The sequence below is a fragment of the Gemella haemolysans genome (assembly GCF_012273215.1).
Taxonomy (GTDB): Bacteria; Bacillota; Bacilli; order Staphylococcales; family Gemellaceae; genus Gemella; species Gemella haemolysans_A.
Window position 1 is genome coordinate 630,495 of sequence record NZ_CP050965.1, and the last position, 57,671, is coordinate 688,165.

Consider the following 57,671-nt stretch of genomic DNA (forward strand, 5'->3'; position numbering starts at 1 on the left):
TATCACGTTTTAGACTTAGTGAATGTTTTCCGTGAGGATGTTGCAAAACCAGGAATGGATAGAGAAGAAGTTCTTAAAAATGCTCACGAGACTGAAGCAGGACAATTCAAAGTACCTACTATTATTGAATAAAATAAGGAGATAATTTAATGAGTTTATTACATGAATCAATTGAAAGTTTAGAACTTAAACTTAAAAATAAAGAAATTAAACCAAGTGATTTAGTAAAAGAATCACTGGACAGAATTAAAGCTACTGATGAAAAAGTAGGTTCATTCATTACAGTAACTGAAGAAGTAGCATTAAAACAAGCTGAAGAGTTAGACCGTGCTCAAGAAGAAGGGCGCGCTGAAGGTAAACTATTCGGTATCCCAATGGGAATCAAAGATAACATCGTTACAAAAGATATTCAAACAACTTGTGCATCAAAAATCTTAGAAGGATTCAACCCAATTTATGATGCAACAGTAATGAACAAACTTAATAAAGAAAACCCAATTCTTTTAGGGAAATTAAACATGGACGAGTTCGCAATGGGTGGTTCTACAGAAACATCTTACTACAAACTTACTCGTAACCCACACGACTTAGATGCAGTACCAGGAGGATCAAGTGGTGGTTCAGCTACAGCGGTAGCAGCAGGACAAGTTAGCTTCACTCTAGGAAGTGATACAGGTGGTTCTGTACGTCAACCAGCATCTTACTGTGGTATTGTTGGATTAAAACCAACTTACGGACGTGTATCTCGTTTTGGATTAGTAGCATTCGCTTCTTCATTAGATCAAATCGGACCAATGACTCGTACAGTAAAAGATAACGCTCGTGTATTAGAAATCATCTCAGGATTAGATGCTAACGATATGACTAGTGCACCTGTAGAAGTACCAGAATTCAGCAAAATCATCACTGGAGATATCAAAGGTAAGAAAATCGCTCTACCTAAAGAATACTTCGGTGCTGGAATCGATGAAGATGTTAAAAAAGCCGTTCTTGAAGGTGTTAAATACTTAGAAAGCCAAGGAGCAATCGTAGAAGAAGTAAGTCTTCCAAACACAGACTACGCTATCTCAACTTACTACATCATCGCTTCTGCTGAAGCAAGTTCAAACCTTTCTCGTTTCGATGGTATTCGTTATGGATTTAGAAGTCCAAACGCAACAAACCTTGAAGAAATTTACAAAAAAACACGTGGAGAAGGATTTGGAGCTGAGGTTAAACGCCGTATTATGTTAGGAACTTACGTATTATCTTCAGGATATTACGATGCATACTACAAAAAAGCACAACAAGTTCGTACACTAATTAAACAAGACTTTGATAAAGTATTCGAAGAATATGATGTAATCATTGGACCAACTGCTCCAACAGTAGCATTCAACATTGGAGAAGAAGTTGGAGATCCAATTACAATGTACGCTAACGATATCTTAACAATCCCAGTAAACATGGCTGGTCTTCCAGGATTAAGTATTCCATGTGGATTCAAAGGTAAACGTCCAATCGGTATGCAGATTATTGCTAAACCATTCGCAGAATCTACACTATATGATGTAGCGTACAACTTCGAACAACACTACAACTTACACGATAAAAAAATAGAATTATAATAGGAGAAACAAGATGCATTTTGAAACAGTAATTGGACTAGAAGTCCATGTAGAATTAAAAACAGATTCAAAAATATTCTCACCATCTCCAGCTCACTTTGGTGCAGAACCAAACACTAACACAAACGTTATCGACTTAGGATACCCAGGGGTACTTCCAATAGTAAACAAAAGAGCGGTAGAATGGGGAATGAAAGCAGCAATGGCGCTTAACATGACAGTAGCTCGCGAGTCAAAATTCGATAGAAAAAACTACTTCTATCCAGATAACCCGAAAGCATACCAAATCTCACAATTTGACCAACCAATCGGGGAAAACGGATGGATCGATATCGAAGTTAACGGAGAAACTAAACGTATCGGTATTACACGTGCTCACCTTGAAGAAGATGCTGGTAAATTAACTCACAAAAATGGTTATTCACTAGTTGACCTTAACCGTCAAGGTACACCACTTATTGAGATCGTATCTGAGCCAGATATCAGAACTCCAGAAGAAGCATATGCTTACTTAGAAAAATTACGTTCAATCATTCAATACATCGAAGTATCTGACGTTAAGATGGAAGAAGGATCAATGCGTTGTGACGCGAACATCTCTATTCGTCCTTACGGTCAAGATGAATTCGGTACAAAAACTGAGCTTAAAAACTTAAACTCATTCACTTTTGTTAAAAAAGGTTTAGAGTACGAAGAAAAACGTCAAGAGCAAGTTATCCTTTCAGGAGGAAAAATTGATCAAGAAACACGTCGTTTCGATGAAACAACAGGTACAACAAAACTTATGCGTGTTAAAGAAGGTTCAGACGATTACCGTTACTTCCCAGAGCCAGATATCGTGCCTATGATCATCTCAGACGAATGGATGGAAGAAGTAAGAAAAACTATTCCAGAACTTCCAGACGCTCGTCAAAGAAGATATCAAGAGGAACTTGGATTACCAGCATACGATGCACACGTTCTTACATTAACTAAAGAAATGTCAGACATGTTCGAAGAAACTGTAGCTTTAGGAGCAGATCCAAAATTAGCTTCTAACTACTTAATGGTAGATGTGAATGCATACTTAAACAAAGTACAAAAAGAACTTAAAGAAACAGCATTAACTGCAGAAGGTTTAGCAGGAATGATTAAATTAATCACTGACGGAACAATCTCAAGTAAAATAGCTAAAAAAGTATTCGCAGAACTTATCGAACACGGTGGAGATGCTGCGAAGATCGTTAAAGAAAAAGGTCTTGTACAAGTATCAGATAGTGGACAATTATTAGCTTGGGTTAACGAAGCATTAGATAACAATCCAAAATCTATCGAAGATTACAAAAACGGTCGTGACCGTGCGATTGGTTTCTTAGTAGGTCAAATCATGAAAGCCTCAAAAGGACAAGCCAACCCACAAATGATCAACAAAATGTTATTAGAAGAAATCGCAAAACGATAATAACGAAAATAATAAATGAACTCGAAGCAAGGAGAAATCTTTGTTTCGAGTTTTATTATTAAAATGTAAAAACTGGACATTCGTAGTTAAAAAAGTGGACATTGGGGAATCGAACTGGACATTAATAGTTAAAGGAGCGGACATTTGGGAATGGAATTGGACCTTTGTGGTTGAAAAAGTGGATATTGAGAAATGAGACAGGACTTTTGAAAAAAAATATAGTGGATATTAGATTTAATGTTAGATATTATTAAGGATATATAGAAAAAGTTTTACTTTCATGCTCACTTATTGTTGAATAAGAAGTATAAAAGTAAAACGAGTAGAATTATCAAATAAGTATAATATTTAATTTGCAATAAATGCAGCTAATGGTGATTCAGTTATATATTTTATAATACTCTAAAATTTTCACTCTATAATCAAAGTATGCTGATAAAATTAGCACTAGAAGATAAATTAGATGATTATTTAGAAATATTGCGGAGAAGAAAAGAAAGGAGAAAAAAATGGAAGGCATGACAGATGAACAATTTTTCGAATATAAAGAGACTCTTCTAAAGTTAGTATTAGAAAAGATAAATAATAGTAAAACATTAGAAGAAGCTAAAGAAAAAATAGAAGATCTAATTGAAAACTAGAATTTATACAAAACGAAAAAGGTAATCTAGAGAAGTATTAGTCACCTTTCTCCGTTATTAAGATGATAATAACATAGAAATATTTTAAATTTAATTTAAAGTTTTTAAAAATATATAAGATACAAAATTCAAAACTAAATGGAAATAGACCACAAAAATTTGTTAGTATTTTTGTGGTTTATTTTTTTTTTTATTAAATAAAGAAAGCTATTTGAATTAGAAATATTTACTTACTATTAATTCTTCACAAACTCAACAATTTTATTAATAGCTACATCTGCTTCTGGGATTGGGAAAGCAGGGAAGACATGGTTTAGGTTTTCTCCGATTTCGAAATCAGTTTTTATATTCGCTTTACGAAGTTTTTCGGCTAATAAAACTATATCAGGGTATAAGAGCTCACGAGTTCCTGAGAATAATAATACTTCAGGTAAAGCTTTCATCTCCCCGTATAATGGAGAAACCTTCCAATCAGATAAGTCTGTATCACCAGCCCAAGCTTTAGCATCAGCTAGTAAAGTATCTACGTGAAGTAGAGGATCTTTTTTGATATATTGTTTAATATCAGGATTCGACATAGTTAAATCAACCCATGGACTTAGTAGGATAAGACCTTTAGGTAATTTAATATTGTTTTGAACAAAATCTTGAACTAATCCAAGTGCTAAACCACCACCAGCACTATCTCCTAAAATATATACATCCTTGTCTGGATTTTTAGAAATATAGTCTGTATATAATTTTGTTAAAAATTCATAGCTATCTTTATAAGTATACAAAGGAGCTAGACCGTAATCAGGAATGATAACCTCAGCATCAGCTTCTTGAGCAATTCTATCTGCCATCTCCCACTGAATATCTACGAATTCATGAACGTAAGAACCACCATGAATATAGAATATAGTAGAGTTAGAACTATTTACACTGTTTAAATGCCATACCTGTCTATCGGAAACGATTCTAGTATAAAATTTAGACTCAGTATCGAATTCATAGACATTTACAGTTTCTTCGATTTTATCAGCTTTTTGTTTTTCTAGTCTTTTAGTTTCATCAATATCTCTAAGTTTTTTATACTTATTACCAAGATATAACTCGATTAAACCAGCTTTTGTACTACGGTTATAACGTAATTTTTGATAACCAGCAAAACTACCGATAAGAACAGGTAAAGTAGCCACAAGTGAAGCTACTGAAACAACTTTTTTATTAAATTTTGTCATAATAATCTCCTCTTATTTACATAAATGTAAGTGTTTTATTTATTTACAATTATAGTTTATCAGAAAATAAAGTGATTGTAAAAATAAAAATCTGAAGAAAAGGAATAAGGAAAAAAGAAAAGTTGGAAGTGAACTTCCAATTCAAGGTAAAAAAGGCAAAAGTTGGAAGTGAACTTCCAGTTAAAAATATGTTCTTTGAAAGATCAATAAAATATTTATAATAAAAAAACAGGAGCACCTTAAAATCAAATCTGTTGAGGTACTCCTAAAAGTTCTTTATTTAATTTATACTATCTAATTAAATAGTAATTCGTAATATATGTATTCACGATATCACGTAGTTGTTCATCCGTTAGTCGTTTTAATTCTGGGAAGGCGATTGTAGATAATTCTAATAGATTATTAATATGCTCTTCTGTAAAATCTTCTTGATCTATCTCCTCAGTATTATTTGAATATAGAATGAATAGTTTACTAGCTTCATCATCTGTAAGACCTCTAATTTCACAGGCTAGGGTAAATGAAGGTTCTTCATTGAATCTATCTTTTATGTATTCATTAATCTCATATACAGCTGATTTAATAGTGAAGTGACTAGAGATAAAATCAGGACTTTCAACGTATTTTGTTTGTTTCACTTCAAAAGGTATGCCACCTTCATTAACAGCTTTTGTAAGGAACATGTTAATAGCAGTTTCCAAATTTAATCCAAGACTATAAAACAAATCCTCTGCTTCATTTTTTAATTCATTATCAATAGTTAAAACAATTTTTGATTCACTCATAATATACTCTCCTTATTTAATACATTAATTTTAACGTAGAATGATTAATTTTTCAAGAGAGCTTTATACGAAAAAGTTAAATTCAAGGACATTTATAAGAATAGAAGAAAAGTTATAATGAGTTATAAGAAATACTATTAAATATGGTATAATAGAGTGTAAGAAATTTAGGATTGAGAGGATCTTTATGAAATTAGAATTATTGCAAAAAGCGATAGAAGAAAACTACAACGCATTATCGGAAGTTAGTAAGGCAGCATTTAGTTTAGAACCAGTATCAGATGAAAGATTAGTAGAAATCGCAAAAGATGTAAATGAACAGTTAGGATATGAACTGTATGATAAACTAGATAAAGAAAGCTTAATAGCGGACTTCTCAACTACATCAAGAGAAATGTATAAATATACTCTAGATAAATCAAAATTCTTAAATGATAGACTAGAAAAAGCGTTAGTAGAACATTGTGACGATATATTAGTAGATGTAGTAAAAGCACACGAAAACTTCGATTCAATGGAAACATACGAACTATACACACTAGCATTCGAAGTAAATGAAAAACTGGGATATAGATTATTCAGAGATATCTATTCATACAGCCTAAGACGTGACTTTGAGAGAGTGGCAAAAGCAGTAGAAACATACAAAAAAGAAGGTAAAATAACGAAGTTTATTAAGTAGGAAGTTTGGTAGGGATACTGAGAAACAGGATAATAACATTAAGAAATTATTTAATTATCATAAGAATAAACTTTATAATAAAAAAATCATTGGGAAATAAAGTATGCTTGAATTAAAAAAGATTAATAGAAACAATGTAGCGGATATTCTGAAATTAGAAGTTTTAGATAGTCAGAGAGAGTTTGTGGCTACAAATAAAAGTAGTATCATAGAAGCGTATATAGCAATTACTGAGAATAATGATGTATTTACATTTGGTATTTATAATGACGATACACCTATTGGTTTTCTAATGATAGGTTTTGATGTAAATTCAGATGATGAAGGCGCTCCTAAGATAGCTAAAAGGAATTATAATATATGGCGTCTTATGATAGATAAGAAATTCCAAGGGAAAGGATTTGGTAAAAAAGCAATGGAATTAGCTTTAGAATTTATTAATACCTTTCCTTGTGGTACGGCAAAATATTGTTGGTTATCTTATGAAGATGATAATGATGTAGCACGCAAGCTCTATAAGTCAGCTGGTTTTGTAGAAACTGATGAAAAAGATGGAGATGAGATAGTGGCTATTATGAAGTTATAGAAGAAATAATTCTTTTCTTGGTAATATTATTATAACTAAGACTCTAACACTTAAGGTATAGAATAGTTTTATGAAGACAGAAAAAATAGTGATTTAAGTATTGAGAGATTAAAAAGTAAATGTTAATATGAAAACAAGGTTTCCGATTTTTTTATGGCGATCCAGATAAATTTATTTATATTAAATAATCATCTTTCCTGGTCAAAGTAAAGATGGTTATTTTTTGTTTTATTAGTACATAAAATTGGACTAGTTATATTGTATTATTATAATGAATTAATTTAAGTATATTAATTATAGAGTTGGTACAATTAATAATATATAGAGAGGAATAAAATGATTTTAAAATTATTATTTTTACATAAATATAAAAATATAGATATTGAAGAATTAAAGAGTGATTTTAGTAGTGTATTTGAAATCAAGAATAATGAAATGATTTATAAGAATATAAATTATAAGTTTGATGTAGTAAAAGCTCAAGAAAGTAATAATATTATTTTTAGTATATCTACTAAAAATAATGGAAATAATCTAGGAAATGCAAAACTAATTGAAGATATTAAAAAAGCTATAAAAAATGGAGGACATAGAAAAAATTATCGAATTATCACAATATATGATGACTCATCAAGATATTTTTGTGATAAAGCATCAATAATTGTGTCTAAATTCGAAAGAGCCCTGCGTGAGTTTATATATTTGACAGTTATTCAAGCGTATGAAGGTGACTGGGTGGAGAAAACCATTAGTAAAGAAATTGAAAATTCACATAAAGAGAAAGGGATTAATCAAAAACAGTATATAGAGAATGCGTTAGAAGAGTTCTCATTCTATGATTATATTAATTATTTATTTACTGAAAGGGAAGAATGAAGTAATGAAAAAATAATAGAAGAGTGTAAAGTTGAAATCAAAAAACAAAGTCCAAATATTAATTGTATAAAAGGAATTTTAGAAAAATCTGTTAAAAAATCTTTATGGGATAGGCTATTTTATAAATATAATATTGCACTTGTGAAAGAGGATTTAGAAATAATTCGATCAAGTAGAAATAAAGTAATGCATAATAAAGATTTTTCATTTAGTGAGTTTAACTCTACCAAAAAGCTATTAAAAAAACTGACTAATGCAATCGAGAAAGAAATTATAAATATAAATGAAGAGAAGTATAAAGAAAATGCAAATATAACAGCGGTTCATAATTCATTTAGAGATGCATTTTCAAATGCTTTAGAGGTAAGTGAAATATTCAGTCAATTAACTGAAAATTTTAAAAATGTGAATTTAGGATTAAAAGAAGTAGTATTATCAGAAAATCAAAAAGAATTAAGGGAACTACGTAAAGTAATGGAAGAGACAGTAATAAAGAATAATGCAACTTTAATAAATAATCTGAGAAAACATGAAGGTGATTTTAATGGTTTAAGAATTATTTCGGAAGTATTAAATAATCATAAAAGTCCGTTTAACTTAGCTACTAATGAAATTAATGAGATAAGTAAAAGTTTTAAAAATGCTTTTGGATTATTGAATAAAGATATATTTAAAATAAATGAAAACGATGAATAAGTAATTTAGCTATTTTAATAAAATTAATAGTTGTATATTATGAAATAGTATTTTAATTTAATAGGTGTAAAAATTGGAAAGATATTTTAATATAGCAGATAATGAAGAATGAATTGTACCTCATATGTATTGCTAATAAAGATACATAAGTGTATAATCAAAATACACACACGGAAGTGTTAATTATGATGAGTATAAAGACAGAATCTGTATATGAAAATAATATAAGAAAATGTTAAAGTAGTAGCGGAAGCGATACTAAAAAAATGGGATTAACAAGGGAAAGTATAGACAAATTATAATGCATTACAGTATTCTATTCCCACTTGAAATAAAAAAGAAACAATATCAGAGAAATAAAGAAAAATTATATAAGAGAAAAATATTTCAAAAAGAGAGGAATTATTAAGTTAAGATATTCAAACTAATAATTATTGTAAAATAACAAAAAATATATAGTTTATTTAAATTTAGAGGAATTACAGAATTGAAAACTAAAAGTACATGATAAATTTATTTTCTTGGTATAAAATAAAGAGGTGAAAAGATGCTATGATTACCTGAAAGTACAGAATTTAATAGATTCATACCAAAACAGAAGTTCTATAAAGATCATTATGCAACCCCCCCCCTTCTAGTAAAATTAAGAACTATTTTGTAAATCAGATTAAGTCTATAATATGGGAAAATAAGATAAATCATACAACTATGAATATAGCCAAAGGTAAGTTAGTAGAGGAAATAGAGGTATTTAGAGTAGAACTCTATGATTATGAAATTGATGATTCAGTATTATATACTATAGAAGAAAATATACCATATCATATTCTTTTTGTATTTGAATATATCAATAAGAGGAAATATTCTTTAAGTTATAAAGAAGTTAGTAGGGAAACAGAAACCATAACTATACACAGAATATTTCAATCAGATTGGGTAAGTAAAAATGAAGCTTTGTTAAAATTTTCTGGTATTAGTTTAGACAATATGTATGAAAATATATTAAATAATATTGCTAATTATGAATTAGACATATTCTTAGGTGATACATTAAAAGAGAGAGTATTAAATAGTATAGACTATGAAAAAAGATGAATAAATTAATAGTCTATCCAAATAAGTAAAAAATGAAAAACAGTTTAATAGATTAGTAGAATTAAATTTTGAATTAAAAGAATTAAGAAATAAAAAAATTACTATTGAAATAAAATAAAATTTGAGAAGTAAAATGATGAGAAAATGAGAATGGAGCTGTTAAGATTAATTTCTATAAAGACAGAAAAAATAGAAGGAGATTTTTATGGTAAATAGAAGCGCTAATGCAGTTATGTTTGGATTTGATTTTCAGGTTAATGCTGCAATAGTTTTAATGTTACAAAACATAGAAGAATTAGTATCATTAAGATTAGAAGGAAATGATGAAGATATAGAAATAATATTAGATGATGGAGAATGTGTATTCGCACAAGCTAAATCTGTTGTAAAAGCAAGTAGTGATTTTAGTAATGTAAGAGAAAAGCTTTATCATGCACTGATAACATTATCGGAGGCTTCACGTGAAGCAAATGTAAAAGAATTGATACTTATTACAAATTCACTAAATCCTCTGAATCTTAAAGAGAATGTTTTTTTTGGAGAATCATATAGATTTTATCCTACTCTTCCAGACTCTTCAAAAGAAGTAATAGACAAATATATAACAAAAATAGATGAACCCTTGGATTTGAATAAATTCATGATTCAAGTATTACCATTTGAGACCGACTATGATTTAGAAAAATATAAGGTAGTAAGACAAAAAGTAGATAGTTTCATTGGAAAATTAGATTTGAATATTACTGGAATTGTAGATAAGACTCTTGATATGTGGCAAAATATTCTTTTTAAAAATGGAACAAAGCAAGATAAGGGGATAAAATTAAAGAAACGGGATATTATTTGGCCTATAATTTGCATTGTAACAGATATAAGTAGGAACGACAATGAATGGTTAGATATTGATGATGAATTATATGAGGAAGTTTGTGCCAAATACAATGATATAATAAGAACTTATAGCGAGAAATTTGAATTGTTTACTCGTGTATTATATGATTATAATAAATTTGAATCAAAAAATAGAAATAGAGAAAAAATATTTGAATTTATTAATAAAAACTGGAGTAATTATAAAAATGAACTATCATTAGTAAATAATTGTGGAGATTTAGAAAAAGCTTTAATACAAGTAATTATATATAGTATTCTGAATGGCAGAAGAACTATTAATAGAATAAAGGAGAGGGTAAATCTATGAAATTTATATCATTGCATATTAAAGAAGGTATTTATGCTAGAAAAATAGAATTTATTGATGGAGTAAATTTAATTTTTAGTAAAAAAAATAGTAGAGGAAAAACAACTGCATTAAGAATATTGTTGTATGGATTAGGATATGCTATACCAAATACAAAAAAAATGAAATTTGAAAAACTAGATATAAAATTAGAGGTAGAAATAGAAAAAAATAGAAGAGTATTACTCAATAGAATTAATAAATCCTTATTGGAGCTTACTGTTGATAATGAAAAACAAACATTTATACTACCTAATCAGCAGGATGCACTACATAAATTTTTGTTTAAAACTGATAATAAAGATATATTAAGTAATCTTTTAGGAAGTTATTATTTAGATCAAGAAAAAGGATGGACATTGTTAAATCGAGGAAAGGTTATAGGTGAGATTAGGTTTAATATTGAAAGTTTAATACGTGGTTTATCTGATATAGATTGTAAAGATTTAATAGCGGAAGAGAAGAAGTTAAATAATGAATTAGAAAAATATAGACAAATGAGAAAAGTTTCTGAATATAGAGATTCGATATTGTCAAAAGAAAATTCTTTAGTTCTTGATACGAGAGAAGATGAAATTAATAGTGAATTAGATCAATTATATATAACAGAGAGACAGTTATCTATAGAGATTTATAGAATTGATAGGACTTTGTCAGATAATAGAAGAATAGGTAAATATATATCTGAGATGAAATTATTGATTAATTTTAAAGGAGAGGATATTTGTGTGTCAGAAGAAAATATTGTAGGATTAACAGATTCTATAGAATTTTTAAAAGCAAAAAGAAGATATATTGCTAATCAATTGAAGGATGTAAAAGATAGAATTTTAAAAATAAAGAAAGAAAAAGAATTAGAAGTAGAGAAAGAATATGGTCAATTAGGATTTTTTAAAATATCAACACAAATTGAAGAATTTGACAAACAAGTGTTACAAATACCATTAAATACGAAAGCAATAAAAAAACAGATAGATAGTATAACTGAAGAAAAAAAGAAAATAACAAAAAAAATAAATAAACTTACAAAAGAGTCTGCAAGCTTCGTATCTTTTATCTCGAATAAGATAGAAAAATATGGAAAAGAATTGGAGCTAGAGAATATTACGAAAGGCTATCTTTTTACAGATGACCTAAAAGTTCTCTCAGGTGCTGTCTTACATAAATCAGCATTTGTATTTAGATTAGCATATATTTTAGCTATACAAGAGAAACTAAATATAAAATTGCCTTTAATTCTTGATTCACCTAGCGGGAAAGAGGTGGATAGAGAAAATGTAACGAAAATGATGGAAATATTAAAGAGAGATTTTTCTGAAAATCAAATAATTATCGCTTCAATATTTGATTATGATTTTGATAACATTAATAAAGTTGAAATATTCGATAGATTACTGGAAGAAATTGATGAATAAATAAATGATAACATATAAATTTAAAAGTACTTGTTAATTTTAACGAGTATTTTTTCTATAGAAAAAGTACTATAATTTAAAGCTTTCCCCAGTAACACTAAAAGAATATACAAATTCACTAAAAATAAGAAAAAATAAATAAATCTGAATTGTAGGGTATAAAAATATATGAATGTGTGAAAGTTAACGCTTTTGAGTGAGAGGAGATTAAGAATGAGATAAATTCACAAATTAGTGTACATGATTTTAGAAATAATAATTAATTTAAAATAAAAAGCTATATAGAATTATTATACAAAATTTTATGATATAATAAAGTGTTAATAAAATTTTAAAGGAGTAGTTATACATGACAAATTCTGTAAGTTCTACAAGATATAATGTTGCCGCTTTTTTTAGCGGAGTTGGTGGAATTGAATTAGGTTTTGAAAAAACTAATAAGTTCAGAGTGGTGTATGCCAATGAAATTGATAAAAATGCTAGAATAACATATAAATTAAATTTTCCTGATGTTTTTCTGGATCCTAGAGATATTCATGAAGTAAAACCAGAAGAAATAAAGGAAGAAAAGTTAGATGTTATTGTGGGAGGATTCCCTTGCCAAGCATTTAGTATAGCAGGTTATAGAAAAGGGTTTGAAGATGAGAGAGGTGATTTGTTTTTTGAATTATTAAGAATAATAAAAAACAAGAAACCAAGAGCTATTTTCTTAGAAAATGTAAAAAACATGGTTACTCATGATCATGGTAATACTTTTAAAGTTATAAAAGAAGCTTTAACTGAAAATAACTATTATATAAAATGGAAAGTATTAAATGGTAAAGATTATGGAAATGTACCTCAAAATAGAGAACGTATTTATATAGTTGGTTTTTTAGAGAAAGAATCATTTGATAAATTTGAATTTCCAAAAAAGATTAAGTTGGAAACAAAGTTGTCAGATATTATTGATTTTGATATAAAAGAAAAAGAAATATATTATTATAGAGATGGGAAACAACCATTTTATGATAAATTAAAGGATGAAATAACTAGTCAGAACACTGTATATCAATGGAGAAGACAGTATGTTAGAGAAAATAAAAGTGGAGTAGTTCCTGCACTAACAGCTAATATGGGAACTGGTGGTCACAACGTCCCGTTAATATGTACCTCATCAGGAGAAATAAGAAAATTAACTCCAAAAGAAACTTTTAATGCTCAAGGATATCCTAAAGATTATAAATTACCTGAGGATGTTTCTAATGGTCAGCTGTATAAACAAGCTGGAAATAGTGTAGTAGTACCAGTGATTACTAGAATTGCCGAATATATTTCTTTAGCATTAGATGGAGTATTCATACAAAAAAATGAAACGAAAATGTCCTCTAGATACTCTATAATATATACAAAAATGCAAAGTCGTTTTGAAGGTGAATCATGCGTTAAAGAAGTAGTTGAAACCCTTGAACAAGCAAAAAATTGTATAAAAAATTATGATAAAAAATTACCTACTTTAACTAGTGAAGAATATCTGAAATTAGTAAAGAAAGGTGGAAGCTTAGAATTTTATAGCATAGTAGAGATTTAATAAATAAAGGGATAAATCATGTGGTTTAAATTAAATAAAGAAGATAAACAGAATTACAAACTATTAATAACAAACTTTGCGAGCTTAAGTGAGGCTTTTTCTCAAAAAAAGGAAGATGAAGAAAGTGATGATTTTGTAGCACCTATTATTAATTCTAAATTTCAAGAAACAGTATTTCAAAAATCATTCAACGCTTTTGGCGAAGATATATCAAATACATCATTTGATGCTTCTATAATTTTAGATGAAAAAAATAAATACTTAGTAGGGATAAAATCATTTGGAATTTCTTCTGGAGATCAAAAAATAGCCCAATTTAAAAGTGATAGCCAATCAAGAGGTTGGATAGATAAATTCAACACAATAAGAGACAATTCTCAAAATGCAAAAACAAAAGAAGAGAATGATAGAATAAATAACAATTATTATTATGAATTAGCTAAAGAAATATCATTACTTAGAAATAAACGTATTGCTTCTTCGAAAGAGCAATTAAAAGGATTTGTATATGATGATGTGACTGTTAAATCAGTCTATCATGTTTTAATGCCATCAAAAAAAGGAGAAAAACCTAAAATTTATGTTGGAGAAATTGAATATTTACCAATTGATATAGAAAATATTGAGATAGAAGGAGCAACGTCATTAAAAACTCCTACAAACTTTAAATTTAATGATGGAAGACACTTTTATAAATATACATCCGCAGATAGTCAATTATATATGAATTTTAAAAATAAAGATATTGTATTAGAAGAATGGGAACTTGAATATGTAAAAGATCCGTTTTATATATTTGAAAAACTACACTTACTTTCTAGAAAATCTGAAGAAAACAAGATATTACAAACAGTATCGTGGATGATACCTAATAAAGATGGGAAAGTAGAGGAAAGTTCAGGGTTTAATGCATTCGATGGTTCAAGTAAAATTGGGAAAAATAGTAGAGAAAAGAGAATAAAAAAATTAGAACAATATCTTAAAGAAAACTTTACTATTGAGGATACCAATTTTGTAATTGATTTACTAAAAAAAATATTGATTGAAAATACTGAAAAGGTAGAAAAAAAACAACTAAGATCTAAGTTAATAAATTTTATTGAAAATCTAAATGATGATTACTTAACAAATGAAATTGAAAAAATGGTGTATAGACCTGTAGGAGAAGTATATATTCCTATACCGGATTCTAAAAATTTCCATAAGAATTTTCCAGATTTTTTTGCCAAGAATGCAGGAAAATTAAAACAGGGAAAAGCTTCATTAGCGTTGCCAAAAGAAAATAGAACTTTTAAACTTAAATTCATTTCTTCAGGGAACGTAATTGATGCATATATCAACCAAGACGCAGGAAAGGCTATTCAATCAATTGATAGACAAGATATTTTGGGTGAGTGGTTGTTAAGAGGAGTATTTCAGTTAGAAGAAAGAGAATTACTAACTTCAGAACGATTAGCCGAGTTACATATAAATGCAATAAGATTTACAAAGTATGTAGATACAGATGAAATTGGGATTGAGTTTATTTGGATAGATGAAAATAATCCTCCAGAAGATTCAATAGGATGGGTTGCAAAAAATAAAATATCAAAAATTGAAAAAATAAAAACTAACAGAAAATTACATAAGAATATATCTAGAAAAGTTGCAGATCCACAAGAAGATAGTGATTATTCTTATTAAGTATTTTATGTTATTAAATTCTATAATAAAATTGTAGATTTTTATAATATAAATTAAATTATAAAAGGATTATGAAATCAAAAAAATTATTAACAGCATTAATAGCGTCTAGTTTATTAATAAGTGGATGTTCAACAATGAAGGAAGAGAAAAAAGAAAATCCAGTTAGAAATGAAACTAACAATGGTAAGGTTAATTCGTCTAGTAGAGAAGTAGAGTATACTTTTAAAGACGGAAAAGTAATAATGAGGGATATTGATTTACGAATTACCAAATATAAAATAATTCCTGTTGGTGCTGAAGGTAATGAATACGGGGATTCTCCAGTTATAGCTTTTTGGTATGACACAACAAATAAGAGTGACAAAGATACAATCTCACCTAGTGTTGCTTGGTTAGCTGCATTTCCAAATGACGCAGTTCAAGATATTGATAAAAATAAATTAAATAGGCTTCAAGTTGCAATGCATCCAGATAAAAAATTATTGAAGAATCAGAATGCTATTATTAAGAAGGGTGGAACTGTATCAGGAGCCGTAGCATATAAACTTGTTGATTTATCTGCACCAGTTAAACTTACTGCCTATAAAGGAGTAGATGGTATTGAACTAGGTAGCCAAGAATTTACTGTGAAATAAATTTATTCGGATTGATATTATATCAGTCCGAATTTTTTGTTGAAATTATCCTATTATTCCCATCTGTCAACCTTAACCTCAAACTATTTTTAATATTTTTGCCAAGTTGAAATTATTTCTTAAAATACTGGTATTAAAGTATTTGTGATACGTTTTCAATTTGGCGAAATTCATTTTGCCTACTTTGATATTGTTCGTTGACTAGGCAGAATGTATAATGAGTTCATAAGATAAAAGTAAAAAACAAAAGGAGATTTATACTTATGAGCGAAAATAAAAGTAGTTTAAAAGTTTTAGTTCAAAAAGTCGGTACTGCTCTTTCAAGTATGGTAATGCCTAACATTGGTGCATTCATAGCTTGGGGATTAATTACTGCATTATTTATACCAACAGGATGGATGCCAAACGCAAAACTTGCGGCATTAGTTGCACCAATGATATTCTTCCTATTACCACTATTAATTTCTTATTCAGCTGGTAAAAACGTTCATGATGAACGTGGAGGAGTTGTAGCGGCGATTGCTACTATGGGTGTTATTGTTGGAACAGTGACAATTACAGAAAAAGGTTTAGGTGGAACACCAATGTTCCTAGGAGCTATGGTTATGGGACCTATCGCAGCTCACCTAATGAAAAAATTTGACAAAGCAGTTCAACCAAAAATTAAAACTGGATTAGAGATGTTAGTAAACAACTTCTCAGCTGGTATTCTTGGATTTATCTTAGCTATTTTAGGATTCTTTGGAATTGGACCTATTGTTAAAGTTATTACTAATGCACTTAGTGCTGGTGTAGATGTAATCATTAATGCGCATTTATTACCACTTGCTAACGTGTTTATCGAACCAGCAAAAATCTTATTCTTAAACAATGCGATTAACCACGGTATTTTAACACCAATCGCAACTGAACAAGCATTAAATACTGGTAAATCAGTTTTATACTTATTAGAAGCTAACCCAGGTGTTGGATTAGGTATCTTATTAGCTTACGTGTTCTTTGGAAAAGGTTCTGCTAAAGCTTCTGCTCCAGGTGCAGCAATCATCCACTTCATCGGTGGTATCCACGAAATCTACTTCCCATACATCTTAATGAAACCTTCATTAATCTTCGCAGCTATGGCAGGTGGAGTAAGTGGTACAGCAACATTCCAATTATTAGGTGCAGGTCTACGTGCTCCAGCTTCACCAGGTAGTATTTTAGCAGTACTTGCTCAAACAGCAACTGGAAGTTACTTTGCTGTAGTAGCTGGTGTAGTAGTATCTACTTTAGTAACATTCGTAATCGCAAGTATTATCTTAAAACGTGATAAAGGTGAAGGAGATTTAGAATCAGCACAAAGCAAAGTAAGCAACATGAAAGCTGAATCAAAAGGTCAAGACGTAGCAGTTGATACTGCAAGTGAGACTTCTTATGCTGATGTTAAAAGAATCATCTTCGCTTGTGATGCAGGAATGGGAAGCTCAGCAATGGGTGCTTCTATACTACGTAACAAAGTGAAAAAAGCTGGACTTGATTATGAAGTAACAAATGTAGCGATTAGAAATCTAAATGAAGAAAGTGGATTATTAATCGTAACTCAAAACGAATTAACGCCAAGAGCGAAACAAATGAATGGAAAAGCTCTACACGTATCTGTAGATAATTTCCTAAACAGTCCAAAATACGATGAAATCGTTGAGAATTTGCAAAAATAGAAAAATAACTATATAATATTTTGTAAATAGAGACGGTAGTGTTTATGACTTCTTCTTAGATAAGGCGCTATGCATTACTAAGAGGAAGTCATATTTTTATTATTAAAGAAAGTTTTGGATATTTTTTGAATGGAGGTCATATGTTTAACGAACGTGAAAAACTAATATTACAAGTTTTGTTGAAAAATACTGATGAAGCACTTAGTATAAAAGAGATAGCTAAGGCTACAAAAATAAAAGAAAGAACACTCTATAGAGAGATTAAAAACTTAGAAAGTTCATTAGATCAACTAGGAATAGATTTAAAGAAAGAAAAGTCTAAATATGTACTAAAAGGTGATTTATCTGAGTTAGATTCTTCACTATTTGAGGCTAGTTTTGAAGATTATGCATATTCAACAGAAACTAGATTGAATTTAATATTATGCTTTTTAATTTTAAGTGAAGATACTTCGATTAAAGATATCTCTGAGAAACTAATGTTAAGTTATAATACTGTTGCGACTGCAATAGGAACTATCGAAAAGATTCTGTCTGATTATAAACTGACATTAATTAGAAAAAAAGGTCATGGTATTGAAATAGAAGGTAGTGAGGTAGATCGTAGAGTACTGCTAATTTCATTATTATGTAACGAAATTAGTGATGAGGAATTTTTCACTAGACTAAATGATCGTAGTATTTTATCAAGTAATCCATTCATAAAATTCTTGAATTTTGACTTTTTAAAAAAGGTATTTTATCAAAACAAACATCTCGATGTGTTCAAAATTTATACCGATTCTAGTATAAAGAAAGTTCTTATAAGTTTAAATGTAGTTTTTCTTCGAATATCATATCCAACTGATATTAAAGAAAATATTACGAAACAAGAATATGATAGTATTAAGTCACTATTAACCGCTTCTAAAGATATTATTGAATTCGATATTACAGATGATATAATCCAATTTCTTGTCAAAATATTAAAAACATGTCGTTTAATCGAACAACTTTCATATTTAAATGATAAGTATTCATATACTCTAGTATATAAGATAAGCTTATTGATAAAATATGTTTCTGAAAAAATGAATGTGGACTTCATGCAAGATACGAATCTTTCTAGCGGTCTTATTGCACATGTTGAATCGGCGATAAAAAGACATCAGATGAATTTAACTGAGGAGAATGATGAATTACAAGATTTTGTATTGAAAAATTACAATGAGTTATATCTTGTAATTAAGTCAGAACTGTTAGTTGTGTTTGATGAAATTATGTTTAATTCAACTGAGTTAAGTTATATCGTTATACATTTTGCTTCTAGCTATGAACAAATTTATAGAAAGAACTTTATTCGTGCTCTAGTAATATGTGCTAGTGGAATAGGAAGTTCAAAAATATTGGGTAGTCAGATTAGAAAGAATATTCCTGAAATAAAAAATCTAGAATATACAATTCCTAGTAAGGTAACTAAATCTTTAGTAAACAATTATGATGTAGTTATATCTTCAATCGAACTGGAACAAGATGTCGATTACTTATTAATCCCGACTATACTAAAAGAAAAAGATATAAATTTAATTCGTGAGAAAATATTATCTAGTAGAAGTTTCAAAAGAAATAATACTGTTAAAAGAAAGAATACTGTCAATATTGATAAACTTAGCAGTGCGTGTCGCATTATTTTGAAGAACACTGAGTATGTTGAAACTGAAAAATTAGATGATTATGAAGTGATATTAGATGATATACTGACAAATTCAGCACTGAATATTACTAACAAAGATGAAATTTATAATAGTTTATTAGAAAGACATAATAAGAGTTCAGTAGTTATCCCTAATACTAATATAGCTCTTTTCCATACTTTGAATAATGATATCGAAGAACCATTTGTTATTATTAGTTCATTAAGTGATGCTATCGTTATGAAGGATTCAATGGGTAGTGATCAGAATGTTGATAATTTTATAGTGATGGTCAGTCAAAATCAACAAGAATTTACAGATTTACTTAGTCAGATTAGTATTGCGATATTAGATGATGAGGTATTTACTAAAGCTTTGGCTAGTAAGAATAAAGATTTTATTCTTACAAAGATTGAACTAATCTTGAAAAATTATATTTTACAGTTATAGTTATAATAGCGACTTGGAAATTTATTTCAGGTCGTTATTTTGTTGTAAAGGAAGTTCATATATAGCGATGTTTTAAAGTGATTTACTGCTGAATTTATTTTTTGGCAGTATTTATAACTCTATTTTGGCAAAAAGTGTTTCGCCGACTTTGATATTGTTTAGAAGGATAACTAAAGGTATAATTAACTTAGAAGAAATAGAACAAGAAAACTCGAAGGAGAAATGAAGATGAATTTAACAAAAAAAGATATTAGATTAGGACAAGAAATTAGCAACAAAGAAGAAGCTATTAGAAAAGCAGGAGAAATCTTAGTAGAAAATGGTTATGTAGATAGCGGCTATATTCCTGCGATGTTAGAAAGAGAAGAAATCGTATCAACTTACATGGGGAATTTTATTGCGATTCCTCATGGAACAGATGAAGCAAAAAAATCAATTAAAAGCACAGGAATTTCTATTATTCAAATTCCAGGAGGTGTTTCATTTGCTAAACCTGAAGATACAGAAGACAAGATGGTATTCGTAGTATTCGGTATAGCTGGTAAAGATGGGGAGCATTTAGAATTATTATCAAAAATAGCAATCTTCTGTTCAGAACAAGAAAATGTTATAAAATTAGTAAACGCTGCTACTGAAGAAGAAGTTATTACTTTATTATCAGAAGTTGAATAATTAAAAATAAAATTAGTAAGAAGGTATTACAATGAAAAATTTACATTTTGGTGCAGGAAATATCGGACGTGGGTTCATAGGAGAATTATTAAATAAATCTGGATATCACATTACTTTTGTAGATATTAATAAAGATGTGGTTAATGATTTAAAACGCCGTGATACATACACTATTAGAATATTAGATGAAAATATCGAAGAAGTTGAACTTAATAACTTTGATGCTTTAAACATTGCTGAAGAAAAAGAACAACTTTATACAGCAATCGGTGAGGTTGAATTAATTACTACTTCTATAGGTCCGAATGTTCTGCCTATCATAGCTAAAGATATCGCAGAAGGATTAAAATTAAAAGTAGAGAATAATAATACTAAATTATTAGATATTATCGCTTGTGAAAATATGATTTCTGGATCTGATTTTTTAAAAACAGAAGTATTTAAACATCTTTCAGAACAAGAACAAGAGTTCGTTAGTAAATATGTAGGATTCCCAAATTCGGCAGTAGATAGAATCGTACCAGCTCAAAAACATGATGATGTTCTTCTAGTTGAAGTGGAGAAATTCTGTGAATGGGTTATAGAAGCGGATAAAATTAAAGTAGAAAGTAATAGAAATATTGAACAAGTACACTACGTAGAAGATCTTAATCCATTTATTGAAAGAAAACTATTTACGGTAAATACAGGGCATGCAGCACTAAGCTATATTGCGAATTACTTAGGTATTGAGTTAGTTTCAGATGGTGCTAAACATGCTGATGTAAGAAAAGATTTCATCGCTGTATTAGAAGAAACTAGTGCATTACTTGAGAAAAAATGGGGATTTGATAAAGCAGAGATGGAAGCTTATAGAAATAAAACAATCAAACGCTTTGAAAATCCACGTATTGTAGATAATGTTTCTAGAATTTGTCGTACTCCTATAAGAAAATTAGGGTATAATGAAAGATTTATTAAACCTATTAGAGAAACAGAAGAATTAGAATTATCAAATAGTGCTTTATTAAAAGCTTGTTCATATATTCTTACATTCAAATCTGAAGAAGATGAACAATCAGTAAAACTTGAACAACTAATTAAAGAAAAAGGTGTTATCGAAGCGTTAAGGGAAGTAACAGAATTAACAGATACAGCTTTATTAAATAAAATTAAAGAAGGTTATGAAAAATTAGTTTAATAATACATATTAGTATCTAACTATAAAAATTATGACATGACGTGTATACATAAGAATGAAATAGTATGTATTATTAGCAATTGATATATAAAATAATAATCGAAAGTCTTTGGAATAGCTGATTCCAAAGGCTTTTTCTATGTTTGTGAAATTTGAGTAATATTCTGGGTGTAGCTATTGACATTACTACTAAAAATGGTATCATTGTAGCAAGAGTTAATAATAGATTATAAAATGAAAATATGGTAATGATAGAGAAAAGGGAATAAGCTTTGTTAAGAATTAATAGGAATTCTTATGAAGTATCCAGTATTAATGGAATACTAAAAAACTATTAATATAGTTAGAAGACGATGTTTAAAGAGAAATGAAGAGAATTATATTATATATGTATAAAGAAATGTTACAGGAGAGAAATTAATGAAACACAGAAAAGAGAATTTTTTAATAGACAATAAATCTTGTATTGGATATATAACTGATGCTGCAAAATACTTATTGATCCAACCTGTTGATGGACATGATATTGAAGTATTGGATAACGAAGTTGCAAAAATTCAAGATAATATAGATAAACAATTCTCGCTTATTGCTTTTAAAATAGAGGATTGGAATAGTGAACTTTCTCCTTGGGAAGCCCCTCCGGCATTTGGAAATAAATCTTTTGGTTCAGGTGCTAAAGACACTTTAGAATTTATTGAAAGTAGATTTATACCAACGGTTAAAGAAAAATATAATCTAGATAATGATATTAAGTTTATTCTAGGTGGATATTCTTTGGCAGGTTTATTCAGTCTTTGGAGTGCGTATAAGTCAAATATATTTTCTGGTATTGCTGCCGCTTCTCCTTCTGTTTGGTTTAATGGCTGGGAAGAATTTATGAATAATAATACACCATTAAGCAACACTATTTACCTAAGTTTAGGTGATACTGAGGAGAAAACGAAAAATAAAGTAATGTCTGCTGTTGGAGATAATATTAGAAAACAGGAAGAACTATTAAAAAATGATAAAATAAAAACAATATTAGAATGGAATAAAGGTGGGCATTTTAGTAATTCAGATATACGTGTAGCTAAAGCATTTATTTGGTGTATTGAAAATTTGGGTTAAAATAACTTTAGTTGATAATTAGAGAACTGGAGGAATAATAAATGAATATTGCATTAGTAAAAGTAACAGAATCTGATATGAAAGAAATATGGGAGATGCAAGTAAAGGCATTTAAGGGTCTATTAGAAAAGTATCAAGATTATAATATGAGCCCAGCTACTGAAAGTTATGAGAATGTTTTGAATAAATATAAACAATCTTGGACTAGTTACTATTTTATTACTATAAATAATGAAAAAGTTGGAGCGGTTAGAGTCATAGATAAAAAAGATGGAAGTAGGAAACGTATAGCACCTATTTGGATCATGCCTGCGTTTAGAAATCAAGGACTTGCTCAACTTGTTATGAGAGAAGTAGAAAAAATATATGGTTCACATCATTGGCAATTAGATACAATTTTACAAGAACAAGGTAATATTTATTTATATGAGAAGTTGGGTTATAAGAAAACAGGTGAGATTGTGAATATAAAAGACGGAATGGATATAGTGTATCTTTATAAAGATTAAAAATATAGAATTTAACCAGCCTATTTCCTTTCATTCTATTCTTTTTCACGTTATAATTAAATTACTATTACTAGAATTTTTTCGGAGGTAACATATGAATGAAGTTATTAAAACGATGTTAGATCATCGTTCAACTCGTAGTTTTGTAAAAGGAAAAGAACTACCTAAAGAACATCTTGAGCAAATTATCGCTAGTTCTAAACAAGGATCTAGCTGGATGAATGGTCAACACTATAGTATTATAGTAACAACAGGTGAAACTAAACAACAAATCGCTGATTTAATCCGTGATAAAGCACCTGGTAATGCAGCTCATATTGAAAACTCTGGCGCGTTCTTACTATATTGTTTAGATTATACTAACATTAAATTAGCGTTTGATATTGAAGGTGGAGAATTTGATATTTCTAATCAACATGAGCCACTACTTATCGGTACTTTAGATGTTGGTATTGCGATGCAAAATGCTGCATTAGCTGCTGAATCTTTAGGATATGGAATTGTTTATTGTGGAGGAGTAAGAGGCTTTGGAGCTAAGATTTCTGAATTACTAAATATTCCAGAAAATGCTTTGTTCCTATGTGGATTAAGTATCGGTGTTAAAGATGAAGAGTTATCTACGGAAAAAGTTAAACCTAGATTACCAGACGCGGCTAATGTAGGATATAATGAGTTTCCTAAATCAAATGTTGAAGTATTAAAAGAATACCGTCAAACTATGATAGACTTCGCAGAAGCACGTGAGACAAAAACATGGACTAAGAAATTCGCTGATTTCTATGCACAACCTTCAGGAATAGAAAAAGTAACTAAAGAACTATTAGAAAAAAATGGTTTTGTGAGTGAGAAGGAATAAAGAATAAGATTAAATTAGAAAACCGCTTATGTAGTTTCATGCTAGATAAGTGGTTTTATCTAACAAACACCTTTTTTAATTTTCATATTGTTATCCTTAGATTTTCATGATATATTTTAGATAGTGGAATATAATTATTATTAATGTTTAGTTGCAAATTTATTTTTAGTTTCTATTTTATAAAGGAGGTTCTTCTTATGAAATATAAAAAATTCAAGTTAACGACTTCTATTTTATCATTAGGTAAATTTAATAACCACATTTTTAGATCTGAACAAGCTATACAACAATTATATTGGCAAGATAAAGGTATTGACGCATATTATCATATAAGTAAAAGTATAATGAGCTTAAACTACGTATCTTATGTTGTGATTTAATCATGCTTAATAAATTTTATAACATAATAAGCTTAATACTTTTTCCTATTTTATACTTTTCTTATATAAAAAACACATTAAAAATAAACATAAATCAAGATCATATAAAAACCTTTATTATATTATACTTAATAATGATCCTAAGTATAATTATTGAATATTTGTATACTAAGAAAATGAAAAATAAAAAATAACAAATTAATTTAACAAAAAATAGATGTAAGATAGAGGTCAGATATATAGACGCATAAATAACCGCCACATATGTATTTTAATAATATATATGTGGTGTCTTTTGCATAAAAAAAAACACCTATGAAATTTCATAGGTGTCTTGCAGAGCAGAAATTAATCTCTCTGAGAAAGTTACCAGTAGAGTATATATTTTTATATCTCTAAGATAATATTAAGTATAATATATAGTTTAAAGCTTGTCAACATAAGGTTTATGAGTTTTTTTTTTTTTTAATTTTTTTCAAAAAAACTATTGTCAAAAAAGGTCAAACATGTTATAATTTATTTAAGGTCAAAGAAGGTCAAAAAGATAAAACTTAAATATATTCCATAAAACCTTTTAGTTTATTGAGTATTTAAGTGTATCTTTTGAAGAGTGGATCTATTTTTAGAGATACTGATCAACGAATAAATGTACCTTTTGATCTAATAATTTAATCAAAGGAGATTTACAATGGATATTAATAGTTTTACTAATAGTGTGAAAGAAATCTTAGCGAAATCTTCCGAATTTGCAACAGATAAAAAAAGTCAAAGTATTACGAGTGAGATGTTCTTAAAAGCGGCACTTACTGGTAGTAATTTATATAGTGATATATTAGGAAGAGTAAATGTTGATAAGGTGAATTTAACTCATGAGTTAGATAATGAGATTGCGAAGGTAAATAGTGTAGAAGGAGATAATATCAATTATGCTAGTTACTTAAGTAATGATTTGAATGCTTTATTAATAGAAGCTAATAAGTATAAAGAGAAATATGAAGATAAATTTATTTCGTGTGAACATATTGTTCTAGCGAGTTATTTGAAAAATAGTATAGTAAAAAAATATATCGATAAGGTAACTACGTTAAAAGATTTAGTAGCTGTTATCGATAATATCAGAGGAGGTAAAAAAGTTATGAATGAAAATCCAGAAAACAACTACGAAGTTCTAGAGAAATATGGTCGTGATCTTGTAGAAGCTGCACGTAGTGGTAAAATTGATCCTGTGATAGGACGTGATGAAGAAATAAGAGATGTAATTAGAATTCTATCAAGAAAAACAAAAAATAATCCAGTGTTGATAGGGGAACCTGGTGTAGGTAAAACTGCGATTGTTGAAGCACTGGCTCAACGTATTGTACGCGGTGATGTACCTGAAAGTCTTAAAGACAAAACTGTATTCGAACTTGATCTTACTAGTTTAGTCGCAGGAGCTAAATATCGTGGTGAGTTTGAAGAACGACTAAAAGCTGTATTAAAAGAAGTTAAAGAACAAGAAGGAAAAATTATTCTATTTATAGATGAAATTCACATGCTTGTTGGTGCTGGTAAAACTGATGGAGCTATGGATGCTGGTAACATCTTAAAACCAATGCTTGCTCGTGGTGAACTACACTGTATCGGTGCTACAACTCTTAATGAATATCGTCAATATATCGAAAAAGACTCTGCGTTGGAACGTCGTTTCCAAAAAGTTCTTGTTAAAGAACCTACTGTAGAGGATACAATCTCAATTCTACGTGGTCTTAAAGAAAGATTTGAAGTTTATCATGGTGTGAAAATCTCTGACCGTGCGATTGTAGAAGCTGCTGAATTATCTAACAGATATATTACCGACAGATTCTTACCGGACAAAGCTATCGATTTAATCGACCAAGCTTGTGCTACTATTAAAACTGAAAATTCTTCTAATCCAGCTGAATTAGATACAATTAATCGTAAAGTTATGCAACTTGAAATAGAAGAAAAAGCCCTAAGTGGAGAAGATGATGATGTATCTAAAAAACGTTTAGAAAACTTAAAAGAAGAGTTAGCTAATCTAAAAGAAGAACAAAACAAACTACAATTACAAGTTGATAGTGAAAAAGAAAAATTATCAGCTGTTAAAAATCTTCGTGAAAAAATTGATAGAGTTAAATTAGAATTAGAACAAGCTCAAAATAGTTATGATTTAGAAAAAGCTTCTGAGTTACAATATTCTACTTTACCAAAATTAACTCAAGAATTAGAAGAGCTAGAAGAAAAATCTAAACACGAAGAATATAAACTTCTAAAACAAGAAGTTACTGAAGATGAGATTGGATTTATCGTCAGTCAAATGACTGGTATTCCTGTAACTCGTCTAGTAGAAACTGAAAAAGAAAAATTATTACATCTTGCAGATACTATTCATGAAAAAGTAATAGGACAAGATGAAGCTGTAGAGAGTGTAACTAATGCAATCTTACGTTCTCGTGCTGGTATCGCTGATCCAAATAGACCAATCGGTAGCTTCCTATTCTTAGGTCCTACTGGGGTAGGTAAAACAGAGCTTGCTAAAGCATTAGCTCTTAACTTATTCGATGATGAACGTAACATCGTGCGTATCGATATGAGTGAATACATGGAAAAACACTCAGTTAGCCGTTTAATCGGTGCCCCTCCAGGATACATCGGATATGAAGAAGGTGGTCAACTTACTGAAAGTGTAAGACGTAATCCTTACAGCATTATCTTAATGGACGAAATTGAAAAAGCTCACCCAGATGTGTTCAATATCTTACTTCAACTTCTTGATGAAGGTACACTTACTGACTCTAAAGGTGTAGTAGTAGATTTCAAAAATACAATTATCATTATGACTTCTAACATTGGTTCATTAGAACTATTAGAAGAAGTTAAAGACGGTGTAATTTCTGAAGAAACTCGTAAAAATGTTACTAACCAACTTTACGGTTACTTCAAACCAGAAATTCTAAATCGTATGGATGATATAATTATCTTCAAACCATTAACACAAGATAATATTAAAGGTATCGCTAATAAACTTCTTAACGAACTTGTTGCACGTATTGCTAACAGAAATATTACTTTAACATATACTGATAATATTTCTGGTTGGGTTGCGACTGCTGGATTCGATATGAAATTCGGTGCTCGTCCACTTAAACGATTCATCCAAAGTCAAATCGAAAACAAACTTTCAGTTGAATTAATCCGCCATGGTATCGAAGATGGAATGGAAATCCACTTAGACTATGTAGATGATGAATTGAAAATTGATATTAAATAATATATTGATTTAGCGCAATATAGAGAATAACTCAATAAATGCGATTTATCTGAAATCACGATTTTTGAGTCACTCTCAAATAACTATAGACCTCAGGAGAAATCCTGGGTCTATTTTTGTATTAAGTTATATGAAAATTAAAAGATTAAAGTATGGTAATTATTATCTTTTGTAGAAACGAAATTTGTAGTATAATGATAAAATAAATAAATAAATTGACGAACGAAATATTTGTGTAGGAGGAATTTGAATGAAGATAGCGGTTATGGCTGGAACACCGATTGATTCGAAATTAGGTGCGGAGTTACTAAATTCATATGGCTATGATGATGTAGTTTTAGTGCCAATTTCTAATAATCCAGTAGAACAAACAACGTTTCAAGCTTTAGAAGATGAAGAACGTGAAAATATTATTGTGAAAATTATTGATGAACTAAAAGAGAAAGATTGCGGTGCTATTTTTGTGTATTGTAATTCCCTAAGTTCGGTTGCTGATTTTGATAGATTGGCAGAAAAAATGAATATTTCTATTATTACTCCTATGCAGATGTATAGGAATCTTGGACTTGAGTATAAGTATCTAGCTGTAATGGCAGCGAACTCTCATGGACTTACTGGTGTTGAGAACAATCTATATGTCTCGAATCCGCGTCTTCGTGTTTTAGGATTATCGATGTTGGAGCTTGTTAAGGCGATTGAAGAGGGGAATAAACCAGAACAAATTGTCGAAGATTTTAATTTTAAGACATTGTTTAATTATTTCGAATTAACGAATGTAGAAGCAGTTGTTCTTGGATGTACACACTTCCCTTATATTAAAAAAGAACTTGAGAAAATCACTAAACTACCTATTATAGATGTTGGAGTATTTATGATAGAAAGTTTAAAGAGAAAGGATATATAGAATGCCAACAGGAATAATAATTAATACGATTGCTATATTTTTAGGAGGTATAGCAGGAGCTGTGTTGGGAGATAAATTACCGGAAAAGTATAAAGAACAGTTGAATATGATTTTTGGACTTTGTTCAATGGGAATGGGAATAGCATCAATTGGTCTTATGAAATATATGCCAGCGGTGATATTCGCGATTATTATAGGGACATTAGTAGGATTATTTTTTAATCTTGGTGATTTGGTATATAGAGCTTGTGCGAAAATGCAGAAACTTATGGTAAAAGTTGTTCCAAAACCTAATAGTTCTATGTCAGAAACAGAATTTTTAGCTACGTTGATTACCGTAATTGTTCTATTTTGTTCTAGTGGTATGGGAATTTATGGTAGTCTTAATGAAGGTATAACAGGTGATCCAAGTTTATTAATTACGAAGTCTATTCTTGATTTCTTTACGGCAGCTATCTTTGCTTGTAATCTTGGGTATATTGTTTCACTAATAGCAGTACCGCAGTTTGTTATTTTTACGTTATTATTTTTATCAGCAGGATTGATAGTGCCATTAACGACACCTGAAATGATTAATGATTTTAAAGCCTGTGGTGGTTTCTTAATGGTTGCTGCTGGGTTTAGAATTTTGAAACTCAAGATGTTTCCGGTTGTAGATATGGTACCTGCGATGATATTAGTAATGCCATTTAGTTGGCTTTGGGTAAATGTGATTTTACATTTATTATAAAATATTATGAAAAAAATAAAGCTAGTTAGAATTGTTTTCTGACTAGCTCTTTTGTATGTTTATTATTTTTGTTTCTAAATTCCTAAACCGATGAGATTACTATTTTCCTTCTAAGTAACTTTCATTTCTTTCTTTTGCTTGTTCAAAGATACTGTTGTATTCTTCTATCATTTCTTCTGTGTATTCTCCTTCAACTTGTTCACAGTCTAGTGAATAAAGTACTTTTTCAACTCTTTCATATACATCCTCTAGAGTAAACTCCTTATGAAGAAGTTTTTCTAATGTTTCCATACAGTTCGGGTCGATTTTTGGATATTTGTAATTTATCTGTTGCTCTTTTATTCCAATATCATAAAATTCACGCATTATGTTTGCACGTTTTTGTTGATCACCAAAGACGCTAATATATATAGAAACAACTACTGAATCTTTAATTTTTCTTTGAGCGATTCCAGCGAATTTTTTTCCATTTATGCTTAGGTCATAATCACCAGGACAGTACGAGTTAGTTATTTCAATAGCTTGGATTTTGTTAGCACCTTCTGGGAAAACTGCTTTGATAAATTCTGTCATTAATTCATAACCTTCATTAATTGAAAAGTTTTCTTTTGGTTTATTCATAATGATAGATAAATTTAATATACCTTTGTCTGAAATTATTCCTAATCCCCCGATATTTCTAACTGCAGGAATAATATTATTTCTATAAAAAGAAAATAATGCTTCATCGAAAAATGGAACACGCGTATCTGGTGCTCCGATTATTGCTGAGTTCGGCAATGTGTACATGTGTAATATACAGTCATCATTACCAGAAATTGTACGTAAAAACATTTCATCAGTAGCAATAGGTATTAGGGGATTTACTATATTTAATGTTTTATAAACATTGAATTTTTTATTTCGAATAAGATTTAGCATAGCTACTCCTTCTAAATTTGTCGATAATATATATAACTTAAAAATTAATACTTTAATCATTATAATTTATGAGGATGATTTATGCAAGGTTTAAGTGAATTAGGAGGTAAAAAAAGGAGACGGCTCAAAATGGTTTCGAGTCGTCTCAAATTATTTTATAAGTTAAGTTTGTAATCTTCTGGTTTGATAATTGGTACAATTTTCGTGAATAGTTTTACGAAGAAGAAACCAGAAACTACAGGAATTACTACGAAGACGATTGCTGCTTTTAATATTTCTAAAGCACTTCCGTCAGTAGTCGCAAGGTGTGCTAATGGACCAACTAGACCGCTGAATCCGAATCCTGCACTCATTGCTGTTCCTTTAATGTTTAGTATTGCTGCAAATACTCCTGAGACAGCAGCGCTACATAGAACAGGTAGCATAATCTTCGGTTTAGCGAAAATATTAGCCATTGAAATTTTTGGAGATCCGATAAAGTGCGCGAAGCAAACACCTTTAGAGTTTACAGCCCATCCTGCTATTGCTAGTGTGAATCCACATGCACAGATTCCAAGGTTTGCAGCTCCTGAAGCTATTCCGTCGATATTAATCGCTAATGCAACCCCAACTGATGTAATTGGAGAAACTACAAGACATGCAAAAATAACCGCGATAAGAATAGTAAGAATGATAGGTTGTAATGTAAGTAGATGTTTGATTCCATCTCCTAAAAGTTTAGTTACTCCTGAGAAGAATGGAAGAGTATATCTACCAATACCTCCGATAATTACAAGTGTTAATGGAGGTAGGATGATTACCGCATAGTTTTTAGCTTTGTCTCCAATTAGTAGGATAAATAATGTTGCTAATGCTGCTGTAAAGATCATAGTTACGATATCTCCAGAACCTTTTAACATAAGACCTGTTTTGTCTGGAGTAGGGATAATTGAACCACTCGCAAATAGAGTAGCTAACCCAATAGATACACTTTGAACAGGTGTAAATTTAAAGAATAATCCAATAATAATTCCAGAAGCTAAACCTATCATAGCGTTAGAAATTGTTATTGATAATGATAAAAATGCAAGTGAAGGATAAACCTTACCTATATATTTAAGTAGTTCACCAAGTAATGCACCTGGCACTAAACATAGAACTGTTCCTAGGGCGATACCGTTAAGGACGTTCATAGTAAAATTCTTAATAGAAATTTTTTCTTTCATAAATATCATCTCCTTTATGTATTCGTAACCTAAAAAGGTTACTAATTATTATAACGTAAAATATATATTTTGTACATTAAAATTTACTAATTTTATTTTGTAGTTTAACTTAATTTTAACTTTTCACTATACTATATAGTATATAATATTATTAGAAGGAAGGTAAAATATAAAGGAGATTCGAATGAAAATATTAAGAAAAATACTAGCGTTACTAGTAGTGTTGGCTCTTTTTGGTGGTGGTGCAACATATGCATTGACGCCAAGTGAAAGTATAAATAATTCAGAAAAATTGGCGAATCATGATGCTAAGATTAAGTTAGAGGATCTAAATAGAGATTTTATTTCAAATCTTAAATTAGTTGATTCAAATATTAAAACATCATTAAAAATTAATAATAATACATTTCTATCTATATTTAAGAATGCTGTATCAGACGATTCTCAATTACTAGATGGTAGTTATAAATTAGTTGATGATCATATTAAAGCGAAATTACCTGTTAAATTAGGGCTTTGGGATACAATGATAAATACGAATATAAAAGTAACTGGTGCTAACAATAGTGTAGATTTAATTCTAGAAGATGCTAAAATTGGTAAGGTTCCAATTCCAAATTTTGCTTTGGAAAAATATTTAAAAGAAGCTCTTTCTGGAAGTGGAGCAAGGGTTAACGGTAATACTATTACTATTAAGTCACTTGATTTACCAGTTGTTGTTGATAATGTAGAGGTTACTGATAGTAATATTAATGTCACTGCATCACTTAGCAGAGAAAAAGCGTTGAAATATGCTGCAGAGAATTTTAACGTATATCGAAGAGTATAAAAAAATTAGACTTTTGAAAATGAACAATTATTAGAAGGGTTTCTAAATATGGAGTCTTTCAAAATAGTGGGTTTTCAAAAGTCTTTTTTTAAATTTCATGATATTTTCAGATAATTTCAAATTAAATTCACATAAAAGACTTGAAAGTTTCATCTTGATGTAATATAATATACATATCGTAAATAAAGACAAGACGACTGTGTGGAGTTTTAGAGAGAAACTGGTTGGTGGAAAGTTTTATAGAAGCATAGGAGTTATCACTTTATTGTGTAATAATTTTAATAGAACAAACAAGTGCTCTTGGTAGGAGTTAAAAGAGGTGGTACCGTGGATAAATTTCGCCCTCTATAACTTTTACTGAGAGTTTTTTATTTTGAAAGGAGAAAAAATGGTAGAATTAAAAGATACATTATTAATGCCAAAAACGAAGTTTCCAATGCGTGGAAATCTTCCGAATAAAGAACCTGAATTCCTAAAACGTTGGGAAGAAATGGATTTATATAACAAAATTTTAGAAAAAAATGCTGGGAAACCTTCATACGTACTTCACGATGGACCTCCATATGCGAATGGTAACATCCACATCGGACACGCGTTAAACAAAATTTTAAAAGACTTTATCGTTAAATATAAAAACATGAATGGTTTTGTGTCTAATTATGTTCCTGGTTGGGATACTCACGGTCTTCCAATCGAGCAAGTATTAGTAAACAATGGTGTTGATAGAAAATCTATGCCAGCTAATAAATTTAGAAATAAATGTAAAGATTATGCATTAAAACAAGTTGATAAGCAACGAGCTGACTTCAAAAAACTTGGAGTATTAGGTGATTGGGATAATCCATACTTAACTTTAGATCCAAAATTTGAAGCTGAACAAATCCGTGTATTCGGTAAAATGGTAGACAAAGGATATATCTACAAAGGATTAAAACCTATCTACTGGTCACCATCATCAGAATCTGCATTAGCTGAAGCTGAAATCGAGTACCACGATCATACTTCGCCATCTATCTATGTTGCTTTCGAATTAGTTAGTGAAAATGGTGCTGTAGAAAAAGGAACTAAGTTTGTTATCTGGACAACTACTCCATGGACATTACCTGCGAACTTAGGTATCGCTGTTCATCCAGACTTTGAATACCAAGTTGTTAAATATAACGGAGAAAGCTACTTAGTAGCTAAAGAAAGAGTAGCATTCTTAGCTGAGAAATTCGGTTGGGAAAACTATGAAACAGGTGAAGTATTAGTAGGTAAAGATTTAGAGTACTTACTATGTAAACACCCATTCTTAGATAGAACATCTACATTAATCTTAGCTGATTATGTAACACTTGATTCTGGGACTGGTTTAGTACATACAGCTCCTGGACACGGGGTTGATGACTATCTTGTTGGTCAATTACAATACAAACTTGGAGTTTTATCACCAGTAGATAACCAAGGTGTTCTTACGGAAGAAGCTGGACAATTCGCTGGTAAATTCGTATTCGATGCGAACAAAGATATTATTGCTCACTTAGATGAAACTGGAGCATTATTAAAACAAGAAGATATCACTCACTCATACCCACACGACTGGAGAAGTAAAAAACCAATTATCTTCAGAGCTACACCACAATGGTTCTGTTCTGTTGATGCATTCCGTAGCGAATTACTTGAAGCTGTAGATAACACTAAATTCTACAGTGAATGGGGTAAACCAAGATTATATAATATGATTCGTGACCGCGGTGACTGGGTAATCAGTCGTCAGCGTGTTTGGGGTGTGCCAATTCCTGTATTTTACGCTGAAAACGGAGAAGCTATCCTTGATATCGAATTAATCGAACACGTAGCTAAAATCTTCGAAGAAGAAGGATCAAACGTTTGGTTCTACAAAGATGCTAAAGAATTATTACCAGAAGGATACACTCACCCTGGAAGTCCAAACGGAGAATTCACTAAAGAAATGGATATCATGGACGTATGGTTTGACTCTGGAACATCTCACCAAGGATGTTGTGCAATTCGTGAGGACTTAACTTACCCAGCTGACTTATACCTAGAAGGAAGTGACCAATACCGTGGATGGTTCAACTCTTCACTTATCACTTCTGTAGCTGTATCTGGAGTAGCTCCGTATAAAGAGTTAGTATCTGCTGGATTCGTTATGGACGGTAATGGTAACAAGATGAGTAAATCTTTAGGTAACGTTATTTCTCCTAACGATGTAGGTAAAGAATTAGGTGCTGAAATTATCCGTCTATGGTCTGCAAGTGTTGACTATACTCAAGACGTTCGTATCTCTAAAGATATCTTAAAACAAGTATCTGAAACATACAGAAAAATCAGAAATACATTCCGTTTCTTACTAGGAAACTTATTCAACGGAAGCTTCAACAACAAAACTGATTTAGTTGCGTACGAAAACCTTGAAGAATTAGACAAATATATGGTTCTAAAATTCGAGAAAGTTGTTGCAAAAGTATTAGATTACTATGAAAACTACCAATTCAACAGTATTACTACTGAACTAATCAACTTCTTCAACGTTGAACTATCTTCATTCTACCTAGACTATGGTAAAGATATTCTTTACATCGAAGGTGAAGATTCTCACAAACGTTTAAGTATGTTAACAGTTCTTTACACAGTATTAAGTAAATCTGTTAGATTACTTGCTCCAATTCTTTCATTCACTGCTGAAGAAGTATACGACAATATGCCGTATGAAGATGCTGAGTCTGTTCACTTAACTGATTTCCCAGCTAAAAACGTAATTGAAGATGCTGCGTTAGAAGCTAAATGGGATAAACTTCTTGAAGTTCGTGATGATGTGAATAAAGCATTAGAAGAAAGCCGTAATGAAAAAGTTATCGGTAAATCTCTAGAAGCAGCTGTTGAAGTATACAGTAACGATGCAGAAGTTGTTGAGTTATTAAACTCTGTTGATAACTTAAACCAATTCTTCATCGTAAGTAAAGTTGCTGTTAAAGAAAATGATGGTGTAGCTTATGATCTTGCTACTGTTAAAGTAACTAAAGCTGAAGGACACCGTTGTGACCGTTGTTGGAACATCGTAGATGAAGTAAACGAAGAAGGTTTATGTCCACGTTGCGCTAGCATCTTAAACAAATAATAGAATAACCTTAAAAAAGTGTATATGATAACTCATAGACGCAGTGGTTTATTGATATCTAAATTCGCTTTATAAAAGCTTGTTAGATATCTAATAAACTGTGCGGGTGTGACTCTACAAAATCGATTTCTCTACGAAATCACGATTTTTGAGTCACTCCCTATTTTTTTTATAAAATTTTAAAAGAGTCCAAAAAAATGGACAAATAGATTGTTATAATTAAATCACAAAACGAAGAGGTGATTTAAAATGAAAAAAGATTATATTACAATTACAGGAATGAAACATTTTTTTGGAACAACAGTTTTTAGAGTTGGAGATGTTATTAGTTGTGAAAAAGAGTTTGATAATGACTTTGATGAAGAAGCGATAAAAGTTATGATGAAAACTTTTGGGAAAGTTGGTTACATTGCAAATTCAAGTGGAACTGTTGCGAAAGGTACGAAAAGTGCAGGAAGAATTTATGATAAAGTTGGAGATAAATTTTTTGTAAGAGTATGTTTCGTTACTGGAGGTTCAGTAATCGCAGAAGTTGTTAATAGAGATGTGAAAATATTTAAAAGTAATAGAAAAATTCGTAAATAGTTGTTATTATATACATAAGTGTATATAAGGAGCAAAATTTATGGAAAAAGGAAGATATCAAAAATTAAAGCTATTATACTTATTAGAAATACTAAGGGATTATAGTGATGAAAATACTTATTTAAGTGTGAAAGAATTGATTTCTTTACTCTTGAAAAAAGAAATTATCGTGGAGAGAAAAACTTTATATAAGGATATAGAATTACTACAAGATTATGGATTTAATATCGTGGTTGAAAAGAATGGTCGTGAAAATACATACGCATTAGTAGAAAGAGAATTTGAGCTTGCTGAGGTGAAAATGTTAATTGATGTAATTCAGGCGAGTAAGTTCTTAACTGCTAAAAAATCTCGAGATTTAATTTTAAAACTGAAGAAATTAGCGAGCAAGAAACAAGCGCAAAAAATTCAAAGACAGGTATATTCTTTTGAAGAAAATAAATACATCAATGAAAATATTTATTATAATGTTGATGCTATTCACAATGCAGTTGCAGAAAATAAACAAATTGATTTTAATTATTGGCAATGGAATCATAATAAACAGATGATTGATAGAAAAAATGGTGAAGTATATAATGTAAGTCCATTTGCTCTAGTATGGAATGATGAGAATTATTACATGGTTGCTTTTGATGCTAAGACAGATTTAATTAAAAATTATCGTGTTGATAAGATGAGAAATGTTTTAATTGCTGAAAGTGATAGAGTTGGTCACGACAAGTTCCAAAAAGAAGATATTTCGAGCTATTCAAAGAAGATCTTCGGTATGTATGGTGGAACTTTAGAAAAAGTGACTTTAGAGTTTAAAGAATCATTAATAGGAGCAATCGTTGATAGATTCGGAAAAGATATTATTATTCATAAAAAAGATGATATTTATCAAACTTCTGTAGAAGTTATGTGTAGTAGTCATTTCTTGGGATGGATTTTCTCTTTAGGTAGTGATATTGAAATATTAGCACCTCAAAATGTTCGAGATTTATATGTTGAGAAAGTGAAAGATTTACTAAAAAAATATAGATAAAATAATTCTAGTAGAATTTGAAGAGGAAGTTCTACTAGAATTTTTGTATGATTAAAATCAAAAAATATATAAATTCATTTAGCTTTATTAGTTGGACAAAAAACGTAGTTAATATCAACTTAAAATCGTGTTATTGTTGTTGCTTTAATGATAAATGAATGTTATAATTAAGAGATGAATTATAATATGATTATAAAATCATTTAATAGAAAAATATGTCGGAAGGAAAATGTTAATGGCTATTTTAGGAAAAATATTTGATGCTAACAAAAGAGAAGTAAAAAACTTATCAAAATTAGCTGATAAGGTATTAGCTAAAGACGAAGAATATTCAAGTCTTAGCGATGAACAATTAGTAAATAAAACAGAAGAATTTAAAGCATATATCCAAGTACAAAAAGAAAAAGGTAAAGAAACACCGGATATATTAGATAAAATTTTAGTAGATGCATTTGCTGCAGCGCGTGAAGGAGCATTCCGTTCTTTAGGAATGAAACCATATAAAGTTCAAATCATGGGTGGTATCGCACTTCACCGTGGGGATATCGCAGAGATGAGAACAGGGGAAGGTAAAACTCTTACTGCAACAATGCCTGTATACTTAAACGCATTAGCTGGAGAAGGGGTACACGTTGTTACAGTTAACGAATACTTATCTCAACGTGACGCTCAAGAAATGGGTGTTTTCTATAACTACATGGGACTTTCTGTAGGTCTTAACTTAAACTCTTTAAACTCTGAAGAGAAAAGAGCCGCGTACAATGCTGATATTACATACTCAACAAACAATGAATTAGGATTTGACTATTTAAGAGATAACATGGTTAAAACAGTTGAAGCTCGTGTTCAACGTCCATTAAACTACGCTGTAATCGATGAGGTTGACTCAGTTCTTATCGATGAAGCTCGTACACCACTTATTATTTCTGGTGAAGGACAAGAATCAACATCACTTTACCAAGTAGCGAATGCTTTCGTTAAAACTCTGAAAAAAGCAGAGAAAGAAGATGGAAGTGATGGAGATTATACTCTAGATATTAAAACTAAAGCTATTCAACTTTCTGAAAATGGTATTGATAAAGCTGAAAGTTACTTTGGATTAAAAAATCTTTATGATTTAAAAAATGTTGATTTAACTCACCACATCAACCAAGCATTAAAAGCTAACTACACAATGGCATTAGACGTTGACTACGTAGTTGCTGAAGATGGAGAAATCTTAATCGTTGACCAATTTACAGGTCGTACAATGCCTGGTCGTCGTTTCTCTGAAGGGTTACACCAAGCTATCGAAGCTAAAGAAGGTGTTCCTATTCAAAAAGAAAGTAAAACAATGGCGACTATTACTTTCCAAAACTTCTTCAGAATGTACAAAAAACTTAGTGGTATGACTGGTACTGGTAAAACAGAGGAAGAGGAATTTAGAAATATTTACAACATGTTTGTAACAACTATTCCTACAAACAGACCAATCCAAAGGATTGATGCACCAGACTATATTTACTCAAACATGGAAGCTAAGTTCAATGCTGTAGCTCAAGAAGTTAAAGAACGTTATGACAAAGGACAACCAGTTCTTTTAGGTACAGTTTCTATTGAAACGAGTGAATTAGTATCTAAATTATTATATAGATACGGTGTACCTCACAAAGTTCTTAATGCTAAACAAAATGAAAGTGAAGCAGAAATTATTAAACAAGCTGGTCAACGTGGTTCAGTAACAATCGCGACTAACATGGCTGGTCGTGGTACGGATATTAAACTTGGTGAAGGTGTTCGTGAATTAGGTGGTCTTGCCGTTATCGGTACAGAACGTCACGAATCTCGCCGTATTGATAATCAGCTACGTGGACGTTCTGGACGTCAAGGGGACCCTGGTTACAGTAGATTCTATCTATCTCTAGAAGATGAGCTTATGGTTCGTTTCGGAGCTGATAGATTACAAAAGATTATGGGTAAAGATGTAGATACTCCGCTTGAAAGTAGAATGGTAAGTAGATCGGTAGAAAGTGCTCAAAAACGTGTTGAAGGTAATAACTATGACTCACGTAAACAAGTACTTCAATATGATGATGTATTACGTAAACAACGTGAAATCATGTATGCTGAGAGAAATAAAGTATTAGAAAATGAAGTAGTTACTGATATTATCCAAGAGATGATCGGTGATGCTGTTGATAAAACTATTGCTTACATTACAGAAAACTTAGAAGCACATAGTGAAAAAGAAGAAACAGAAGAAATCATCAAATCACTTAACGAGAAGTTCTTAGGTCAAAAACCTATTACTGATAGTGAATATTCAGATGTTATGTCTGATGATGAAATTCGTGAATTAGTATTACACAGAATTAATTTAGAGTTAGCTGAGAAACGTGAGTTACTTGGTGATGAAACTATGAATTCATTCGAGAAATACATTCTTCTTAATGCAATTGATGATAGATGGACTGATCATATCGACCAAATGGATCAACTTAGAAAAGGGATTTTCCTACGTTCTTATGGACAAATTGATCCGCTTCGTGAATACAAAACTGAAGGTTACGAAATGTTCGAAGACATGATTGATGACATTCAAGTTGAGGTTGTTACTAACCTAATGCGTATTAGAGTAGAACGCCACGAAGAAATCGAGATGAAACAAGAACCAACGAACCTTGTAACTAACGATAGTAAAGAACATATCGCTCGTGGTCCAGTTAAGAGTGCTTCTCGTGAAGAGAAAAAAGCTCGTATCGAAGAGCGTAAACAACGTATCAAAGAGTTAAAAGCTCAAAAAGATAAAGAAACTAATTAGTAGTTAATTGATAGAAGGAGACTTAAGTAAGAGTTTCCTTCTTTTCATGGCTTTTTATAATATTATAAGGAGGTAGTATTATGAATAATATAGAAAAACTAAGAGAAATAATAAAATCTAACGATAATATTGTCTTTTTTGGTGGTGCTGGTGTTTCTACAGAATCTGATATTCCAGATTTTAGAAGTGCAAATGGTGTATTTAGTGTAGAACTTAATCGTCATTTCACTCCAGAACAGCTCGTATCAAGAACGATGTTTGTAAAGTATCCTGTAGATTTCTTTGATTTTTATAAGAAGCATTTGGTCTATCCTGATGCTAAACCGAATAATGCGCATTATTATTTAGCGGAGTTAGAAAAACAAGGTAAGTTAAAAGCAGTTGTTACTCAAAATATAGACACACTTCATGAGCAAGCTGGAAGTAAAAATGTTTTGAAGCTACATGGAAGTGTAGATGCAAACTATTGTACGAAGTGTAAGTCTTTTTATAATTTAGAGGATTTCTTAGCCAAGACTGAAGAAATACCTAGTTGTGATAAATGTGGTGGGGTTATAAAACCTTATGTAACTCTTTATGAAGAAGAACTTGATATGACGGTATTTAATTCTGCGATTAACTTTATAGAAAAAGCAGATGTATTAATCATTGGCGGAACTTCATTAAGTGTGTATCCTGCTGCTAACTTATTGAATTATTTTAAAGGTAAGCATTTAATTGTTATTAATAAAACTTCTACACCACAGGATAATATGGCAGATCTTGTTATTAATGGAAAAATCGGTGAAGTCTTCTCAAAATTAGAAGAAAGAGAAGGGGGAATGTAGATGTATTTATTTAGAAAATTAGCTTGGTTTATGAAGCTAGAAAAAAAACGATATTTAATAGGGATAATTGCTCTAATTCTAGTAAGTATTTTTAACTTGATTCCGCCGAAAGTTATCGGTACAGTAATTGATAGAATTGAATCGGGGAATTTGACGAATAGTCAGCTATTTTTAAATGTTGGTTATTTAGTGTTAGCTGCTCTGGCTATGTATGCACTTCGTTATGTTTGGCGTGTTTACATTTTTGGAGCTGCGTATAACTTAGGTCGTATTTTAAGATCGAGACTTTTTGAACATTTTACAAAGATGTCTCCTTCGTTCTTCCAAAAGTATCGTACTGGAGATTTAATGGCACATGCGACGAATGATATAAACTCTGTGGCAATGGTTGCAGGTGGTGGTGTAATGTCTGCTGTCGATGCGAGTATTACAGCTTTAGTTACACTTTTTACGATGATATTCTTAATAGATTTCAAATTAACTTTAATAGCGATTATTCCTTTACCATTTTTAGCGTATGCTACTAACTATATTGGAGATAAAAACTATGATAGTTTTGAAGAAGCTCAAGAATCTTTTTCTGATTTGAATAACAAAGTTCAAGAAAGTGTTTCAGGGATAAAAGTTACAAAATCATTTGGTTATGGTAACGATGAAATTAAGAGTTTTAAAGAAGTTAATAAAAAAGTATTCGGAAAGAATGTTATCGCTGCTAAGTATAATTCTCTATTCGATCCAATGGTATTAATCTTCGTTGGGTTATCTTATACACTTACTCTTGTCTTTGGTGGTATTTTCGTTTCTAATGGAGAGTTATCTGTTGGTGAGTTAGTAACTTTCGTTACATATCTTGATATGTTAGTATGGCCACTTCAAGCGATAGGTTGGTTATACAATATCTCACAACGAGGTGAGGTATCATATAAACGTATTGAGAGTTTATTAGATGAAGTAAATGATGTTAATACTAATTTAAACAGTAAAGTTAAAGCTGAAAATGGAAGATTAGAGTATAATATCGACAACTTTGAATTTGAAGAAGGCAAGACTGTACTGAAAGATATCAAGTTTGCTATTGAAAAAGGTCAAACTCTAGGTATTGTAGGTGTGACTGGTTCAGGTAAAACTACTTTACTAAGATTGTTACTAAGAGAATTCAATATTAAGTCGGGTAATATTCTACTTAATAATAGAGATATTGCTGACTACAGTCTGAGTGACTTAAGAAAACTTATTGGATATGTACCGCAAGATCAAGTACTATTCGCTATGTCGATTAAAGAAAATATTCGTTTTGCTAATCCTCAAATCGACGATAAGAAGGTAGAAGAGATTACAAAAATTTGTGGACTGTATGATGATATAATGGCTATGCCAGAGAAGTTTGATACGATCGTTGGAGAAAAAGGTGTTAGTCTTTCTGGTGGTCAAAAACAACGTTTAGCTATGAGTCGTGCTTTGATTATAAATCCTGAGATTTTAATCCTCGATGATTCTTTATCTGCTGTTGATGCTAAGACGGAGCACATTATTTTAGAAAACTTAAAAGAACAACGTAGTGGTCAAACTAATATAATTACCGCTCACAGACTATCTGCGGTTGTTGAAGCTGACTTAATAATTGTTTTAGGTGATGATACTATTATTGAAAAAGGTACTCACGATGAGTTAATAGCAAATAACGGTTGGTATAAAGAGACTTATGAAAGTCAACAGATGGAAGAAAACTTGAAAGGAGGAAGTGAAGATGTCGAAAAGTAAGACGTTTTTTAGATTAATGCGTTATATGTTCCGATATAAAGGGCTATCGATATTAGCATTATTATTTATACTACTAACTTCTATAGTAGCGACAGCAATTCCTCTTTTAGCACAGTATTATATTGATAATTTTATTACAAAAAATATAGCTAAAGCAGGGTTATATATATTAATAATATATTTTGGGTTATTTATTCTAAGAGTAGTGTTTACATTTTTGGGTGAATTCTACTTTGCAAGAGTAGCTCATAGTATAGTAAGAGATTTGAGAAATGATAGTTTTATTAATTTGCAAAAATTAGGAATGTCATATTTCGATAAAACGCCTGTAGGTTCTGTTGTATCAAGATTAACTAATGATACACAAGCTGTTGCAGATATGTTTGGAACGATTTTCTCTAGTTTCTTAAATACTATTCTTATGTTTGTAGTAACACTTTCTGCGATGATTGCTTTAAGTTGGCAACTTACTATTTATATGATATTATTCATTCCTGTTATGGTTGGTTCTGTATATATGTATCAGAAGTTATCTAGTAAACTTGTAGAAATTTCTCGAGCGAAAATTAGTGAAATGAATACTAAGTTATCTGAATCAATCGAAGGCATGAAGATAATTCAAGCATTTAATCAAGAACAACGTTTAATAGATGAATTTGGAGAGGTTAATAATGAACACCTTCGTTATTATACTAAATCATTAAAAGTTGATAGTTTGTTACTACGACCTGCGATGGCGTTATTCAAAGTATTAGCGTATGGAGTTATTGTTACGTACTTTGGGTTGAGTTTTGAGAGTGCTGGTTTTACAGCTGGAATAATTTATGCATTTATTCAATATACGAATCAACTGTTTAATCCATTAATTGAACTTATGCAAAATTTCTCGATTCTTCAAACATCTATAATTTCAGCAGGACGTGTTTTTACATTAATAGATAATGAAGAATACGAACCAGAACAAAGAGAAAATGATTGTAAAATTTCTCGAGGTGATATTGAGTTTAAAAATGTCAGTTTTTCATATGATGGAAAACGCGATGTACTTAAAAATATTTCATTTAGTGTAAAAAATGGAGAGAGTATTGCTTTTGTAGGAGCGACTGGTTCTGGTAAATCATCAATTATGAATCTATTCCTTAGATTTTATGATTATCACAGAGGAGAAATCTTAATTGATGGTGTTGATATTAAAGATTATAGTGCTAAAGAACTGAGAAATAGTGTTGGATTAGTTCTACAAGATCCATTCCTATATCATGGAACTGTAGAGTCTAATATTAAGATGTATAATGAAGAATTAACAAGAGAAGATGTTATTGAAGCGGCTAAGTTTGTTGATGCACATAACTTTATTGACAAACTAGAAGATAAGTATGATAGTATTGTTACAGAAAGAGGTTCAACTTTTTCTAGTGGAGAAAGACAACTTCTGACATTTGCTAGAACTATAGCGAGCAAACCGAAAATTCTTATTCTTGATGAAGCAACTGCAAATATCGACTCTGAAACTGAAGAACTGATTCAAAATTCTCTTGAAAAAATGAGAAAAGGTAGAACGACTATAGCGATTGCTCATAGATTATCTACTATTCAAGATTCTAACTGTATCTATGTGTTAGACAAAGGTGAGATTATTGAATCTGGAACACATGAAGAGTTAATAGCTCTAAAAGGTAATTATTACAAAATGTACCAACTTCAGGCTGGTATGTTAAATAAATAGAATTTAACTGGAAGTGAATTAAGAAACTTCCAGTTTTTTTATTTTGGAAACTGAAGTTATAGTTGGTTAACATAAATTTATAGTGTTAAATATAATGAGTAAATTATTATATTAAAAATAAATTGTAATTAATAAAACATAGAATTTATAGCTATTTTCTTGCATTTGATCTAGAAAAAGCTTACAATTAATGTATTAATTATAAACAAAATTAATCTTAGTATCATATTATGAAAGAAGGGTATACAGTTGAAAAAATTTTTAGGGGAAAAACAAAATAAGTTTTCACTAAGAAAATTGACTATTGGAGTTTGTTCGATGACAATAGGATCTTTTTTTATGGTGTCAACTATTCAACCTGAAGAAAATATTGTAAGAGCTGCGGATAATGCAGTAGTTCACTACAAATATGTAGGAGAGGACAATCTTACAGATAAAGAGAAAGAATTAGTAAAAAAAGAAGTACCGAGTATTGTAAATAGCGCAGAAGAAACATATTACTTAGTATTTAAACCAACAAAAACAACACAACTAAATAAGTTACCTAATACCGGTTTAAATTATGGAGTAGGAAGTATGATCCTAGGAGGAATGTTAGGACTATTAGTAGTTGTTGTAGCAAAAGATAAAAATAAATCACGTAAAATACTATCAATACTGTTAGTTACTAGTATGGGAGCGACTACTCTAGAGTTACCGGTTAGAGCTATGGAAGACTTAAAATTATCTATCTATAACATGGATTATAACCTTAAAGTTGGAGATAAACTTCCTAAGATTTCTTCGATTCCTGGATATAGTTTTGTTGGATTTATTAAAAATGAAGGTGAAACTAAAAAAGTAAATGAAGAAGTTAAAGAAAATGTTACGTCACAACAAAATACTAAAAAACAACCACAATTAAATGGAATTACGAATACAAATGCAACAGAAATAAAACAGGAAAATAAAACAACATCAAATAATGTTGATAAAAAAGAAGATAAAAGAGTAATAGAAAATACAAATAAAAAAGAGGATAGAAAAGTATTAGGGGTTAATACAGTGAATCCTCAAGATGAAGTGTTAGCTGGAAAACTAACTAAACCTGAATTATTATATACTGATAAAACAGTAGAAACGCCTATACAATATAATCAAGTTATAGAAAATAATAACCAGTTACCTGAAGGAACAACAAGAGTAAAACAACATGGACAAGCAGGTAAAAAGACTGAGGTTATTAGAATATTTACCGTAGAGGGAAAAGAAGTTTCTAGAGAGTTAATTTCTACTAATACAAAAGCACCAGTTTCAGAAATTATAGAAAAAGGAATGAAAAAAGCAGTTAGCTCAGTTACTCCGAAAGGGGAAAAATTAGTAAAACCTGCTGTTGAAGTAAAACCTGAGTATAAAGGAGTACAAGCTGGAGCAATTGTTGAACCAGAAAAAGTAGAGCCACAATATGGTGGAGTTACTTCTGGAGCATTGGTAGAACCAGAGAAGGTAAATCCGCCAAAAGAGTACACAGGAGTACAAGCAGGAGCGATAGTCGAATCGGAAAAAGTAGAGTCACCGAAAGAATATACAGGGGTGCAAGCTGGAGCAATTGTTGAGCCGGAAAAAGTAAATCCAGCAAAAGAATACACAGGAGTACAAGCAGGGGCAATAGTCGAACCAGAGAAAGTAGAAGCGCCGAAAGAGTATACAGGGGTGCAAGCTGGAGCAATAGTCGAACCGGAAAAAGTAGAGCCACCGAAGGAATATACAGGAGTACAAGCTGGAGCGATTGTTGAGCCAGAAATAGTAGAGCCGCCAAAAGAATATACAGGAGTACAGGCTGGAGCGATAGTGGAACCGGAAAAAGTAGAGCCACCAAAAGAATATACAGGGAAAATCGAATTACCGAAAATAGAGAGTCCAAAACCTGCGGTAGAGTCTAACAATACAACAGAAAACAATAATGTAGAAAAAAATGCTAGTGCACTTCTTAGAATGAATTTTGTTAAAGATAATAAAGCATTATCAGGAACGGGTTCAGCTACTTTTATAGCTCCTAATGTATTGTTGACAGTGGCACATAACTTCATAAATAATTCTGCAGATAACAGTACGGGTGAATTTAGAGGCGATAAGGTTAAAAATACATATGAATGGCAGACGCCTGATGGCCAAAAAGGTTCCTTCACATCAAACGATATACACTTCTATAATCAAAAAGATTATCCAAAAGGATTTATCTACGATTTAGCAGTTATTAAATTACCTGAGTCTACTAGAAGACCATATGCCAACTTAGTAGAAAATTACTCGAAGGTAAATGTTCATGACAAACTAAATGTTCATGGATATCCAGCTGGGAAGTATACTCACTTAAAAGACACTACCGTTGAGATGGAACAAAAATACGCTAATAATACATATGGTGTCCAGTACCAAGGTGGAAAAGCTGGTATGAGCGGTGGAGGAATCTTTAACTCTAAAGGAGAGGTCATTGGTATACACCAAAATGGAGCTGAGAATCGTTCAGGAGGATTAATTTTATCTCCAACACAATTAGCTTGGATTAGAAGTATTCTAAACGGTAAAGAAATTACACCTAAATATGATGCTCTTGAACGTCATAAAGATGAGAAAAAAGACGATGTTAAAGAAGAAAAAGAAGTTTTTAAAAAATTAGAACTTAGAAATATTTCTTCTGTAGAACTATATTCAAAAGATGGTACTAAGTATCGTCATGTAACTTCATTAGCTTCTGTGCCAAATGACCCACAAAATTACTTCATGAAAGTAAAATCAGAGAACTTTAAAGATGTAATGCTTCCAGTTGAAAGTATTACTAATGCTAATAAAGATAATAGAGACGTCTATAAAATAGTAGCACATGCAACAAATCTGATACACCATGAAAATAATAAAGTACTAGATAATTTTACATACTACTTACCAAAAACTCAGAAAAGTGAAGTGGGAGTTTATACATCATTCAAAAATCTAGTAGATGCAATGAATAATAATCCTTCCGGAGAGTTTCGCTTAGGTGCAACTATGGATGCTCGTGAAGTTGAACTTCAAGATGGTCAAGAAAGTTATGTTAATAAAAACTTTAGTGGTAAGTTAATTGGTACAAACAAAGATAAGTACTACGCTATATATAATTTGAAGAAACCGTTATTTAATTCTTTGAGTCGTGCTACTATTCGAGATCTTTCAATAAAAGAAGCAAATGTTACTTCTAAAGATGCTGCTGCTACAATAGCGAAAGAGGCTAATAATGGAACTACAATTACTAATGTTCATTCATCTGGAGTTATTGCTGGTGAACGTGGTATAGGTGGTTTAGTCACACAAGTTAATGATTCTAAAATATATAATAGTAGTTTTACTGGTAGAGTAACAAATACGTATAACACAAGATCTAGTTATCAAATAGGTGGTTTAGTTGGAAAACTGTCAGGAGCTGGTGCTTTAATTGACAGATCAGTTTCATCTATTGATATGGCGACAAATGCAAATTCTGGAGATCAGGTTGTTGGTGGTATAGCGGGAGTTGTAGATAAAAAAGCAACGATTAGAAATAGTTATGCTGAAGGTAATCTTAATAATGTGAAGCCTTTTGGTAATGTTGGAGGAGTTGTAGGTAATCTTTGGGATAATTCAGGAGAAGTTGAAAATTCAGGTCGACTATCTGATGTGCTAAGTGATGTTAATGTTACGAATGGTAATGCTATTGCTGGTTATGATTTTAATGGTATAAGAGCAACTAACACATATAGTAATAAAAATAATAAAGTAGTAAATATAGTACAGGTAGATGACGAAGTACTTAGCAGAGATTCAGAAAAACAAAGAGGTACTATATTAGAAAATAATAAAGTTTCAGAGAAGAAAGCAGAACTTGTTCCTAAGAAAAATACCATAATAGAAGACTTCAATTTCTCTTCTAGATATGTAACTGACTATAGAAATCTTGAAAATGCCGATTCATCAAAAGAACAAGTTTATAAAAATATAGAAAAACTATTACCATTCTATAATAGAGAAACAATAGTTAAGTATGGGAATTTAGTAGAAACTAGTAGTAATCTTTACAAAAAAGAATTATTATCAGTAGTTCCTATGAAAGATAAAGAAGTAATTAGTGATATTAACGGAAATAAATCAAGTATAAATAAACTATTACTATATTACGCGGATAATACTTCAGAAATGATAAATGTACAATATCAAAGTGATTTTTCAAATATAGCAGAGTATAGTGTGAACGGTACAAAGTTAATTTACACACCGAATACATTACTTCGCAATTATCAAAATATTTTAGATAAAGTATTACCAGAATTAAATAAAGTAGAATATAAATCAGATGCAATTAGAAAAGTATTAGATATTTCTAAAGATATTAGTTTAACAGAGTTATATTTAGATGAACAGTTTAATACTACTAAAAATAATTTGAGAGATAGTTTAACAAAACTACTTTCTGCAGATTCGGCGATAGCTGAAAATAATAATTCAATAATAGATAATTATGTAGTAGAAAAAATTAGAAATAATAAAGAGGCATTGCTTTTAGGTTTAACATATCTAGAACGTTGGTACAATTTTAACTATGGTGAAACAAATGCTAAAGATTTAATTATGTACAAGTTAGACTTCTTTGGTAAATCTAATAGTTCTGCATTAGATAATGTTATCGAATTAGGTAAATCCGGATATAATAATCTATTAGCTAAAAATAATGTTATTACATATAATGTACTATTATCTAAAAATTATGGAACTAATAGTTTATTTGATACATTGGAAAAATATAGAAAAGTTTTCGTTCCAAGTAAAACAAATAACGAATGGTTTAAAGAACAAACCAAAGCCTATATTGTAGAAGAAAAATCTATGATTCCTGAAGTACGTGAAAAACAATCAATAGCAGGTAGTCAATATTCTATTGGTGTATATGATAGATTAACTAGCCCATCATGGAAATATCAAAGTATGGTATTACCGTTATTAACATTACCTGAAAAATCTATATTTATGGTAGCGAATATCTCTACTATTGGATTTGGAGCTTACGATAGATATAGAAGTAAAGAACATCCAGCAGGAGCTAAGTTAAATGAGTATGTTGAAGAAAAAGCTAGGGAAGCGGCTGCTAGATTTAGAGATCATTATGATTATTGGTATAAAATATTAGATAAAGAAAATAAAGAAAAATTATATAGAAGTGTTCTAGTCTATGATGCATTTAGATTTGGTACAGATGATAAAGGAGAAAAAGATACATACCAAGCAACTTTTGAAACTAATCATCCTGCAATCAAACATTTCTTTGGACCAGCAGGTAATAACGTAGTTCATAATGCTAATGGTGCATATGCTACAGGTGATGCATTCTACTATATGTCTTATCGTATGCTTGATAAATCTGGTGCGGTAACATATACGCATGAAATGACACATAACTCAGATAGAGAAATTTATCTTGGAGGATACGGAAGAAGAATTGGTCTTGGACCAGAGTTTTATGCTAAAGGATTGCTACAAGCTCCTGATCATCCAAATGATGCAACAATCACGATAAACTCTGTATTGAAATATGATGAAGCGGAAAATGCTAATAGATTACAAGTAAAAGATCCTACTCAACGATTCAATAATGCAGAAGATTTACGTAAATATATGCATAACTTATTTGATCTGGTTTATACACTTGAGAAGTTAGAGGGTGATGCAGTAGCTAGTTTAGATGTAAATCAAAAATATGATCTATTGAGAAAAGTTGAGAATAAATTTAAAGCTGATCCTGATGGAAATGATGTTTATGCAACAAATGTTGTTCGTAGATTAACTATTGATGAGACTAAAAAACTAAATTCATTTGATAGTCTTATAGAAAATGATATTATTACAAGAAGAGGGTATATTGATGAAGGTGAGTATAAACGAAATGGATACTACACAATCAATCTTTTCTCGCCAATATATTCAGCCTTAAGTAATGATAAAGGGACTCCGGGTGATTTAATGGGTCGTCGAATGGCGTTTGAACTATTAGCTGCAAAAGGATATAAAGAAGGTATGGTACCTTATATTTCTAACCAATATGAAAATGAAGCAAAAGCTAAGGGAAGCAAAATTAATTCATACGGTAAAGAAGTAGGATTGGTAACTGATAAATTAGTGCTTAATAAGATATTTAATAACCAGTATTTATCTTGGGCTGATTTCAAAAAAGCTATGTATAAAGAACGAGAAAATAAATTCAATAAATTAACAAATATTAGCTTTATAAATCCTAATAATTGGGTACGTCAAGAGACGGTAACTATTGATAGTATTAATAAGTTAAGAAGTATTATAAACGAAGCGGTTGAAAAAGATGCTGAAGATGATGTGGCGAAATTATACCCTGACACAAATAGTAGAGTTCTTAAACTAAAACGAGCAATCTTTAAAGCGTATCTTGATAAAACTAAAGATTTTAGAACTTCTATTTTTGGAGAAGAATAAAATATTTTATAATACTCTTAATAATAAGGATATGAGATTTTATGTCTCGTATCCTTATTACATATAAAGAATAAATTTTTATTGTTTTTTTGAAGTGTGATATAATAGAGTAAAAGAGTAAAAAGGAGATTTCGATTATGATAAAAGTTGAAGTGTGTGCAAATAGTGTTCAAGATTGTTTAATTGCTCAAAGTGAAGGTGCTGATAGAATAGAGTTAATTAGTGCTAGCTACTTAGGGGGATTAACACCTACAACAACTGTTTTAGATATGGTACTTGAAAGTGGAGTAGAAATTCCTATAATGGCGATGGTGAGGCCAAGGGGAGGCGGTTTTTGTTACTCTAAATTAGAAAAAGAACAAATGTTTAGAGAAGCAAAAGAACTTTTAAAACATGGTGCTAATGGAATAGTGTTTGGGTTCCTTACTGAAGATAGGAAAATTGATTGGATTGAAACTGAGAAAATGATAGAGCTTTGTGATAGTTTTGGAGCAGAGAGTGTTTTTCATAGAGCGTTTGATTGTTCAGATGAACCAGAGTATAACCTACAGCGTTTAATAGGTCTTGGTTGTACTAGAGTTTTAACAAGTGGACTAGGAGCGAATGTTAATAGGGGTGCTAAGTTGTTAAAATATCTTCAAGAAAAATATGGTCAACATATAGAAATACTTGCAGGTGCTGGTATTTCTACGGACAATATCAAAAAAATTATTACTAAAACACGGGTTAAACAGGTGCATGGAACATTTAAAAAGTATGGGGTAGACGTAACAACAACTGCTGACGATGTAAATTATAGATACACAGAAAAAGGGGATTTTGAAGAAGTTGATCCTGTACAATTAGCAAAAGCGATAGAAATAGTTAGAGATATAAATAAGGAAGAGATTAGTGTTTAGTAATATTCATCATATAGCGATTATTGGAACTCATTATCAAAAAACCAAAGAGTTTTATGTTGATAAATTAGGGTTTAAAGTAATAAGTGAGTACAATAGAAAAGATAAAAATGATATTATTATAAATGTACAACAGGGTAATTTAGTATTAGAAATTTTTATAAAAGAAGATGCACCGATTAGACCGAAGATGCCAAATACAGAATATACAGGGTTAAGACATTTAGCGTTTAGAGTTGATGATGTCGAGAAGGTATTAGAAAAGTTTGATGAACTAGGTATTATTCATGAATCATTAAGATATGATGATTTTGATAATAAAAAGATGGCATTTTTCTTTGATCCAGATGGCTTACCGTTAGAAATACATGAATAAAAATAAAGAAGAAACTTAGGAAACTGAGTTTTTTCTTTATTTTTTATAATTAAACAGAAAAATGTATTGATTTTACAGAAAATATATGTTTAAATAGAGAAATATAATTAAAATAAACTTAAAAAAAGGAGAGGAATAATGCAATTTAGAAAAAAAGCTGCTGTATCGTTCATAACAGCTACATTACTACTTACGAATCTACATGTAATGGATTTTAATAATTTACAGAAAAAATGGGTATATGCTGAAGAGAATGGAAAGGCTGAAGCCGTATCTAATGCTTCTGCACATACTTTTAAAGATGAGGACAAAGTTAAAATTATTGTTTCTTTAAAAGAGGACAAAGTAGATCCTAATTCTTTGAAAACTGAAGAAGGTAGAAAAGAACGTGAGAAAAGTACTAAAGAATCTCGTGAAAGAGCATTAAAAGAAATTAAAGATAAAGGTGTTGATTATAAAGTATTATTTGAATATGATACGCTTTTAAATGGATTTTCTCTAGAAACTTCTTATGCTGATGCTAAAAAAATTCAAGCTATGGATTTTGTAAACAGTGTTGAAGTGAGTGTTGACTATGAAGTTCCTGAAACTACAACTAAAAATGATGAAGATGATACTGCTTTAAAAAACACAGTTATCGACAGTAATAGAATTATAGGTGTTCAAGGTCTTTGGGATAAAGGTTATAAAGGGCAAGGAAGAGTTGTAGCAGTTATTGACTCAGGTTTAGATCCTAATCATGATATTTTACATTTAACTGATGCTAGTAAAGCTAAATATAAAAATAAAGCGGAACTAGAAGCCGTAAGAGAAAAAGCTGGAATTGACTATGGTAAATGGTATAGTGATAAACTAATTTATGCATTTAACTACTACGATTGGGATAATAACTTAAAAGAGAAAAAAGATAAGTCTCACGGTATGCACGTTGTTGGTACTTCAGTAGGTAATCCAACGAAAAAAGCACCGAATAATGAGTATGTAGCAGGTGTCGCTCCAGAATCACAATTAATCTTTATGAGAGTTTTCTCAGATAAACAAGGTGGAGCAAAAACAAGTACTTTTTTATATGTTAAAGCTATAGAAGATGCTGTTAAATTAGGAGCTGATTCTATTAATATGAGTCTAGGTGCTACTGCAGGAGCGGTAACAGAAGTTGGACAAGGTACTATCGATGCAATTGCACTTGCTAAAAAAGCGGGAGTCAATGTTGTAGTTGCAGCTGGTAATGATAATGTATTTGGAAATGGTCAGAGCAAACCAAGTGCATCAAACCCAGATTATGGATTAATCGGAACACCATCTGTAACATCAGACTCAATAGCTGTAGCAGCTATAAATAACAGTGTTATGAATACTGAGGTAATGACTGTTGTAGGATTAGAAGGAAATGAAGAATGGGATAATGGTGAAGCTACAATAAGACCATTTGCTAAAAGATTTAATCCGAAAATTGAGTATTCATATTTTAATGCTGGTTACGGTTTAGAAAATGATTTTAAAAACCAAGATGTAAAAGGTAAAGTTGCAGTGATGATGCGTGGAGGTGGAAATACCTTTGCGGATAAAGTAGCAGCTGCTAAAAAAGCAGGAGCAGCTGGTGCTGTTTTATACAATACTAAAGAAGGTGGAGAAGAGTTACTTAACGTTGCTTTAAACAATTACGATAGTGACTTCCCTGTAGTGTTCGTTGGATATAAATTCGGTAATTTATTAGCAACTTATCCGGATTATTACAAATTAAAATTCACTGGACATTTTAGTAAGAGACCTCACCCACAAGCCAATCAACTTGCTGATTTTACAAGTTGGGGTGTAACTGGAGATGGACTGTTTAAGCCAGATGTTACGGCACCTGGTGGTGATGTTTATTCATCATTTAATAATGGAACATACGGATTAGATAGTGGTACAAGTATGGCTTCACCACACGTTGCTGGTGCTGTATCTTTAATGAGACAAGTATTCCAAGAAAGATATCCGGATCTTCAAGGTGAAGAATTACAGAAATTAATTAAACACCTACTAATGAGTACTGCGATTCCAAATTATAATAATGAAACAAAAGCATTTACGTCACCTAGACAACAAGGTGCAGGGGTTATTGATGTATCTAAAGCAGCTTTTGGTGATTTATATGTAACTGGAGACAATGACTATGGAAGTATTTCTCTTGGTAATGTACAAGATACATTTAAGTTTAATGTAGTACTACATAACTTATCAGATCAACCTAAAGAACTTGTCTACAAGTCTTATTTAAATACTGATGGTGTAGAAAATGGACAAATTACACTAAAACCTAGACAATTATCAGAAAGTAATGGAGAAGAAACAGTAGTTGTTCCTGCTAAAGGAGAAAAATCTGTTACGATTACTGTAGATGCTACACAATTTAGAAATGAATTAGAAGGGCAAATGCCAAATGGTTATTATCTTGAAGGATTTGTAAGATTCTTTGATCCTAAAGATACGAATACAGCAGTTGCTGGAATTCCATATGTTGGTTTCAAAGGTGAGTTCCAAAATCTTCCAGTAGTTGAAAAACCAATATATGAATTTAAAGGAAATGAAAAACCATTCTATTATTATAAACCTAATACAACAGAGCGTGATGATAAAAATAACTTTACTTCATTAGTTACTGTTGATGTAAATGGTGAAGAAAAACATATAAAAGTTTTAGGAGAGTATACTGATCCTAAGAGTAAGTCTAATTATTTTGGTAAATTAGCATTTTCTCCAAATGGTGATAGACAGCACGATGAAATTGGATTTAAAGCAACTTTCTTAAGAAACTATGAAAACCTTAAATTATCAGTTTATGCTAAAGATGATGTTGAACGTAAAAATCCATTATATGAAAATGGTAATGTTTCTGGTAAAAAGAATTTCTTCCATAACAAAGCTACGAATAAAAAAGCTGTGTTAGTTACTGAAACAAACTGGAAAGGTCAAGATAAGGATGGTAATCCATTACCAGATGGCGAATATCAGTATGTAGTTAGCTATAGTCCTGTTGCAACAGGTTCGAAAATGCAGGAAACAGCATTTAACGTTACACTTGATAGAGTTGCACCACAAATTGTTGGTACAGGTGGAGTCTATGATGAAAAAACTAGAACATTTAAACCTTATGCTGTAAAAGAAAACGGAAGTGGAGTGCTTTATAAGAAATTAAGCTATAAAGTGACTAAAAAAGGTAAAGACGGTAAAACTGTAGAGCAAGAAGTTGTGGTTGAACCAAATATTGATGGTACATTTACTCTTCCAGAGAAAGTATCTCTTGATAAATTTACTTATGAAGTAGCTGACTTTGCAGGAAACAAAGATAGTGTTGGTATTTCAAAAGTTCAGAATACTGAAAAAGGTACTGTAGAGGTTAAAACTATAGCTAAAGATGGAACAGGGGATTATTCTACTAACGTAAGATATGCTATAAAAAATGAAAAAGGTGAGTTAGTTGGAGAAGACTTCACGAAGAATGGTAAGAACCTAACAGCTCTGCCATATGGTAAATATACTGTACAAGTAGTTTTAACTGATGAAGCTCTTAAATTAACTAGTCCTAAAGAAGTTGCTTTTGAAATTACTAAAGATGATTCAACTAAAACGGTAGAATTCATATTCGAAGAACAAAAGAGAAATACGACAATAATTAAGTTTGATAAAGTTATACCTGCTGGAGCAAAAGTATTTGTTACAAATGAGCAAGGTGAAAAAACAGAATTATCTAGAAGTTTATATAATGAGAAAGAATTCCAAAAACGATTAAACAATGGTAAGTATACTGTTGAAGTAGTATTACCTGAGGGATATAGATCTTCTGAAAATAATTTTGAATTTGTAGTAGGAAACGGTCGTAATACAAAAGAGTTACAATTAAGTGTTGCTCAAAAAGTAGCTAGCGTAACAACTGCTGAAGGTGCAATTACACCAGCAACAGTTGAGTTTGGTGAAGCAAAACTATACAATGACTATAAACTTGTAGTAGGAGATGTTGCTAAAGATAGCAAGGAAAAAATACTTAAACAGTTAACTGATAGTAAGATTGATTTAACTAAATATGATGTAGTATTTTATGATATCCATTTAGAAAATAGAAATAATAAAGTTGTAGAAGTTGATGGAACTAGAAAAGTTACTTTATCATTAGATAAAGCGCCAGCAAAATTTGGTCATGAGAAAAAAGATGGAACAATTGAACCGGTTAATGGTGAAGTAGTTGATGGTAAATTCGTCTTTACAGTAGATGGATTTAGTAATTTTGTGGCTCTTGTAGAGAAAAATGCACCTAAAGAAGAGGTTAAAGTAGATAAGAGTCAATTGAAACTAGCTTCTGATAATTTTAAAGCTACAACAGATAGTGATAAGTATGAATATGCTTCATTAGATGCTAAAGAGGCGTACAACAAAGCAATTAATAAAGCTAAACAACTATTAGAAGATGAACATGCAACACAAGAAGAAGTAAATAAAGCTGTTGAAGAGTTAAATGCAGCTATCTCTAAACTTACCGGTGTTAAACCGCAAGAAGCAAAAGGTGAGCCAGAAAAAGTAGAAACTCCAAAAGAATACACAGGAGTACAAGCAGGAGCGATTGTAGAACCAGAGAAGGTAGAAGCTCCAAAAGAATACACAGGAGTGCAAGCCGGTGCAATAGTTGATTCTGCAAAAGCAGAAGCTCCTAAAGAATACACAGGAGTGCAAGCCGGTGCAGTTGTAGAACCAGAAAAAGTAGGAGCTCCTAAAGAATATACTGGTAAAGTAGAACAACCAAAAGCAGAAACTCCAAGTGTAGATAAAAAAGAGCTTGCGGCTGAGGTAGAGAAAAATGGTGACCTTACATCACAAGATAGCTTCAAAGATGCAGATGAAACAGCTAAGAAAGAATATAAAGAAGCTCTTAAAGTAGCTAATTTAGTATTATCTAATGCAAATACAAAACAAGATGAAGTAAACAATGCATTAGAAACTCTTAAAAAAGCATCAGAAAAAGTAAGTAAAGGAAAATCTAAATTATCAACATTACTTGGCGATGTATTTAAAAAAGATAAAGATAAAGCAAGTGTTGACTTAGCAGATGTAGCTAAAGATCAAGGAATGGTGGCGAACGATTCTCAAGTAAATCTTGGAACTGTTGGTAAATCAAATTCTCTATTAGCTAAAACAGGAACATTAGCTTTACCTACAACTTTTGTAGGATTTGCATTAATTTGTTTAGTATATGTACTAAGAAGAAGAAAAAATACTAAATAATAAATTACTAAATAATTCTCTTTAACGATTGTGTTAAAGAGAATTATTTCTTTATTTTAAAATTATTAAAAAAGTTCTTGACATAATTTGATGAAAAATGTATAATAAATATTGTTCTTGATATGGCGGCTGTGGCGAAGTGGTTAACGCATCGGATTGTGGTTCCGACATTCGGGGGTTCGATTCCCCTCAGCCGCCCCATTAAAATTTAATATCTTTAGGCGGCTTAG

Annotated in this window: 40 protein-coding genes, 2 tRNA genes and 1 pseudogene (2 of these 43 cut by a window edge); 39 read left to right on the forward strand and 4 right to left on the reverse strand. The window is 30.6% G+C overall.

Annotated elements, in window-relative coordinates; all coding sequences use genetic code 11:
• The 4 genes from gatC to FOC48_RS10095 form a co-directional block, all read left to right on the forward strand.
• A protein-coding gene (gene gatC, locus FOC48_RS03060) for an Asp-tRNA(Asn)/Glu-tRNA(Gln) amidotransferase subunit GatC (protein WP_003146249.1) crosses the window boundary here: on the forward strand, positions 1–132 show its 3' end. It extends 159 nt beyond the left edge of the window; 132 of the gene's 291 nt are visible here — the last part of the coding sequence; its start codon lies beyond the left edge, outside the window; its stop codon occupies positions 130–132.
• 17 nt (positions 133–149) lie between these two features.
• Positions 150–1,607: an Asp-tRNA(Asn)/Glu-tRNA(Gln) amidotransferase subunit GatA gene (gene gatA / locus FOC48_RS03065; protein ID WP_003146248.1), complete on the forward strand. Its 1,458-nt coding sequence runs from the start codon at positions 150–152 to the stop codon at positions 1,605–1,607.
• Positions 1,608–1,620: 13 nt separating this feature from the next.
• Positions 1,621–3,048, forward strand: a complete 1,428-nt coding sequence (gene gatB, locus FOC48_RS03070; RefSeq protein ID WP_003146247.1) for an Asp-tRNA(Asn)/Glu-tRNA(Gln) amidotransferase subunit GatB — start codon at positions 1,621–1,623, stop codon at positions 3,046–3,048.
• A 509-nt stretch (positions 3,049–3,557) separates the two neighbouring features.
• Entirely contained in the window at positions 3,558–3,689 is a 132-nt protein-coding gene (locus FOC48_RS10095; RefSeq protein ID WP_003146245.1) for a hypothetical protein, read from the forward strand.
• 236 nt (positions 3,690–3,925) lie between these two features.
• Here the strand turns inward: FOC48_RS10095 and FOC48_RS03075 are convergent, their stop codons facing one another.
• Positions 3,926–4,912, reverse strand: coding sequence for an alpha/beta hydrolase fold domain-containing protein (locus tag FOC48_RS03075; RefSeq protein ID WP_003146244.1), 987 nt, complete (start codon positions 4,910–4,912; stop codon positions 3,926–3,928).
• A gap of 290 nt (positions 4,913–5,202) precedes the next feature.
• A complete protein-coding gene (locus FOC48_RS03080) occupies positions 5,203–5,697 on the reverse strand; it encodes a type II toxin-antitoxin system RelB/DinJ family antitoxin (protein ID WP_003146242.1) in 495 nt (164 codons plus the stop codon).
• Positions 5,698–5,884: 187 nt separating this feature from the next.
• On the opposite strand from FOC48_RS03080, the gene FOC48_RS03085 reads away from it, so the two are divergent.
• The 21 genes and pseudogenes from FOC48_RS03085 to FOC48_RS03185 all read left to right on the forward strand — a co-directional run bounded on the left by FOC48_RS03085 (position 5,885) and on the right by FOC48_RS03185 (position 29,613).
• A complete protein-coding gene (locus FOC48_RS03085; protein WP_003146241.1) occupies positions 5,885–6,379 on the forward strand; it encodes a hypothetical protein in 495 nt (164 codons plus the stop codon).
• 103 nt (positions 6,380–6,482) lie between these two features.
• Positions 6,483–6,965 carry a GNAT family N-acetyltransferase gene (locus tag FOC48_RS03090; protein ID WP_003146240.1) on the forward strand — a complete coding sequence of 161 codons (483 nt, stop codon included), beginning with the start codon at positions 6,483–6,485 and terminating at the stop codon, positions 6,963–6,965.
• Between the two features lie 336 nt (positions 6,966–7,301).
• On the forward strand, positions 7,302–7,841 hold the full coding sequence (locus FOC48_RS03095; RefSeq protein WP_003146238.1) for a hypothetical protein: 540 nt from the start codon (positions 7,302–7,304) through the stop codon (positions 7,839–7,841).
• Positions 7,842–8,027: 186 nt separating this feature from the next.
• Complete coding sequence (locus tag FOC48_RS03100; RefSeq protein ID WP_035466779.1) at positions 8,028–8,537, forward strand: hypothetical protein; 510 nt, start codon at positions 8,028–8,030, stop codon at positions 8,535–8,537.
• 639 nt (positions 8,538–9,176) lie between these two features.
• Positions 9,177–9,632: pseudogene (locus tag FOC48_RS03105) on the forward strand (DUF4391 domain-containing protein); the annotation flags it as partial.
• A gap of 205 nt (positions 9,633–9,837) precedes the next feature.
• The gene (locus FOC48_RS03110) at positions 9,838–10,833 is read left to right on the forward strand and encodes a hypothetical protein (RefSeq protein ID WP_003146234.1); all 996 of its coding nucleotides are present in this window, start codon (positions 9,838–9,840) and stop codon (positions 10,831–10,833) included.
• Complete coding sequence (locus FOC48_RS03115) at positions 10,830–12,287, forward strand: hypothetical protein (RefSeq protein ID WP_003146233.1); 1,458 nt, start codon at positions 10,830–10,832, stop codon at positions 12,285–12,287. The genes FOC48_RS03110 and FOC48_RS03115 overlap by 4 nt, the downstream gene beginning before the upstream one ends.
• 349 nt (positions 12,288–12,636) lie before the next feature.
• Positions 12,637–13,857 carry a DNA cytosine methyltransferase gene (locus FOC48_RS03120; RefSeq protein ID WP_172497843.1) on the forward strand — a complete coding sequence of 407 codons (1,221 nt, stop codon included), beginning with the start codon at positions 12,637–12,639 and terminating at the stop codon, positions 13,855–13,857.
• A gap of 18 nt (positions 13,858–13,875) precedes the next feature.
• Positions 13,876–15,540 (forward strand): hypothetical protein, encoded by a 1,665-nt coding sequence (locus tag FOC48_RS03125; RefSeq protein WP_172497845.1) that lies wholly within the window; start codon positions 13,876–13,878, stop codon positions 15,538–15,540.
• 71 nt (positions 15,541–15,611) lie between these two features.
• Positions 15,612–16,178 (forward strand): DUF5067 domain-containing protein, encoded by a 567-nt coding sequence (locus tag FOC48_RS03130; RefSeq protein WP_003146227.1) that lies wholly within the window; start codon positions 15,612–15,614, stop codon positions 16,176–16,178.
• Positions 16,179–16,441: 263 nt separating this feature from the next.
• Positions 16,442–17,875, forward strand: a complete 1,434-nt coding sequence (locus tag FOC48_RS03135) for a PTS mannitol transporter subunit IIBC (protein WP_003146225.1) — start codon at positions 16,442–16,444, stop codon at positions 17,873–17,875.
• A 140-nt stretch (positions 17,876–18,015) separates the two neighbouring features.
• A complete protein-coding gene (locus FOC48_RS03140; protein ID WP_003146224.1) occupies positions 18,016–19,998 on the forward strand; it encodes a BglG family transcription antiterminator in 1,983 nt (660 codons plus the stop codon).
• Positions 19,999–20,226: 228 nt separating this feature from the next.
• Positions 20,227–20,670, forward strand: coding sequence for a PTS mannitol transporter subunit IIA (locus tag FOC48_RS03145; protein ID WP_003146223.1), 444 nt, complete (start codon positions 20,227–20,229; stop codon positions 20,668–20,670).
• Between the two features lie 31 nt (positions 20,671–20,701).
• Complete coding sequence (locus FOC48_RS03150; protein WP_003146222.1) at positions 20,702–21,850, forward strand: mannitol-1-phosphate 5-dehydrogenase; 1,149 nt, start codon at positions 20,702–20,704, stop codon at positions 21,848–21,850.
• A 420-nt stretch (positions 21,851–22,270) separates the two neighbouring features.
• Positions 22,271–22,963, forward strand: a complete 693-nt coding sequence (locus FOC48_RS03155) for an alpha/beta hydrolase (RefSeq protein WP_003146221.1) — start codon at positions 22,271–22,273, stop codon at positions 22,961–22,963.
• Between the two features lie 41 nt (positions 22,964–23,004).
• Entirely contained in the window at positions 23,005–23,472 is a 468-nt protein-coding gene (locus FOC48_RS03160) for a GNAT family N-acetyltransferase (protein ID WP_003146219.1), read from the forward strand.
• A 94-nt stretch (positions 23,473–23,566) separates the two neighbouring features.
• Positions 23,567–24,328 (forward strand): nitroreductase family protein, encoded by a 762-nt coding sequence (locus FOC48_RS03165; protein ID WP_003146217.1) that lies wholly within the window; start codon positions 23,567–23,569, stop codon positions 24,326–24,328.
• A gap of 197 nt (positions 24,329–24,525) precedes the next feature.
• Complete coding sequence (locus FOC48_RS03170; protein ID WP_003146215.1) at positions 24,526–24,708, forward strand: hypothetical protein; 183 nt, start codon at positions 24,526–24,528, stop codon at positions 24,706–24,708.
• A 688-nt stretch (positions 24,709–25,396) separates the two neighbouring features.
• Positions 25,397–27,979, forward strand: coding sequence for an ATP-dependent chaperone ClpB (gene clpB, locus FOC48_RS03175; protein ID WP_003146214.1), 2,583 nt, complete (start codon positions 25,397–25,399; stop codon positions 27,977–27,979).
• A 250-nt stretch (positions 27,980–28,229) separates the two neighbouring features.
• Positions 28,230–28,883: an aspartate/glutamate racemase family protein gene (locus FOC48_RS03180; protein WP_003146212.1), complete on the forward strand. Its 654-nt coding sequence runs from the start codon at positions 28,230–28,232 to the stop codon at positions 28,881–28,883.
• A gap of 1 nt (position 28,884) precedes the next feature.
• Positions 28,885–29,613 carry a DUF554 domain-containing protein gene (locus FOC48_RS03185; protein WP_003146211.1) on the forward strand — a complete coding sequence of 243 codons (729 nt, stop codon included), beginning with the start codon at positions 28,885–28,887 and terminating at the stop codon, positions 29,611–29,613.
• 99 nt (positions 29,614–29,712) lie between these two features.
• Here FOC48_RS03185 and FOC48_RS03190 read toward each other — a convergent pair whose 3' ends face one another.
• Positions 29,713–30,534: a lipoate--protein ligase family protein gene (locus tag FOC48_RS03190; protein WP_003146210.1), complete on the reverse strand. Its 822-nt coding sequence runs from the start codon at positions 30,532–30,534 to the stop codon at positions 29,713–29,715.
• 155 nt (positions 30,535–30,689) lie between these two features.
• Positions 30,690–31,739: a PTS sugar transporter subunit IIC gene (locus tag FOC48_RS03195; protein WP_003146208.1), complete on the reverse strand. Its 1,050-nt coding sequence runs from the start codon at positions 31,737–31,739 to the stop codon at positions 30,690–30,692.
• A gap of 184 nt (positions 31,740–31,923) precedes the next feature.
• Between FOC48_RS03195 and FOC48_RS03200 the strand changes: the two genes are divergently transcribed.
• The 14 genes from FOC48_RS03200 to FOC48_RS03265 form a co-directional block, all read left to right on the forward strand.
• The gene (locus FOC48_RS03200) at positions 31,924–32,568 is read left to right on the forward strand and encodes a hypothetical protein (protein WP_003146207.1); all 645 of its coding nucleotides are present in this window, start codon (positions 31,924–31,926) and stop codon (positions 32,566–32,568) included.
• 388 nt (positions 32,569–32,956) lie between these two features.
• Positions 32,957–35,689, forward strand: a complete 2,733-nt coding sequence (ileS, locus tag FOC48_RS03205) for an isoleucine--tRNA ligase (protein ID WP_003146205.1) — start codon at positions 32,957–32,959, stop codon at positions 35,687–35,689.
• Positions 35,690–35,938: 249 nt separating this feature from the next.
• Positions 35,939–36,274, forward strand: coding sequence for an HIRAN domain-containing protein (locus FOC48_RS03210; protein WP_003146204.1), 336 nt, complete (start codon positions 35,939–35,941; stop codon positions 36,272–36,274).
• A 40-nt stretch (positions 36,275–36,314) separates the two neighbouring features.
• Positions 36,315–37,301 carry a helix-turn-helix transcriptional regulator gene (locus tag FOC48_RS03215; RefSeq protein ID WP_003146201.1) on the forward strand — a complete coding sequence of 329 codons (987 nt, stop codon included), beginning with the start codon at positions 36,315–36,317 and terminating at the stop codon, positions 37,299–37,301.
• A gap of 235 nt (positions 37,302–37,536) precedes the next feature.
• Positions 37,537–40,101 carry a preprotein translocase subunit SecA gene (gene secA / locus FOC48_RS03220; protein WP_003146200.1) on the forward strand — a complete coding sequence of 855 codons (2,565 nt, stop codon included), beginning with the start codon at positions 37,537–37,539 and terminating at the stop codon, positions 40,099–40,101.
• A gap of 80 nt (positions 40,102–40,181) precedes the next feature.
• Complete coding sequence (locus FOC48_RS03225; RefSeq protein ID WP_003146198.1) at positions 40,182–40,928, forward strand: NAD-dependent protein deacylase; 747 nt, start codon at positions 40,182–40,184, stop codon at positions 40,926–40,928.
• Positions 40,929–42,689: an ABC transporter ATP-binding protein gene (locus tag FOC48_RS03230; RefSeq protein WP_003146197.1), complete on the forward strand. Its 1,761-nt coding sequence runs from the start codon at positions 40,929–40,931 to the stop codon at positions 42,687–42,689.
• Positions 42,676–44,415 carry an ABC transporter ATP-binding protein gene (locus tag FOC48_RS03235; RefSeq protein ID WP_003146196.1) on the forward strand — a complete coding sequence of 580 codons (1,740 nt, stop codon included), beginning with the start codon at positions 42,676–42,678 and terminating at the stop codon, positions 44,413–44,415. The genes FOC48_RS03230 and FOC48_RS03235 overlap by 14 nt, the downstream gene beginning before the upstream one ends.
• A 249-nt stretch (positions 44,416–44,664) precedes the next feature.
• Complete coding sequence (locus FOC48_RS10100) at positions 44,665–50,907, forward strand: ZmpA/ZmpB/ZmpC family metallo-endopeptidase (protein WP_035466776.1); 6,243 nt, start codon at positions 44,665–44,667, stop codon at positions 50,905–50,907.
• Between the two features lie 137 nt (positions 50,908–51,044).
• Positions 51,045–51,806 (forward strand): copper homeostasis protein CutC, encoded by a 762-nt coding sequence (locus FOC48_RS03245; protein WP_003146194.1) that lies wholly within the window; start codon positions 51,045–51,047, stop codon positions 51,804–51,806.
• Positions 51,799–52,182, forward strand: coding sequence for an SMU1112c/YaeR family gloxylase I-like metalloprotein (gene gloA2 / locus FOC48_RS03250; RefSeq protein ID WP_003146193.1), 384 nt, complete (start codon positions 51,799–51,801; stop codon positions 52,180–52,182). The genes FOC48_RS03245 and gloA2 overlap by 8 nt, the downstream gene beginning before the upstream one ends.
• Before the next feature lie 138 nt (positions 52,183–52,320).
• On the forward strand, positions 52,321–57,441 hold the full coding sequence (locus FOC48_RS03255) for a S8 family serine peptidase (protein WP_003146192.1): 5,121 nt from the start codon (positions 52,321–52,323) through the stop codon (positions 57,439–57,441).
• A gap of 125 nt (positions 57,442–57,566) precedes the next feature.
• A tRNA-His gene (locus FOC48_RS03260) sits at positions 57,567–57,642 on the forward strand.
• A gap of 19 nt (positions 57,643–57,661) precedes the next feature.
• Positions 57,662–57,671: transfer RNA gene (locus tag FOC48_RS03265), tRNA-Cys, on the forward strand; it runs 64 nt beyond the window's last position.

Bases quoted from the DNA above. Each gene is read 5' to 3' on its own strand.
- FOC48_RS03195 (WP_003146208.1), bottom strand. From the start codon at position 31,739: ATGAAAGAAAAAATTTCTATTAAGAATTTTACTATGAACGTCCTTAAC.
- FOC48_RS03165 (WP_003146217.1), top strand. From the start codon at position 23,567: ATGAATGAAGTTATTAAAACGATGTTAGATCATCGTTCAACTCGTAGT.
- FOC48_RS03190 (WP_003146210.1), bottom strand. From the start codon at position 30,534: ATGCTAAATCTTATTCGAAATAAAAAATTCAATGTTTATAAAACATTA.
- FOC48_RS03110 (WP_003146234.1), top strand. From the start codon at position 9,838: ATGGTAAATAGAAGCGCTAATGCAGTTATGTTTGGATTTGATTTTCAG.
- FOC48_RS03135 (WP_003146225.1), top strand. From the start codon at position 16,442: ATGAGCGAAAATAAAAGTAGTTTAAAAGTTTTAGTTCAAAAAGTCGGT.
- FOC48_RS03155 (WP_003146221.1), top strand. From the start codon at position 22,271: ATGAAACACAGAAAAGAGAATTTTTTAATAGACAATAAATCTTGTATT.
- ileS (WP_003146205.1), top strand. From the start codon at position 32,957: ATGGTAGAATTAAAAGATACATTATTAATGCCAAAAACGAAGTTTCCA.
- FOC48_RS03075 (WP_003146244.1), bottom strand. From the start codon at position 4,912: ATGACAAAATTTAATAAAAAAGTTGTTTCAGTAGCTTCACTTGTGGCT.
- FOC48_RS03255 (WP_003146192.1), top strand. From the start codon at position 52,321: ATGCAATTTAGAAAAAAAGCTGCTGTATCGTTCATAACAGCTACATTA.
- FOC48_RS03185 (WP_003146211.1), top strand. From the start codon at position 28,885: ATGCCAACAGGAATAATAATTAATACGATTGCTATATTTTTAGGAGGT.
- FOC48_RS03130 (WP_003146227.1), top strand. From the start codon at position 15,612: ATGAAATCAAAAAAATTATTAACAGCATTAATAGCGTCTAGTTTATTA.
- FOC48_RS03150 (WP_003146222.1), top strand. From the start codon at position 20,702: ATGAAAAATTTACATTTTGGTGCAGGAAATATCGGACGTGGGTTCATA.
- FOC48_RS03235 (WP_003146196.1), top strand. From the start codon at position 42,676: ATGTCGAAAAGTAAGACGTTTTTTAGATTAATGCGTTATATGTTCCGA.
- FOC48_RS03170 (WP_003146215.1), top strand. From the start codon at position 24,526: ATGAAATATAAAAAATTCAAGTTAACGACTTCTATTTTATCATTAGGT.
- gatA (WP_003146248.1), top strand. From the start codon at position 150: ATGAGTTTATTACATGAATCAATTGAAAGTTTAGAACTTAAACTTAAA.
- FOC48_RS03085 (WP_003146241.1), top strand. From the start codon at position 5,885: ATGAAATTAGAATTATTGCAAAAAGCGATAGAAGAAAACTACAACGCA.
- FOC48_RS03080 (WP_003146242.1), bottom strand. From the start codon at position 5,697: ATGAGTGAATCAAAAATTGTTTTAACTATTGATAATGAATTAAAAAAT.
- FOC48_RS03225 (WP_003146198.1), top strand. From the start codon at position 40,182: ATGAATAATATAGAAAAACTAAGAGAAATAATAAAATCTAACGATAAT.
- FOC48_RS03245 (WP_003146194.1), top strand. From the start codon at position 51,045: ATGATAAAAGTTGAAGTGTGTGCAAATAGTGTTCAAGATTGTTTAATT.
- clpB (WP_003146214.1), top strand. From the start codon at position 25,397: ATGGATATTAATAGTTTTACTAATAGTGTGAAAGAAATCTTAGCGAAA.
- FOC48_RS03145 (WP_003146223.1), top strand. From the start codon at position 20,227: ATGAATTTAACAAAAAAAGATATTAGATTAGGACAAGAAATTAGCAAC.
- FOC48_RS10095 (WP_003146245.1), top strand. From the start codon at position 3,558: ATGGAAGGCATGACAGATGAACAATTTTTCGAATATAAAGAGACTCTT.
- FOC48_RS03095 (WP_003146238.1), top strand. From the start codon at position 7,302: ATGATTTTAAAATTATTATTTTTACATAAATATAAAAATATAGATATT.
- FOC48_RS03210 (WP_003146204.1), top strand. From the start codon at position 35,939: ATGAAAAAAGATTATATTACAATTACAGGAATGAAACATTTTTTTGGA.
- FOC48_RS03230 (WP_003146197.1), top strand. From the start codon at position 40,929: ATGTATTTATTTAGAAAATTAGCTTGGTTTATGAAGCTAGAAAAAAAA.
- gatB (WP_003146247.1), top strand. From the start codon at position 1,621: ATGCATTTTGAAACAGTAATTGGACTAGAAGTCCATGTAGAATTAAAA.
- FOC48_RS03125 (WP_172497845.1), top strand. From the start codon at position 13,876: ATGTGGTTTAAATTAAATAAAGAAGATAAACAGAATTACAAACTATTA.
- FOC48_RS03100 (WP_035466779.1), top strand. From the start codon at position 8,028: ATGCATAATAAAGATTTTTCATTTAGTGAGTTTAACTCTACCAAAAAG.
- FOC48_RS03115 (WP_003146233.1), top strand. From the start codon at position 10,830: ATGAAATTTATATCATTGCATATTAAAGAAGGTATTTATGCTAGAAAA.
- FOC48_RS03120 (WP_172497843.1), top strand. From the start codon at position 12,637: ATGACAAATTCTGTAAGTTCTACAAGATATAATGTTGCCGCTTTTTTT.
- FOC48_RS03090 (WP_003146240.1), top strand. From the start codon at position 6,483: ATGCTTGAATTAAAAAAGATTAATAGAAACAATGTAGCGGATATTCTG.
- FOC48_RS03160 (WP_003146219.1), top strand. From the start codon at position 23,005: ATGAATATTGCATTAGTAAAAGTAACAGAATCTGATATGAAAGAAATA.
- FOC48_RS03140 (WP_003146224.1), top strand. From the start codon at position 18,016: ATGTTTAACGAACGTGAAAAACTAATATTACAAGTTTTGTTGAAAAAT.
- FOC48_RS03200 (WP_003146207.1), top strand. From the start codon at position 31,924: ATGAAAATATTAAGAAAAATACTAGCGTTACTAGTAGTGTTGGCTCTT.
- FOC48_RS03180 (WP_003146212.1), top strand. From the start codon at position 28,230: ATGAAGATAGCGGTTATGGCTGGAACACCGATTGATTCGAAATTAGGT.
- secA (WP_003146200.1), top strand. From the start codon at position 37,537: ATGGCTATTTTAGGAAAAATATTTGATGCTAACAAAAGAGAAGTAAAA.
- FOC48_RS03215 (WP_003146201.1), top strand. From the start codon at position 36,315: ATGGAAAAAGGAAGATATCAAAAATTAAAGCTATTATACTTATTAGAA.